Below are 57671 nucleotides of genomic sequence, written 5' to 3'. Positions count from 1 at the left end.
CCTGCCTTCGCACCACACTCACTGTAATGATTATACATTTTTATTTTTAACCTGTCAAAATAAGGTGCCTCGTGAAAAATTTCTTTATTTTTAAACATCGGCTTCATTAAGCCGTTTTTATTTGTGAATTTACTAACTTTTTACGATTTACCTCCGAGTAATTTTACATATTCATCCATTTCCCGTTTATTTATTCATTTCATGCAATATTTGTCAATTTATATTTCATATTGGGAATACATTTCACTTTGGTAACCTCATAACGTTTTAATAAAGCCGTCTCCGGTGATGAAACGGCTCAACTCATGCATTCTGCTGAAAATCAAAAAAAGGCCCTTTGATAAGTTCTATCGCTTATCAAAGGGCCTCTTCGATCATTGATTCTGCTGCAGGCTGTTGCGGAGCTCGGCGATTTCGTCGGCTAACTTCTGTTCTTCCGCTTCGTTCCGCTCGATGGTGATGGTGAAGGCCATGCCTTCATCGGCCCCTTCGGGCAGGAGTTCGACGGGAAATGGGAGTTCATGTTCATCATCATTCAAGACGATATAGGCTGTCTGTTCCGTAATGCGGTCGATGCTGCCGATGAGTTCTTTTTTCATCTTATTCATGCTCCTTTTCAATGCTGTACGACGAACCGTCGGTCTTAATGGTAATGACGCCGTTGCGGTCCGTCCGATAGACGTCGACATGGTATTTCTGAAGGGTCTTCAAGGTCGGTTCATGAGGGAATTTATAGGAATTATTGACGCCGCAGGAAATGGTCGCCGCCTGGGGGGCTACGGCCTTGATGAAGGCATCGGATGACGAGGTCTTACTGCCGTGGTGACCGACTTTCAGGATGTCGGCCTTGATGTCCTCTTTGAGGAGCTGGTCTTCGACTTCCTTCTGGGCGTCGCCGGTAAACAGCATGGAGAACTTGCCGTAAGTCATCTTGCAGACGATGGAGTTGTCGTTGGTCAGGCCGCTTTCCGATACACCCGTCGTATTATCCTTGGTGAAAATCGTGCCCGGCGAGAGGACCGTAAAGACGACGTCGTCACCGAGGGTCAGGCTGTCACCCTTTTTCAAGACCTTATAAGGGATCTGCTTGGCCTTGATGTTCTTTAAATAGTTGCGGTACATGACCGTATTGGCAACCTGGCCGTTATCGTAAATCTGTTTGATAGGAAAGGCTTTAAACAAGGCCGCCATGCCGCCCATGTGGTCGCCGTGGGGATGGGTGATGAGGACGGCATCGAGTTCTTTTACGTTGCGTGCCTTCAGCTGCTGTACTAAAGAATCGCGGCTGTCGACGTCGCCCGTATCGATGAGCATGTTCTTACCCTTATACTGGATGAGGGTGGCATCGGCCTGACCGACATTCAAGACCGATATTTTCAGGTCTTTATCGGAGTCGGTCAGGGACTGAACGGCACTGGCTCCGGACGAGGCCATAGACGTGACGCTGTTGGCACAACCGGCCAAAATGAGCATCAAGGTCAGTAACAGGGTTAAGGGAAATAACAAAAATCTTCGTTTCTTCAACTTACTTGCCTCCAATTAAGGGCTGCTGCAAAATGGGCAGGGCCAGATTTTTTTCGAGGTCGGCTAAGACGCTCGGTACGGCATCAGCCGTTTCCATAGGCGTAAATCCATAGGGGCCGCGGTCTTTGCGGCAGGCATCGCCAGCAGCGCCGTGGAGATAGACGCCGGCACAGGCAGCACTGCAGAGGTCGCTCATGCCCTGATGGGCCGTCATGGCGGCGATCATCCCGGTCAGGATATCACCCATGCCGCCGCAGGCCATGCCGGCATTGCCCGTCGGGTTGACGTAGACGTTGCCCGTCTTAGCCGATACGATGAGGGTCGGAGCCCCTTTGAGGACCAGGTTGACCTTCCAGTCGGCGGCAAAGGCCCGGGCTCTTCCGATGAGGTCGTCTTTAATCTCATCCAGAGAAAAACCGCTGAGGCGGGAAAATTCCGCCAGGTGGGGCGTCACGATGAGGCGGTGGCCTATGGCCGAGAGGAATTCTTTTTCACCGGCCAGGAGGTTCAAGGCGTCGGCATCGAGGACGACCGGGCAGGTTACCTGTTCCAGGACGCGCTTTAAAAAGTCCCGCGTCCCGTCGTCGCGGCCCATGCCCGGGCCCATGGCCAGGACCGACCAGTGGTTGCTTTCTGCGATGATGGACTCGGCATCGTCTGCCGTAAAGCAGTCGCCGGTCCCGACGCTCTTGACCATGACTTCCGGCTGGACACCGATGCAGTAGGGCCCGACCTTACCGGGTACGCGGAGAAAGACTTTTCCGGCACCACTGCGGACGGCGCCGTGAGCTGCCATGAGAGCTGCTCCTGCCATTTGGCTGCTGCCGGTGACGATGGCAATCGTCCCGTGACTCCCCTTATGGCTGTCGGGGCTGCGGGGCACGACGATTTCAGCGATGTCCGACTGCTGCAGTAAATAGACGGCATCGTCGTTGGCGCCGTAGAGGAGCGGCCCCGGCATGCCGATGGAGTCGACTTCGATATGGCCGGCGCAGGCCCGTCCGGGATAGAGGGACAGTCCCCGTTTCAAGACGCCGAAGGTGACCGTCATGTCGGCAAAGAGAGGGCCGTCTTCTTCATCGTCGCCATGGCTGACAACACCCGTATCGGCATTGACGCCCGTCGGCATGTCGACGGCAATGACCGTCACGGCTCCGACGGCAGAGGCCACATTGACTTCAGCGACGATGGCTGCTACGGGCTGGCGCAGGCTTCCGTGAAAGCCTGTGCCGACCATGGCATCGATGACGATGGACGAGGCGTGAAGCCGTTTCCGCAAAAGCTGCCAGTCTTCCGGGCTTTCCGGTGCCGACAGGAGCAGGCACGTTTCGTCGTCAGCCAATTCCTGTAAGGTATGCAGGTGCTGCCGCGCTTCATCACTGTAATCGGCTTCTTGGCCTAAGATGTAGACATAGGCTCTGGCGCCGGCGGCTAAGATATAACGGGCGATGACGAAGCCGTCGCCGCCGTTATTGCCCTTGCCGCAAAAGAGGACGACGTCCTTGCCGTCCCAGCCTTCGATCCATTTCTCGGCTCGTTCGGCGACGGCGCGGCCGGCGTTTTCCATCAGCACGGCCGGCGCTATAGCGTAACTTCCGTGCATGGCTTCATAATCCATTTGCCGCATCTGGGCGGCAGTATTTATCTTCTTCATGGCAGTCTCCCTTCTCACTCCTAAAAGTTATCGACTTCTTCGCCCTTTACAGGACGACAAAAGCGACGGCATAGTCGCCGTCATGGGCGATGGACAGGGACGGCGGCTGGCAGCTCTTTTCCCGTACGGCCTCGGCGTAGACGCCGTAAAGGCGGTACTGCGGCGCCCCCAGTTCATCGTGGACGACTTCGACGTCGGTCCATTTTCCCTGGCGAAAGCCCGTTCCCAAGGCCTTGAACAGGGCCTCTTTGGCCGCAAAGATGCCGGCCAGGGACTCCGTCCGCCACGACGTTCCTTTTTGGCAATAGGCCAGTTCCTGTTCCGTAAAAAAACGGCCCAGCGACGTGCCGTGACGCCGCACCAAGTCGTCCATACGGCTGATTTGTACAATATCCGTCCCGCAGTGCATACATTCCTCCAAAAAAAGAGCCGCAATCCCCTCAGGAACTGCGGCAAAGTTAACTACCACTTCTGCATTCGGATACAGACGCCCAGCCCTTCCAGCAAGACCCGGAAGGTCGTAAAGGACACGGTCATATCATCGTGAAGGCCGTGGGCTACTTTATAGGAAATCGTAACAGTTTGATGCTGGTAATCGTACCGAAAGCCGTGTAAATTCGTTTCAAAGGTATATTTCGGTGCCGGAATGGAAAACTTCGGCGGCTTCTCGACTTCCAGCCCGTGAATGAGCCGCTCCAAGGTCACGCGCTTGGGCAGTTCAGACTGCAGCATTTCTTCTGTAAAGCTATCCAATACAGACATGAATCCCCCTAGTCTTCTTCGTCGAAGAAGTGCTGATGAATGGCTTTGACGGCCTTATCGACAACTTCTTCCGCAATGAGGCAGGTAATACTGATTTCCGACGTAGAAATAATTTCGATGTTGATATCATTGTCGCTGAGGACACCGAACATGCCGGCAGCAATGCCCGGGTGACCGGCCATACCGGCGCCGACGACAGAAACCTTGGCCATCTTGTCGTCGATGATGATGTCTTCGACGGGCATTTCGCTGCGCAGGGATTCGAAAACCGATTCGGCTTCTTCCAAGTCCGTGCGGGCAATGGTAAAGGTAATATCCGTAACGCCTTCGTTAGCGTAGCGGACGCTCTGAACGATCATGTCGACGTCGACGTTCTTTTCTGCCAATTCAGAAAAGACGCGGTAGGCAAACCCCGGTTTATTAGGAATTCCGAGAACGGTGATTTTAGCCACATTTTTATCCGAAGCGACGCCGCGGATGAGATATTGTTTGACTTCCATAGAGCAATCCTCCTGTATCATAGTTCCTTCATCTTCCGAAAAAGTCGAGCGCACGTAAATGGGAACGCCGAAGCGGCTGCCCATTTCGACGGCCCGGGGCTGCATGACACCGGCGCCGAGTTTCGCCATTTCAAGCATCTCGCCGTATGTGATCTGATCGATTTTTCTAGCATTGGGAACGACACGGGGATCGGACGTGTACACGCCGTCAACGTCGGTATAGATTTCACAAACATCAGCGTGGATAGCGCCGGCGATAGCGACGGCTGTCGTATCGGAACCGCCGCGGCCGAGGGTCGTGATGTCACCATGACCGGTAATGCCCTGGAAACCGGCAACGACGACAATATTATCTTGTTCCAGTGCCTTCATGATACGGGCCGGCTTCAAGGCCAAAATACGGCCTTTGTTGAAGGCATCACTGGTCTTGATGCCTGCCTGAGCACCCGTAAAGGAGACGGCCTTCTGACCGGCTTCCTGGAATGCCATGGCCATGAGAGCGATCGAAACCTGTTCGCCCGTCGTCAGGAGCATATCCATTTCACGGCCGTAAGCCTTAGAGGTAATCTGCTTTGCTAAGGCTACTAAATCATCGGTCGTATCCCCCATTGCAGAAACGACGATGACGATTTTGTCTTCAGGCTTTTTCCCTTTTAAGACCCGTTGCACAATAGCACGCATTTTGTCCGGCGTAGCTACGGAGCTGCCGCCAAACTTCTTAACGATTAATGCCAACTTAAATCCCTCGCTTTTGTTTGTTTAAGTATTCCTTGCCGTGGTAATTCATTCTTATGGTTCAGGCCAACAGAATCCACTTATTGCAATAATATCATGGACGGCCATAAATGTAAAGGGACTGCCGCATGCTGTCATATCACGCAACAGTCCCTGTATTTCCAGAGTGATGAGTAATCAGTAAGCCGAGTTTTGTACTGCTTGCGCAGCAGCAATCATCTATCTAGACATACTGTTGCCAGCATGTTCAAGCGACACAACCCGGAAGATCAGCGGGCCGCTTCATCCCTTCCCTATTCGGTCTTGCTCCAGATGGGGTTTACCTAGCCGGCACATTACTGTACCGCTGGTGCGCTCTTACCGCACCGTTCCACCCTTACCACTTTCGTGGCGGTACACATTTCTGTGGCACTGTCCCTAAAGTCACCTTCGCCGGCCGTTAGCCGGCATCCTGCCCTGCGGAGCTCGGACTTTCCTCTAATGCCGAAGCACTAGCGATTGCCTTTCATACTCAACGTCTTATAGAATATCATATTTTCGGATCGCCGTCAATGAGCATCGACGGCCTTGTCATGCCGTTACTGCAAGATACGGCGGATGTCGGCCACGGCCTGGTTCATGTCTTTCTTTCCGACGATGGCCGAAATCATGGCAAAGGAACGGAATCCTTCGTCGTACAGGCTGCGGATGTTGTCCAGGCTGATGCCGCCGATGGTGACGACGGGCAGGCTGAAGTTCAGGGCAAAGGCCTTGGCTTCCTTACTTACGACGTCATCGGCATCGTCCTTCGACTGGGTCGGGAACATGGGGCCGAAACCAACGTAATCGGCACCGTCGGCTTTGGCCTGTTTCATTTCGTCGATGGTATTGGTCGAAACGCCGATGAAGACGTCCGGACCGGCGAGCTGGCGGACGACCTGGGCCGGGGCATCATCTTGGCCGACGTGGATGCCGTCGGCCCCGCAGGCGATGGCAAGATCCGTCGAATCATTCATAATGAAGGTCACATCATGGTCATGGCAGAGTCTGGCAATGGCGCTGGCTTCTTCGTACTTAGCCCGCCATTTCTTATGCTTTTCCCGGTACTGGATAATGGTGACGCCGGCGGCGATCAAGCCCTTGGCTACGTCGACGTTGTTTCGGCCCAGGCAGAGTTCTTCATTGCCCATGATGGCGTAAACCGGATCTTCTAATAAATGTTTTACATGGTCTTCTTTGGTCATAATATAACTACCTTCCTTATCATGGCGTCTGCACGGCGCTTTAAATTAAAGACTGTATCATGTCCCGTGACGTCGGGTCGCGCTGGCAGTCGATGTCCCAATGGTGTTCAGCCGACGCTTCTATCAGTCTCCGGCAGAGGTCATCGACGACAGGGGATTCCGTGCCGAAGTGGCCGCCGTCGACGACGACGATGCCCTGCTTAAAGGCTTCCTGAGCGTCGTGGTATTTCATATCGCCGGTCAGATAGAGGTCAGCCCCGGCCTGTTTCGCCAGATTAATGAAACCGGCCCCACCGCCGCCGAGGAGGGCAACGCGGCGAACGGTCACATCCGTATCGCCGGCATAGGACAAGGCGTCGCGATGGAGGATGTCCTTAATCTTTCGAAGAACGGCTGCAGCCGGTTCCGGTGTCGGCCAATTTCCGACGCGGCCCATGGTGAAGGAATGGACGGCATTTTTCAAGGGATAGATGTCATAAGCCGGTTCTTCATAGGGATGAGCCTTGACCATAGCCGGCAGGACCTGATTGAGCAGGCTTTCCGGAACGATGGTCTCGATCCGTTCTTCAGCTACTGTTTCGACCTTGCCGACGCTGCCGATAAAGGGATTCGTCCCTTCATGGGGCTTGAACCGCCCTTCTCCCTTGACGGTAAAGGAACAGTCACTGTAATTTCCGATATAGCCGGCACCGCTGTCAGCCAGGGCCTTACGCAGGGCGTCACTGTGGCTTTCCGGGACGTAGACGGCGATTTTATAGAGCTTGTCCTCAGAAACGGGAACCAGGCCTTCGACATCGGTCAGGCCCAATAACCCGGCCAGGACGTCATTGACGCCGCCGTCGGCGCTGTCGAGATTGGTGTGGGCACTGTAGACGGCGATGTGATGGGTCAGCAGTTTTTGGTACATGGCCCCGTTATACGTATCGGTCCGCAGCGATTTAAGCCCGTCGAAGATGACCGGATGGTGGCTTACGATCATCGTGACGCCCTGTTCGATGGCGTAGTCGACGGTGTCCATCATGACGTCTAAGGTCACCAGCAGCTTGTCGACAGTTTCATCGGGATTCCCGATGAGAAGACCCGGATTGTCCCACGACTCTTTTAGCGACAAGGGCGCCCAGGTATTCAATACGTTTACGATTTCACCTACTGTAACTGACATTTCAAGTCCCTCCAAAAGGATAATTCCTTTTCCATTGCTTCAATTTGAACGTGCAGGTCGCGGCGGCTCTTCTTGAGGCCAGCCAAAATCCGCCCCTTGGTTTCCATGAGGATTTCGATCTTGCGGCTGAGGAGCGGATTGCGGCGCTGCCAATTGACCGGGCCCAGTTCATACTGCCACTCCGGCAGGGCTTCGGCTTTTCCCGGAACAGCCCGCAGCAGTTCATAGAGACGGCCGTCGTCGATGACCAGTCGCTCATCTTCGATGTGCCAGTCCTTTTCATAGAGATAACGCCGAAGGTCGCCGCTGTCACTCTGAGGCTGAAGGACGACGAAGTCAAAGGACTGCCAGACGTCGTATGACTGCTGGAGGATTTTTATCATCAAAGAACCGCCCATGCCGCAGATGACGGCGCCGTCGGCTTCCCCGCTTTCGACACAGGTCAGTCCGTCGCCGAGACGGCAGTCGATGCGGTCTTGAAGGCCGGCGCCTTCGACGTGAGCCCTGGCCGCCGCTAAGGGGCCCGGCACGATATCGGCGGCAATGGCCGACGGGCACCACCCCGTTTCACAGGTGTAGACCGGGATATAGGCGTGATCCGTCCCGATATCGGCGATGACAGATCCCTTGGGAATCAAAGACACGGCAGCCTCGAGGCGCGGCGTCAATTGCATAACAAACACATCCTTTATCGTTATATACTATTTTATTATACCCATAGGGCCACTCCTTGACAAGGACGACCCCAAAAGCTCGGGGCACAAAAAAGACTGCCCGAGGCGGACAGTCTTTTCATTAATCTTATTTCGACAAGGCGACGATCGTTGCGATGGCAGCGACGCCGATGGCGATATTGGCTTTGCGGTTTGCCTGGTCGACATCTTTTTTAGGATTTTCCTTTTCTTTCCAGTCGTTCTTGTACTTCTTATCGTTTTTATACTTCTTGTAATTCTTGTCGTTCTTATCTTTCTTATCGTTGTGGTTGTCGCGATGGCGGTTGTTATCCTGCTGTTCCCACTGCTGCTGATCGTACGGTCTCGGTTCGGCAGCCTGAGCCGTCAAGGCAGCACCGCTGAAGGTTGCCACCGTAATCACCAAGACTAAAGCCATGCGCATTATATTCTGAAACTTCTTCATAAAAATCAACCCCTTTATTTAAGATTGATTATAGTATACGCATCAGCCGTTACAATTCAGTCACAAGGCCATTCCAGCGCGACTACAAATCGCTTTCTTTTTCGTAAACGACCCAGACGCCCTTCTGACCGACCCATTTCCACTTGCCGGGCACATCCTGCAGGAAGTGGGCTTCATCCTGATCGTTGACCAGGGCCAGGACCTTGTCGTGGTTGGGCAGGTCTTCGATGGCCATGAAAGGCATGACGTTCTTGGCATTCCAGCTGATATCGCCGGGAAGGAGGTCACGGATGCGGTCGGCCTTAGCCAGGCGATAGGCCTGATGGCCGGAGTAATAGGTCTGGGACACGGAGTAGCGGCCGCCGAACATGACGACTGTCGTCTGATCGTCGGCCATGGTGCGGACAATCTGGGAGACGCCGTACGCCGAGGCCTGCTGGCACTGGGGAATGATGACCATATAGGTCACGGCGACGTAAATGGCAAGAACGATGCCAGCCATGTTGACCACCAGGCGGTCGTATTTTTTCAAATAAGACGCAAAGCCGATGGCAATGGGGATCATGTAGGGGAAGGTATAGGTCATGTACTTCGTCGCCATGAACTGGTAGGTAACGAAGATGGTGACCGCCCAGACGATGAGGAATTGGGTCTTCATGGAAAGGGCCGGCAGGCTTACCTTCTTTTGCCGCCAAAGGGCTGCGATCTTCCGGGTAAGGCCGTAGTCGCGCCAAGCCAGGGGCAGGGTAAAGACCCAGGGAATGAAGCCGACTAAGAAGATGGCACTGTAGTAATACCAGACGTCGTATTTCGGATGTTCCGAAACCGTCGCCCGCAGGACGTTGTGAACGCCGATGAACTGGCTGATGAAGGCGTCGCCGTGCATCAGATACATAGGGACGTACCAGACAGCCGTAATGGCCAGAAACAGCAACAATCCGGAAATCATTTTAATATGCAGCAAGGCTTTTAAATCGCGGCGCCACAAGAGGAACAAGAGGATAATGAGTCCCGGCTGCAGGAGGCCGATTGGCCCTTTAGTCAGCACCGACAGGCCGGCAAAGGCGTAGGCTGCATAATAGAAGGCCGGCTTCTTTTCACTGTAGGCGATGTAAAAGGCCATGAGGCAGGCCGAATAAAATACGAACAAGGTCATATCGGTGATAACGGCCTTGGATAAGTAGAAATATTCGACGGTCGTCATCAAGATGAGGCCCGTGAAAAATCCCGTTTTCTTGTCGTACAGGCGGGCCGTAAAAGCGTAGGCTAAGAGGACGCCGGCGATGCCGAAGAGGGCCGGGAAGAAGCGGGCGGCAAAATCGCTGATGCCGAATAATTTAAAAGCAGCGATGAGTTCCCAATAAAAGAAAATCGGTTTATCATACCAATAATTGCCAAAAATACGGGGCGAAAAATAGTCGCCCGAAGCCAACATTTCCTTGGCCGTCAAGGCATAATTCGATTCGACAGGGTCGGTGATGACCAACAAGTGATTGCCAACGAAACAAAGAATGGCCGTCATGACGGCTAGGACGACAGCCGGTCGTGACAATACAACCTGCCAGAGCCGCTGGGCAAAATGAACCAGTCCCGGCCCTTCTTTCTTCATCTGATAAGTTTCCATGTTATCCTTCCCTTTCTATACATCTCTAATGATGGCTACAGTATAGGGTGGGAAGTTAAACAAAGTTTGAACAGACTGACAATAAACCGGGAATGATCCTTAAAAAGAGCGCTTATCCGTGGAAGCGGTAGCCGGCTCCCCAGACCGTTTCAATATAGCGAGGTTTGGCCGTATCTTCTTCGATTTTTTCGCGAATGCGGTTGACGTGGACTGAAACCGTCGCCGTTTCCCCCAGGGCTTCGCTGCCCCAGACGCGGTCAAAGAGGGTTTCTTTACTGAAGACGATGCCCGGGTTCTTGGCGAAGAACAAGAGGAGTTCAAATTCCTTATTGGGCAGGCTCACTTCCTCCCCTTTGACGAAGACGCGGTGGCCGCTTTCGTCGATTTCAAGGCCGTCAAAACAGAGGGCATGGCGATGGACTTCGCGGGCCGTCAGCTGTTCATAGCGAGCCAGATGGGCTTTGACGCGGGCCACGAGTTCATTGGGGCTGAAGGGCTTTACGATATAGTCGTCGGCACCGAGGCCCAGGCCGCGGATCTTGTCGATGTCTTCCTGGCGGGCCGATACGAGGATGATGGGAATATCCTTCGCTTCGCGGATGGTGCGGCAGATTTGAAAACCGTCCCGACCGGGCAGCATGATGTCGAGGATGATGAAGTCGTAAGCTTCCTGAAGGGCCTTCTTTTCCCCGGTGTCGCCGTCAAAAGCCATGTCGACGGCAAACCCGTTAGCTTCGAGGTAATCCCGCTCCAATTCAGCAATGCCCTTGTCGTCTTCAATGATTAAAATCCGTTTCATCTTATGCCTCCCCTTTCGGTAATCGAATGCAAATGGTCAGTCCCTTAGGCTCTGTCTGGCGGGCCCAAATGGTGCCGCCCATGGCCAAAATAATCTGCTGGACCACGGACAGTCCCAGGCCGCTGCCTTTGGCAGAATTGCTGCGAGCCTTATCGGTCCGATAAAAACTTTCAAATATTTTCGCCAAATCGGCGTCGTCGACGCCGCGGCCGTCGTCGGCAAAGGTCAGGAGATACCCGTCCCCGTCCCCGTCGAGACGGACCGTCATTTGGCCCTTCTCCTGATCCTTATATTTCAGGCTGTTGCCGAGGATATTTTCAAGGACCCGTTGGAATTGGATCCGGTCCAGGCGCACGACAGCCTGATCGACAGCCGACACAAAACGGACTGCCAGTCCCTGAGATTCGTAGAGCGGCGCCTGTTCCCCGACGTAATCGGCAACGTAGGCCTTGATATCGACGGCTTCCCAGTGGAAGGGAATCTGCCCCAGATCGAGCTTTGAAAAGAGGAACAAGGTCTGGACCAATTCGGCCATGTGGCGCGACGTATCCCGGATCATGGCCACATAATGGCGCTGCTTTTCTGGCGTATTGGCAATGCCGTCGACAAGACCGCTGGCGTAGCCTTCGATTTTCGTAAGCGGCGTCGATAAGTCGTGAGAGATGCCCGCCAGCAGTTCCTTGCGGTTCTGATCGAATTTTTCCCGCGTATCCCGGGCGGCCCGCAGTTGGAGCCGCATCTGTTCAAAGGACTGGCAGGTATCGCCGATTTCATCGCGGGACAAGATGGGCACCGGGTGGTCCAAATCACCCTGGCTGATGGCATCGGCCATGTCCCGCATCCGTTCGACGGGTTCGACGATCTGGCGGGCCATCCAGCGCGACAAGGCAAAGCCGACGGCAACGGTCAGCAACACGGCCAAGACGGCCAGGACGTAGAAGGCCAGCTTCAACACGTCTTTCGAGGACAAGTCGATGTATTCCGACTCGGGGTACAAGGGTACGGCGCCGGCCACGGCCAGGTGAACGTCAGTATGGGGCGAGACGTAATAAAAGCGCAGGCCCTTCCCGGTCCAAGAGAAGTCGGCGTGCCCCTGAGGTTCCCCGTCGGTCACCAGCTGATGCAGGTAGTTGCTGTCGATGCCGGCCGTATCGTAGAGCTGCTTGCCGTCCCGCCAGATGGACACATTGAGGCCCTGATCCTCTAAATGATCGGCAGCCTGCAGCAAGGGCGCCAAATCTCCGTCATAGCGGTCGGCCCGGACGCGGAGGCGGCTCAGTTCAAACTGGATCGACATGTTCTGCCCGCTCTCAGGCCAAATGAAGGAAATGACGCCGGCCCGGTTGATATTGCCGAATTGGAGTCCCAAAAAGATAGCGATGCTGACGATTCCCGTAAATAAGACGGGAATAAAGATCATGATAAAGTTAGAAAACAGCAGCCGTTTGCGCAGCGGCCAGTCGCGTAATTGCATACCCATCACCTATTTTTATATAAGATTGAATTTTTCTAGTTTATACCTATAGGTTAAACAAATTTGAAAGAAAATGCAATTTTTCCGGCAATTCTCTTTTTGCCCCGACTCGTAAAGTCTGTTATAATAAGACAAAAATCTATTAAAACGCTATTGTTTTATAAGGGGTGGTAATACATGACTCAGATTACAGCAGAAACTAAGGAAGAATTACGCAGCCGCTTCCCCCAATTCGTCGAAGCGACCAAAGCTTTTTACGCGAAAGAACTGCCGCCCGGCAAATATAAAGGTACCTCCGGTAAATTCGGCAGTTACGGCGAACGGGGCGCCAACAGCAGCATGCTGCGCCTCCGCTTCTCTGGCGGCGCCATCGGTCAGGCCCACATCGCCTTCTTAAAAGAAGCCCTCGAAAAATATAACGTCGACCTCGTCCATTTCACGACCGGCGAAGCCCTGCAGATCCATCATCTTGACGAACAATCGGTCCTCGACCTCTATCAGGACTGTTTCGACCACGGCATCTACTGCGCCGGCGGCGGCGGTGACAATCCGCGCAACATCACGGCCAGCCCCCTCCACGGCATCGCCCCCGGCGAATACTTCAATATGACGCCTTACATTAAGGCTGCGGCCAGCTTCGTCATCAACCTCATTCCCAAATTCAACCTGCCGCGCAAGTACAAAATCAGCTTTTCCAGCGGCCGCGACAACGAAGGCCACGCGACCTTCAAGGATTTAGGCTTCGTCGCCCGTCCCGATCACACCTTTGACGTCTATGCCGGCGGCGGCTTCGGCGTCAACGGCTCGCGCTTCGGCATCCTCATCGACGAAGGCATCGATCCCATGGACATCCCCTATTACATCTTAGGCTACGGCCGCGACGTCTACATGAAGTACGGCGACTACGAACACCGGGCCAAGAACCGGTCGCGGTTCATCCTCGACCAGCTCGGCGAAGACGCCTTCCGCAAAGCCGTCCGCGACGCCGTCGAAAAAGCCCGTCAAGAAGGGATTCCCGAGTTCTCCCTCGAAGAAGAACCGGCCCTTACCAAGAGCGGCGCCGACGATACGGTCCTTTCCGATTTCCGCATCCGCAAGCAGAAACAAGAAGGCCTCTACCACGTCGAATACAAGCCCTTAGGCGGGACGCCGAAGGTATCGGTCTTTAAAGACCTCTTAGGCCTGCTGTCGACGATGGAAGGCGCCGAAATCCGCCTCAACGCCGATGAAACGGCATACATCATCAACCTTACGGCCGACGAAGCCCGCAAGGTTGCCGCCCTGACCGCCGACGATACGGCAACGACGGCCTTTGAACACTCGGTCAGCTGCATCGGTGCCACCGTCTGCCAGCAAGGCCTCCGCGACTCTCACGGCATGCTGGCCGAAGTCGCAAAGACCTTGAAAGACCGCGGCGTCGACAGCCATTTCCTGCCCAAGTGCCACTTCTCGGGCTGCCCGTCAAACTGTGCCGTCCAGCAGACGGCTGCCCTCGGTTTTCGCGGTGCGGCTAAGAAAGTAAACGGCGCCATGGAACCGGCCTTCAACGTCTATGCCGGCGGCAGCTACGCCTTAGGCAAGGGCGTCGTCGCCGAACAGATCGGAACGATTACCTCGAAAAACATTCCGGCCTTCTTCCTGGCCTTAAATGAAGTCCTCCTCAAAGCGGGCCAGCCTTATGATGAATGGTATCCCAGCCATCAGCAGGATCTTATGGCCTTGATCGAATCTTTCGAATAATACGCAAAAAAAGGAACTCTGAAAAGAGTTCCTTTTTTATATACCTTAATGAAAAGTAAGCACGCCTTGCCCAACTGCAAAAAACGGTACCTGACAGAGGGACTGTCAAGGTACCGTTTTTATTAGTGGTTCAAGTAATGGTAGGCTTCCATGGCGGCAATGGCGCCGTCGGCGGCAGCCGTCACGACCTGCCGCAGCGATTTATGACGGATGTCACCGGCTGCAAAGACGCCGGAAAGGTTGGTATGCATCTGTTCGTCGGTTACGATGTAACCGTCTTTCAGGGTCAGGACGTCGGCAAACATATCTGTCGACGGCACGATGCCCAAGAAGACAAAGAGGCCCATGAAGCCGTCTTCGGCCGGCGCTTCGATCTTCGTCGTTTCGCCGGTCTTGACGTTGCGGACCGAAAGCCACTGGAGCTTGCCGTCGCCGCCGGCATCGTCGATGACGGAATCCCACATAAAGTCCAGCTTTTCATTAGCAAAGGCCTGTTCCTGCAAGGCTGGAACGGCACGCAGGGCATCGCGGCGATGGACGACAGTGACCTTACGGGCAAAGCGGGTCAGGAAGATGGCTTCCTGAATGGCACTGTCGCCGCCGCCGGCGACGTAGACATTGAGGCCGCGGAAAAAGCCGGCATCACAAGTAGCGCAGTAGGAAATGCCATGACCGATCAGCTTGGGTTCACTGGGAATTCCCAAGGGGCGATGGTTGGCACCGGAGGCGATGATGACCGTACGGCCGCGGTAGGTATCGGATCTGCCTACCAGTTCCTTGACGTCACCGGAAAGCCGGGCTTCGACGATCGAATCGAGGGCCCTCTTTACGCCGAAGTTCTTCGCCTGCTGAGCCATGCGCATGGAAAGGGACATGCCGCTTTCCCCTTCCAGCATCTGCCCGGGATAGTTTTCAAGATCTGCCGTGAGCGAAATCTGACCGCCGTCCTGGCCCTTTTCGATGAGCAGGACCGACTGATTGTTGCGGCCGGCATAGATGGCCGCCGCAAGGCCCGCCGGGCCGGCACCGAGAATCAATACATCATAAATCATGGCGTTCCCTTCTTTCATAACAACTTAGAGGAGTGCGTCGAGCTTTTCTTTCAAGGCATCGGCCGATACGGCACCGATGGCCTGGTCGACGACTTTACCGTCTTTGATGAAGACGAAGTTCGGAATGCTCATGACCTGGTAATCCTTGGCCAACTGCGGTTCAGCATCGGTGTTGACCTTGCCGATTTTGATTTTGCCGGCATATTCTTCAGCAAAGTTAGCGACGACAGGACCCATCATCTGGCACGGGCCGCACCAGTCGGCATAAAAGTCGATCATGACCGGTTCTTTGCTTTCTAAGACTTCTTGTTGAAAATTATCAGATGTGAATTTGTATTCCATGAGGAAGACCACCTTTCTGTAAATGACTTGATTTTTTCTTTTGATACGTATATTATACATGGTATGTAAAACTTATCAAGTACGAAGTTTTTTTGGAGGTAGTACGAAAAAACGGACTACGGAAGGATGACTAACCATGAACCATGAATCGATCTGTGAAAATATAGCCGGCCAAGGCTGCGGCCTGAAAAAGGTCTTAAATATCATCGGCGGCAAGTGGAAAATCCTCTTGCTCTGCGTCATCGACGACAAGGGCGTCATGCGCTACGGCGAACTGCGCCGGGCCGTCTACGGCATCACCAATACGATGCTGGCCCAATCCTTAAAAGAAATGGAAGAAGACGGTCTCATCGAGCGCCGACAGTACCGGGAAATGCCGGTCCGCGTCGAGTATTCCCTGACCGAAAAGGCCCACTCCATGATCCCCATCCTACTGGAATTGAAGCACTGGGGTGAAAAACATCTCTAAACGCCAAGCATCCCGCCTCCCAGAAAAAAGGAGACGGGATTTTTTTATCTGAAAAAGGCCGTTCTAAAAGGCGGCTAGCGCCCCTTGGCCTTCATGGTGTGCATGACCCAATGATAGGATCCGCCGGTAAACAAGGCCGCCATGACCCAGCAAATGGGGCTGGCGCAGCAGATGCCGAAGTAGCCCCACATGGCCGCCAGGACCAGGGCCGATACACTGCGGCCGCCCAGTTCCAAGAGGCTGCTGATGAGGGGCACGCTGGCGATGCCGATCCCCTGAAGGGCGTTGCGGTAGACAAAAATTTGACCCAAAAAGATATAGAAAGGAACGGACATCTTCAAATACAAGAGGGCCTGTTCCATGAGCAGGTCATCGTGAACGGTCGTGAACAAGGAGATGACGTTGCAGCCGAAAAAGTACATGGCCACGGCAGCGGCGGCACAAAAGGCCAGAGAGACCATCGAACATTGGCGGACGCCCTGGCGGATGCGGTCATACTTTCCGGCACCGTAGTTCTGGGCCGAATAGACGGCCATGGCGATGCCGAAGGAAATCATGGGCTGCAGGGCCAGCTGTTCGATTTTCGTCGCCGATACGAAGCCGGCAATCGTTTCCGGCCCAAAGGTATTGCAGACCGATTGGAGGATCAAAATGCCCATGGAAATGATGAGGAATTGAACGGCCATGGGAAGGCCCAGGCGCAGGTGCTGCCAGGCAAAGGCCCGGTCAAACTGCCAATCGCTGCGGGTCAGGCGCAGCATGGGAAAACGCTTGCGCATAAAGGCAAAGCACATGACCGCCGATACGCCCTGGGCGATGACCAAGGCAATGGCCGACCCCGGCACGCCCCAGCCAAAGACGACGATGAACAACAGGGCCAGAGCGATGTTCAGGAGGGACGATACGATGAGGAAATAAAGCGGCGTCCGGCTGTCGCCCAAGGCCCGGCAGATGCTGGACAAGAGATTGTAGGCCATCATGGCGACCAGCCCTAACACGATGATGATCATGTAGTGGTAGGCATCGTCGTAGAGGATACCGGATATATTCATGACCCTCAGGATGAGGGGCATAGAAAGGCTGACGACGGCCGTAACCAAAAGGGTAATGGCAAAGGCCAATATCGTCGACGTCGCCACGGAACGGCGCAGGCCTTCCATGTCTTTGGCGCCAAAACGCTGGCCGACGATGACCGAAAAGCCCGCCGACAGACCGATGGTCACGCCAAAAACGGACATATAGACAGGGGCGACGGCGCCGACAGCGGCTAAGGCATTGACGCCGATCGTCCGGCCGACGATGATGATGTCGGCAATATTATAAAATTGCTGGAAGACGTTGCCGATCAGCAAGGGCACCGTAAAGGCCAGGATCAGGCTGATCGGATTGCCCGAAGTCATACTGCGAACCATCGAATCATCCTCTCTTTGCAGTACACAGAACCTATAGTGAAATAGTTTTATTATACCACCTTGTGTCGGAAAAACAAGGTCTAATTCAGTTTTAACAAAAGGACAAATCCGTTAATTGTATTCTTAGAGTGGACGTGTACAATAGATACATGACAGTCCGTCATCCAAATCATCTTATGGAGGTGTCGTCATGACCCTAAAAGCATTTTCTCCGATTCCCTCCTGGCTGCCCCCTTTTTCGACAGTCCCCCGCGGCCAGCTGATCACCATCTATGCCTGCAAGGGAAAAGCTCCCTTCGGAACCATCGAAACCGACGAGGATCACCTCGTCTGGCAGCCGTCGCGGTCGGGAAAGGCCGTCACCAAGGCCTTGGCCCTCATGAAAGAGTATAATAAAATCGCCGTCGTCGAAGACTTTCGCATCCTGCCCGACTGCATCCAAGTCTTTATTCTCTATCGAAAATATCACCAGCGCCTGCCCGAGTGGTTCATCCGACGCCTAAAAAACTTCCTGACCCGCCACATCACCGGCGGCGAGATTCCGACGGCACCGATGTGGAAACAAGGGGCTCACACCCAATTGGTCTATACCGATGCGGCCCAGCAGGCCATCATCGAAAGCCTCCATGATGACCTCCACCACTGGCGGTATAAGGGCCGTCTCGGATGAGTTCTGTACGTCAGCCTTATCCTTGCCCCCCCTCTCCGGAAGCGGGCAAAAAAAGAGTCCGAAATACGTGTTTCGGACTCTTTACGGCTGCGGCGGCAGGCCGGTTTGCAGCAGATTCGGCGTCTTCATCTGCCGCTCGCTGCACTGGTTGACGTAGTTATAGAGCAGGGCTTCTAAAAAGCGAAGATCGTCCCTCCTCAGGTTTATTTTTTCATCCGTCCCCCAAGGGTAGCGGATGAGGGTCTGCCAGGTCTGGCGCACGGCCGGCGTGAGCTGCCGTTCGGCCATGTCGTCCCTATGCTGGTAGTCGATGTAGTAGACCGGCTGGCCGCAGTACCCCTGACCGCGGTAAAAGACGCGGGCTTCTTCCGTTTCGGGCAGAAAGCCGGTCAGCGCCAGGAGCTGCCAGCCGGCGATGAGGGTGACGATGCGGACGTCCTTGATTTCGATGGCCCGTCCGTAAAGCCGTACCAAGCGGTACAGTTCCTCATCTCTTTCGCCGCTCGCCGTCAGGAATAGGACCATTTCGACGAAGATCTGTGAATAGACGTAGCCGTCCCAGGTCAGGTCGCGAAGGCGCCGATTGGCCCGGCAATCGTATTCAGTCAAGGTGTGGACGCCGTCCTTTTCAAAGACGTCGAAGGAAATCTCCGCCAGGGGCGACAAGGCGCCGTAGCCCATCTTGCCCTGGGTGCTGCGGCGGGCCAGGACGTGGAGAATCCCTTCCTGGTGCGTCAAAATGGTGAGGACCAGCTGCTTGGCGCTGGTCTTTTTTACGGCCAGGATAAGGCCGTCATACGGTCGTGACGGCCGCTGGCCGAAGGAACGACTAGTCGCCATGGCTGTCACCGTCCCCTTCACCCGTCCCTTCTTCTTCGGGCGGCGGCGGGATGGGAACAGCTCTCAGGCGAACGATGCGGAAGCGCTGCATTTCAAGGACTTGGAACCGGTAGTTGCCGATGGTGACTTCGTCGTGGACGATCGGCGTATGGCCTAAGGCGTTAAAGACGTAGCCGCCGATGGTATCGGTATCGACGTCGTCTTCGACGGGGATGTGCAGCAGTTCTTCGACGTCGTCGAGGAGGACCGTCCCGGCAAATTCGTAAGCGCCGTCGGGAAGGGGCTGAATCTCTTCTTTTTCCGTCGTGTGTTCGTTCTGAATGGCGCCGACCAATTCTTCCAGGATATCTTCGAGGCCGATGAGGCCGACGGTGCTGCCGTATTCATCGACGACCATGGCCAGGTAGGTACGGCGCATGCGCATGAGCTGGAGCAGTTTCGACGCCGGCATGATTTCCGGAATGGTCAGGATCGGCCGTTTGATGAGGTTGAGGTTGCTGCGCTTATGGATGTAGAGATCCATGATGTCCTTGATGTGGACCAGGCCCAGGATATGGTCCTTGTCGTCTTCACACAAGGGGTAGCGCGTATGCCGCGACTGGCGGATAGTCTGCAGATGCTGGTGCATCGTTTCTTCCGTGTAGAGGCAGACGATATCCTGTCGGGGCACCATGATTTCTTTAGCTAACAGGTCGGCAAAGTCGAAGACGTTGCCAATGAGCTCGCTTTCGACTTGGTCGATCTTCCCTTCTTTGTGGCTGGCCGTGATGAGCATCCGGATTTCATCTTCCGAATGGGCCAGGTCGATTTCGTTGGTGACGTCCAGGCCGCGGTCGGCTAAGATGAGCCGTCCCAGGCCGTTGCCGAGGACGATGAAGGGCAGCAGCGGATGGCTCCAGGGATGGATGAGGCGGTGGACCATGCGCAGGCTCCGTTCCGGCCGCTGAAGGCCGACGGATTTCGGGATCAATTCGCCAAAGACCCAGAGGATGAAGCAGAGGATGATGGCCACGACGAGGTCGATGAGCCATAAGATCCAGACGTGGCCGACGTAGGGTTCGAGGAGGCCGTAGAGGCTGTAGAGGATGCAGAACCCGGCGGCACCGGCGACGAGGCCTGACAGGGCCATACCTAGCTGGGCCGTCGCTAGGAAGATAATGGGCTTATCGTACAGGGAGAGCAGCGGCTTTAAAGATACGTCGCCATCGCGGATGAGTTCTTCCAAATATTCCTTGCGCAGCTGGGCAAAGGCGAATTTCCCGGTCACGCAGACGGCGCTGATAATCAGGCAGATCAGAAAAATTAGAAAACATTGGACGATGAGTTGTGCTTCCATCTTGTCGGCCCCCTACTCGTTTTTATAGCCGAATTCGCTGAGGGCTGCCGCCTTGTTGCGCCAGTCCCGCTTGACCTTGACCCAGATGTCGAGGTAGACCGAAGAACCGAGGAGGTTTTCGATTTCCTGACGGGCCAGGTTGCCGATTTCTTTCAGGACAGCCCCGTTCTTGCCGATGACGATGCGCTTTTGCGAATCCCGTTCGACGTAGACTGTGACCCGGATGTAGACCTTGTGGTTGCCCCGGTCCTTCATTTCTTCCGTATAGACGGCGATGGCGTGCGGCACTTCGTCGCGGGTGCAGCGGAACAGCTTTTCCCGGACGATTTCAGCCACCAGCAGTCGTTCGGGCTGGTCGGTGATCATGTCGTCGGGGAAGTATTTCGGTCCTTCCGGCAGAATCTTTCGCAGTTCTTCGACGACGGCGTCGACGTTGTCCCCCTTGAGGGCCGAAATGGGAATGACCTGGGCAAAGGGATAGAGTTCGGCATATTCGGTGATCTTAGCCAAAATCTCTTCTTTGCTCATGAGGTCGACTTTATTGATGATGAGGAAGACGGGAACGCCCGTATCCTTGATCTTTTCGAGGACGAATAAGTCGCCCGGGCCCTTCTTTTCATTGCCCGAAATGAGGAACAATACGGCGTCGATATCGCGTAGGGACTGGTAGGCCGCTTCATCCATGAATTCCCCCAGCTTATGCTTGGGCTTGTGGATCCCCGGCGTATCGAGGAAGACGATCTGACAGGCCTCGTCTGTATGAATGCAGAGGATGCGGTTGCGCGTCGTCTGGGCCTTGTCGGAGACGATCGAGACTTTATGCTTGATAATGCGGTTGATAAGGGTCGATTTGCCGACGTTGGGGCGGCCGACGACGGCGACGAAGCCCGATTTAAACGATTCCATAACGATAGTAGTTCCTCCCTATAATTCCTCGCCTTGGCGGACGTAGTCCAGGCGCTGTAAGATAAATTCTTCTTCTTTGCGCATTTCGGCCTTGTCTTCCGGTTCCATGTGGTCGTAGCCTAAGATGTGCAGCATGCCGTGAATGGTAAGGTAAGCCAGTTCCCGTTCGAAGGAATGGCCGTATTCGTCAGCCTGTTCCTGTACCTTTTCGAGGGAAATGATGATGTCCCCCAAAAGGGCCGTGTCCGGGCCTTCGTAACCGTCTTCTTCGCCTTCGTTGAGGGCAAAGGACAAGACGTCCGTCGGCCGGTCGATGTCGCGGTACTGCTTATTCAAGGCGTGAATGTAATCGTTGTGGCACAAGAGAATGCTGATTTCTGCATTCGGGCCGAGACCGTAGACTAAGGCCGCTTCCTGGCAGACCCGTTCGATGACTTTTTCATAGTCTTCTTGTTCGAATGAAGGATCTTCATAGTTGATGTTGATATGCACGAGTGGTACCCCCTTTGATACAGTGTCCCCCTGTCCTTTCGGGCAGATCATTTATCTTTATAGTAGTTTTCATAAGCTCTGATAATGCGGCCGACCATGTCGTGGCGGACGACGTCTTCGTCACTGAAATGGACCATGCCGACACCTTTGACGCCGGCCAGGATCTTTTCTGCCTCGGTCAGACCTGACATGCGGCGGTCGACGAGGTCGATCTGGGTAGCATCGCCGTTGACGACGACCCGGGAATGATTGCCCATGCGGGTCAGGAACATCTTCATCTGTTCCCGCGTCGTATTCTGGGCTTCGTCGAGGATGATGAACGATTCTTCTAAGGTCCGGCCGCGCATATAGGCCAGCGGCGCTACTTCGATGATGTTGCGCTCGATGAGCTTTTGGAACTGGTCATAGCCGAACATATCGGCCAGGGCATCGTATAAGGGGCGCAGGTAAGGATCGATCTTTTCCTGCAGGTCCCCGGGCAGAAAGCCCAGTTTTTCGCCGGCTTCGACGGCCGGGCGGGTCAGGATGATGCGTTCGACTTCACGGTTCTTGAGGTAAAAAGCAGCCAGGGCTACGGCAAGATACGTCTTCCCCGTCCCGGCCGGGCCGATACCGAAGGTAACGAGGTTCTTGCGGATGGAGTCGACGTACTGTTTTTGTCCCAGCGTCTTGGGCTTGATGAGGCGATGGCGGGCAGAAATGCCGACCGTATCTTCATAGAGGCTGCGCAGTTCTTCGCCCCGCCCGGCTTTGATGAGGCCTGCCGAGTAGCGGACGTGCTGGGTCGTGAGGTAGGTATTTTCCCGGAACAGGTAGCGCAGGGCGCCAAAGACGTCCAGGACTTGTTCGACGTCGGTGTCACTGCCGACAATCATGGCCGTATCGCCGCGGACGGCAATGCGGCAGTCGGGAAATTCACGCTGCAGCGTCTTCAGGAATTCATCTTTCATGCCCAGGACGGCCCGGGCTTCACGCAAATCGGAAAATTGCAGTTTCTTTTCTACCAAAATAATCTCCTTTATGTCATGAATTTACGGACAGCTTTGCCGTGCAGGTAGTCGCATAAGGCGCCCTGGCGGGTATCGCGCCGTTCTAATTCTTCGTCGATCATATCGCGGATGCGCCACCAGCCCATGCCCCAGTTGGCAAAGTCTGTCGCCTCTTTCGGCGCTCTTCCGATGAGGCGCTGGAAGACGATGTCCGGCCGGCTGTATTCGAGGAAGGCTACGACGCGGCGGACGTATTCTTCGCAGGTGAAGAGGCTGATTTCGCCCTTGGCATACCATTCGGCCATGGCCGTATTTTTTATGATGTACAGGGCGTGGAGCTTGACTTCATCGGTCCCGGCAGCGGATACGAGTTTGGCTGTTTCGATCGTGTCTTCCATCGTATCCCAGGGCAGGTCGAGGATGACGTGGGTACAAACCCGGAAGGGATAGTCACGGAGCATCATCATGGCATCGACGTATTCTGCCGTCGTATGGCCGCGGTTGATCTTGGCCAAGGTCTTGTAGTTGGCCGTCTGCAGGCCGAGTTCGACGAGGATGTCGACACCGTACGCTTTTTTGATGTCGGCCATGATGTCGAGGTAGGTTTCATTGAGGCAGTCCGGCCGGGTGGCAATGGCCAGGGCGACGATATCGGGCCGGCAGGCTGCCGTCAAAAAGTCCCGGAAGCGGTCGGGCGGCAAGTAGGTATTGGTAAAATTCTGAAAATAGGCGATGAATTTATTGGCCTTATATTTCGGTTTGATATGGGCCATATTCTGCTCGATCTGCTCCTTAATGGTCACCGAGGCCGGCAGGTTTTCATAGCCGGCGCCGATGGAGCCGCAGAAGGCACAGCCCCGGATTCCTAAGGTACCGTCGCGGTTGGGACAGGTATCGGGGATGCTGATGGGCAGTTTATATACTTTTTCCCCATACGTTTCTTTTAAATAGGTCGAATAGACACGGTAGCGTTCGTTCACAGAGTCTCTCCTTTTGCCGGAATGACGAACCAGTGGGCCCGTTCTTTCTGTTTCTCGGCAATGATATAGGCCGGGCCGTCGGGAACGGTCCCGTAGCGGCTCAGTTCAGCCTTCATGGCCTCGCTGACAGGCCAGATATAGTAGCGCATCTTGAGGTCGCGCCAGTTGGTAAAGCGGTAGTGAGGAATATATTGGCGGAGCCAATCTTCCTTACGGAAGAAGTCGTCGGTCCGGCTGCGTTCCGCCGGCTGCCAGCCGAGGAAGTCGGGATGGAGGCGGAAGCGGAAAAAGGTCAGCATGTCGAGGGCTAAGAGTTCTTTTGCCAGCGCCCGCTGATCCGCCGTCAGCTCCAGGATATCGTCGAGGCAGTGGCCGAGGAAACGGCACAGCGTATCGTCAGACAGGGCCTTTTGGTCATTATGAAGGACAAGCCACTCATCTGTCAAGACTTCATAGAGTTTCATGTAGTCCGGCCCGTACTGCCGGCCCAGCCAGGACAATAGGTAGGTGAATTTCCCTGAGTTATAGGTCCGTTCGAAGACGTCTTCAAAAACCTTTAAATAGGCCACTTTTTCGTAAGGCAGCCAGGTCGTGGCCAGGACTTCATAAGGGCCCTTGGGGTCATAGCGATAATCGTCCGGATAGTCGCGGCGAATGCCCGATCCTTTAAGGAGCTTTAAAAAGCCGATCTGCAGCTTATGGGGCCGCAGGGAATAGATGTCGTTGAAGGATTGGCGCAGGTGGCCATAGTCTTCATAGGGCAGGCCGACGATGAGGTCGAGGTGAAGGTGCATCGTATCGAGGGCTACGAGGCGTTCCATGATGTGCGTGATCCGCGGCCAGTCGTTGTGACGGCGGATGGCCTTCAGGGTCGGTTCATACGTCGTCTGAATGCCCATTTCCAATTGGATGCGTCCCTTGGGGGCCTTGGCCAGTAAGTCGATGTCGTCGTCGGTCAAGACGGCCGGTTCGATTTCCAAATGAAAATTGACCTTTTTTTCGACACCGATCATGTATTCCACTAAAGGCCGGTGATGGTGCGGGCTGCAGTTAAAGGTCCGGTCGACGAATTTCACCTGGGACACGCCGGCGTCGACGAAGGCCTGTAGTTCCTGTAAGACTAAAGGCACGGAGCGGAAGCGGACGCGGTCGTTCATGCCCGACAGGCAGTACTGGCAGTGGAAGGGACAGCCGCGGGAGCTTTCGTAGTACATGATGCGGTGGTCGAGGTCGCGAAAGTCCTGATTTTCATACGGAAAAGGCAGGCTGTCGAGATCGTCGATTTCTTGAAAGGTTTCGTCGCCTTTGATCGTCCCGTCGATGCGGCCGAGGACGCCGGGAATCTCCGTGCCGTCGCCGCCTTTTTCGAGGGCCGTCAGAAAGTCCGGCACCATGACTTCCCCTTCCCCTTGAAGGACGTAGTCGATCTGCGGGCAGTCCTCCAGGACCTTGCGGGCCGTATAAGAGACTTCCGGGCCGCCGACGAAGACCTTGGTCTTGGGAAAGACGTCCTTCACTAAGGAGATGATGTGGCAGGTCATTTCAATGTTCCATATATAACAGGAAAAGCCGATGACGTCGGCTTTAAAGGCTGCTATGTGACGCAGGATGTCATAGGGATTTTGATTGATCGTATATTCAGCCGCCTCGACAACCACGCCGCGGTGGGCACAGGCCGTCGTCAGACAGCGCAGGGCCAGGGACGACTGAATAAATTTCGCATTCAAAATGGTGAGCAGCGTTTTCATGTAAGACCTTCCTCTAACTTGATAATACATTAAGTATACCGCAAGGACGCCGTTCTGTCATGTTTTTTTCGCCAACCACCGGCGGCCAGCCTTTTCGCGATTACCGATTTATGATAAGATGAGGTAGTATATAGATTCTCACCTATGAAAAGGAGGCTTTTCCTTGTTTAAAATAGCACTCGCCCAGACCCGGGTCCACCCCGGCAATCCGCGGCAGAACGCGGCGATCATGAAAGACTTCATCGCCAAGGCCAAGGCCGCCCACTGCGATATCGTCGTCTTCCCGGAACTTTCGATCCCGGGCTACTTCATCGGCGATATCTGGGACCAGCCCGATTACATCGATGAATGCGTCCGTTTCGGCGACGAAATCCGTGACCTGTCCCAGGGCATCGCCATCATCTTCGGCAACGTAGCCAAAGAGACGGATCGGGTCAACCTCGACGGCCGGACGCGAAAATACAACGCCATGTTCATCGCCTACAACGGCAAGTGGCTGTCACCGGCCCGTTCGCCCTACCCTTTCTACATCAAGACCCTGCTTCCCAATTATCGGGAATTCAGCGACATCCGCTACTTCACGTCCCTCATCGAAGTCGCCCAGGAACGCCACGCCTTCCCGGAAGACTTCTTGTCGCCGGTCCAGATTCCCTTCGACGACGGCCGCAAGTTCCGCATCGGGCCCCTCATCTGCGAAGACAGCTGGGATGAAAACTATCCCTTCAAACCGATGCACTACTTAGGCAAGATGTACGATATCGACCTCTTCGTCAATGTTTCAAACTCGCCCTTCACCCTGGGCAAGACCCAGCGCCGCCACCGCCTCTTCGGCCAGGCCATCGACAAGATTCACTGCCCGGCCATTTACGTCAACTGTACGGGCATCCAGAACAACGGCAAAAACATCTATACCTTCGACGGCGCCAGCAGCACCTACCAAAAAGACGGCAGCCACCACAGCGCCTGCACGCCCTTTACAGAAGAACTGCTCATCGTCGACTTCGACGAAACGACCCAGGCCTTTACGTCCCCGTCGAAGGTCCAGCCGGAAAAGTCGCAGATCGAAGATATTTACGACAGCCTCCACTACGGCCTCAAGCACTTTATGGATACCATCGGCGTCCATAAAGTCGTCATCGGCGTATCAGGCGGCATCGACTCAGCGGTCAACGCCGCCCTCTATGCCACGGTCCTGCCGCCGGAAAACATCCTTCTGGTCAACATGCCCAGCTGCTACAATTCGGACATGACCAAGAGCCTGGCCAAGGAACTGGCCGACAACATCGGCTGCCTGTACACGGTCATCCCCGTCCAGGACAGCCTGGAACTGACGCGGAAACAGTTCAGTGAAACCATCCTCCATCAGGGCCAAGCCGATAAAGGTCACCTGGCCCTAACCAGCTTCATCGAAGAAAACATCCAGGCCCGGGACCGGTCGAGCCGCATCCTGTCGGCAGCGGCCGCAGCCTTTGGCGGCGTCTTCACCTGCAATGCCAATAAGGCCGAAACGTCCGTCGGCTATGCCACCCTCTACGGCGACAGCGCCGGCTACCTGGCCGCCACGGCCGACCTTTGGAAGCACCAGGTCTACGAACTGGCCCACTACTTAAACGACAAGGTCTTCGGCCGCGAAGTCGTCCCCCAGGGCAGCATCGATATCGTCCCCAGTGCCGAATTGTCGAATAAGCAGGATGTCACTAAGGGTCAAGGCGACCCCTTGATCTACCCCTACCACGACTACCTCTTCGCCGCCTTCGTCGAACGCTGGCAGCGGGCTACGCCGGAATCGATCCTCAACTGGTACATCGACGGCACCCTGGAAAAGAACATCGGCTGCGCCGTCGACGTCCATAAGCTGTTCCCGACGGCCAAGGAATTCATCGACGACCTCGAACGCTGGTGGCGCCTCCTGGCCGGCTTTGCCGTCGCCAAGCGGATCCAGAGCCCGCCCATCCTGTCCATCAGCCGCCGCCCCTTCGGCAACGACCTGCGCGAAGCCCAGCTGACACCGTACTTTACGACGCGGTACCTGGAATTAAAAGAACGCCTCCTTTCAGAATCTTTCTAACGTATACCACAAAGGACTGCTGATTCACAAGCGTGAATCAACAGTCCTTTTTTCATGTCATCCTGTACAGTTATTGATCTTGTCCAAGGATCATTCCTTGAAAGAATGACGATTTTCCGGTGTCATGCTCTTGATGAGGTCTTCTTTCGAGCGGTTCTTGAAGTCTTCGACTTCACCCTTTACGGCCTTATGAAGCTGTACCGTTACCTGTTCATTCTGATGGGAGTAGTCTTTAAAGGACAGTTCCAAGACTCCGTCTTTCTCCTGATAGGTAAAGGTCAGGGGGTTTTCCGTCGTCGTCGTCAACGTATTGTCTTTTTCCGTTGCCTTGAGATTCATTTCCTTCATCGTCGTCCATTCATACTGCTGGTTGTCCTGGTTGACGATGCTGTCGATCAAGCCCGGATCGGGGATATCTTTTAATTCCCAGTTGCTGCGCTCTAAGCTGACCGTATAGCCATCGCCGGTCTTTTCAATATTGACGTCATAGACGCAGTCCATTTCTTTCGGGAAACCCGTTTTCCCGTAGCCGACCCATTGGCCGGAATAGTCGACACTCTTGGTATTGATGCAGCCGCTGATAAAGGCGACAACAAAGATGCTGACCGCTGCAAACACAACTAGTTTCATGAATTTTGACAGTGAACTCATTAGATTACCTCCTTATGTCGTAATATCAGTTCTTTTAATCTGTGAAGGAGAAGTTTCTCCCCATTTTATTCAACTTATCCAGCAATTCTTCTTTCTGGCGATTTTTAAAGGAATCCAAGTCGCCGGCAGCGTCTTTGCTCTTTTGCAGGGTGACGATGGTATCACCAGTCTTATACTGGAGCTCTTCCTTGTCGGCATTATAGGTCAGGGATGATTGGCTATTGCCTGCAATTTCTAAGACATCGTTCTGAAGACTGCCGGTCAATTTTTCCGTTTCGTTCTTCCAACTGTAAGACGCACTGCTGCCGCTTATGCTTTCCTTGGCATTCCAATAGGAGCGGGTCTGTTCAATCGTATAGCCGTTGCTATTGCCGTCTTTTTCAATCTTCAAATCATAAAAACAGTCAAAATCGGTCTGGTTATAGCGCCCGGTACCGGTCCATTCACCGGCAAATTTGTCCGAACTGCCGCAGCCGCTGATGAAGACGGCGGCCAAGATGGTGACGGCCATGACGACGGCCAGTTTCATAAAACGTGAGAATCTCATAGGGTTGCCTCCTTTTACGATCATACATCTCGATAAGCCCCCTCCCTTTTGGGAAGGGTCCTGCACTCGTTATCATCTATTCAAAAGGTAATTCGTGCCTGTAAAGAAAACAGCTGTCCCGACCGGCATCTGCGGCAATCGATGACGTCTGATACCGTCAGGATTGAGGTCATGATAAAAGACGAATTTCGCATTTATCTCATTACTATATAACATAGAATGATTAGTTCTGTCAATACAGAACCATTAAAATTCACAGGTGGACAGCCCGTTTCCGCGCTTTTTGAAGTCGCCGTGTATCGTGAAAATTCGTAGGAGAAAACAAAAAAACACGCCCTGCCGAATTGGCAGAGCGTGTCAGGAATGGTAGCTTAAACGCGGGTAAGTCAGGAGCCGACTACATGTCTTTCAGTCGACCGATTTCGCTTTTCGGGCGAACCCGTTTGTGCCCAAAGTTTTCGACGATGATGAACATCATCGGAATGAGGAAGACGCCGACGATGGTCGCAACGGACGTACCGAAGACGACGGTAATCCCCATGTTGACACGGGATGCGGCGCCGGCACCGGAGGCAATGGCCAGCGGAATGGAGCCGACGACGAAGGCCAGAGACGTCATGATGATCGGGCGCAGACGGATCTTAGCGGCTTCAATGGCAGCCGACACGGGATCCATGCCGCGCTTATCGACACGGACTTTGGCGTATTCGATGATCAGGATGGCGTTCTTGGCAGCCAGGCCGATGACGGCCAGGATCCCAATCTGGAAGTAGATGTTGTTCTGCTGACTGAAGAGGTAAGCAAAGATGGCGGCGCCAAAGACACCGGCCGGCATACTGAACAGTACGGCAAAAGGAACCTTCCAGCTTTCATAGAGAGCTGCCAGTACCAGGAATACGAAGAGGATAGCCAAGCCAAAGACGTAGACCGTCTTGTTGCCGGCTTCAACTTCTTCACGGCTCATGCCGCTCCATTCGTAGGCATAGCCTTCACCGAGGGTGTCCGCGGCGATTTCTTCCAAGGCTTTGATGGCATCGCCGGAGCTGTAGCCATTGGCCGGAGCCCCTTGGATGTTGATGGACGGATAGTCGTTGAAGCGAGTGATGATCGCTGCCGAACCCATCGGTTTCGGACGAACGAAGTTCGATACCGGTACCAACTGATTACTGGAGTTGCGGACATAGATATGGTTGTTGGCATCGACGGTTTCACGGAATTCCGGAGAAGCCTGGACGATGACCTTGAAGTTACGGCCAAAGATGGTGAAGTCATTGACCTGATAGGAACCGTAGAAAGCCTGGAGCGTCGAATAGAGATCGCTCAGGGAGACGCCTTCACGGGCGACTTTGTCGCGGTCGATTTCCAGCTGATAGCCCGGGGTGTCAGCGGCAAAAGCCGTGTAAACCGAACCGATTTCCGGACGTTGGCGGGCAGCGGCGATGACTTTCTGTGCCGTTTCCGACAGTTCAGCCGTCGTATGGCCGCCGCGGTCTTCAAGCTGCATGGAGAAGCCCGACGACGTACCCATACCGTCAATTGGCGGCGGGTTGAGGGCGATGATCGAAGCCTGAGGAATCTGAGCACCGCGGGCTATGATCTTGCCGATCAAGGCGTTGACCGACAGATCCTTGGTCGTACGTTGATCCCAGTCGGTCAGACCGATGAAGGCAGCGGCGGCATTCGATTTCTGGCCGTCGGCCAGGATGCCGTAACTGACGATGTTCATGGCTTGTTCAACACCGGGCTGTTCTTTCAGCCAATTGCCCATTTCTTCACTGATTTTCTTCGTTTCCGTCTGAGAAATGCCTTCCGGCAAGGTGATATCCATCATGACGAAGGCACTGTCTTCGGCCGGTACGAAGCCTGTCGGCATGACTTTGAAAACACCGAGGGTGGCCGCACTGATGATGATCAGGAAGACGACGCACCAGCGCAGGTGGAGCTGTAAGTGAGCCAGAACCTTGCCGTACCAGGCGATGAGGCGGTCGAACCACTCATTGAATTTGTTGAAGAATTTGTAAATCCCCTTGGGATTTTCTTCCGGTTTATGAATGTTCAAGATGGTCGAGCACATAGCCGGTGTCAGGGTCAGGGCGACGAAGGCCGAAATGAGGACCGACACGGCAACGGTCAGGGCGAACTGGCGATAGAGGATACCGCTCATGCCGCTGATAAAGGCGACCGGAATAAAGACCGACGCCAAGACGCAGGCAACGCCGATAACCGGGTTCTGTACGTTTTCCATGGCGATGATCGTCGCCTCTCGCGGACTTCGGGCGTTATACTTGATTTCATATTCGACGGCTTCGATAACGACGATGGCATCGTCGACGAGGAGACCGATGGCCAGAACCATGGCGAACAAGGTCAAGGTGTTAATCGAGAAGTCGAGGACTTTAAAGAGAGCAAAGGTCCCGAGAAGGGATACCGGGACGGCGATCAACGGAATGAGGGTCGACCGGCCGCTCTGTAAGAAGAGGTAAACGATGAGCGCTACCAGGAGCAGGGCTTCAATGAAGGTCTGGATAACTTCTTCGATGGAGGCCCGGATGAACTTGGTGCTGTCGTATACGACGGCATAGTCCATGTCGGACGGGAAGGATTCTTTCGCCTTTTCCAGGACCGCTTTAGCCCCGCTGACGGACTGCATGGCGTTGGCATCAGCCGTCAGGCTGATCATGAAGCCGGCCGCATTACTGCCGCCGAGTTTGGACGTGACGCTGTAATCTTTAGAACCTAAGTTGACTTCAGCGACGTCGCCGACGCGGACCATGGTGCCGTCCGTATTGGTGCGGATGATGACGTTCTTAAACTGTTCGGCTGTCTGCAGACGGCCATCGGTACGCATGGTGTACTGATAGGTCTGGTTGTTAGCCGACGGCTGGGCGCCGATGGTACCGACGGCAGCCTGGGTATTCTGTGCCGAGATGGCTGAAATGACGTCCGTCGGCGTGACGTTCAGGATGCTCATCTTCATCGGATTGAGCCAGATACGCATGGCATAGTCGGAACCGAATTCCTGGACGCTGCCGATGCCGGGAACGGATTTCAAGGCATCCATGAAGTACTGGGTAGCATAGTTCTTCATGAAGGTTTCATCATAAGAACCGTTCGGCGAGGTCAGGGCGAATACCATAGCCATGGAACTCGTCGACTTCTGAACGGTAACCCCTGTCGCCGTGACTTCTGACGGCAAGGTCGAAGAAACCTGGCTGACACGGTTCTGGGTATTGACCGTATCCATGTCGCCGTCACTGCCCGTTTCAAACTGGGCCGTCAGCGAATAGGTGCCGTTGTCATTACTGGAGCTTTCCAAACTGACTAAGTTGTCGACGCCGACCATCTGGCGTTCGATAACGCTGGCGACGGTCGTGCCGATGACTTCGGCGTTCGCCCCGGGATAGGAGGCCGACACGCGGACCTGAGGCGGCGTAACCTGAGGATACTTGGCTACCGGCAGTGTCACGATTGAAATGATGCCGAGGATGGAGATGATCAGCGAAATGACGACGGCGAAAATGGGCCTGTCAATAAAAAACTTTGATATCACAGTCTCGCCTCCCTACTTGTTCGACGACGAGTCAGAGGCCGTATTGGAGTTATCGTTGTCGATATCCGCCTTGGTCAGCAGGTGCTGGTCCAGCGTAGCTCCTTTGGCTTTCTGATAGCCGTCGACGATGACGACATCGCCGCTTTGAAGTCCGCTGGTGATGATCCAGAACTTACCGACTTTCTGGCCCGGCGTAACTTCACGAGTCTGAGCCTGTCCATTGCCGTCGATGACGGATACGTAGTATTTACCGAGGGTCTGCTGGACAGCCCGCTGCGGTACGGACAAGGCACTGCGCTGAATTCTGGTATCGGAAATGACCGTTGCATACAGGCCTGGGATGAGCAGGTTTTCCGGGTTGTCAAAGACGGCTTTGACGATGATCGAGCCGGAGCTGCCGTCCATGCCGTGGTTGACCTGGGCAATGCGGCCTTCATAAGGATATACGGAGCCGTCGCTCAGGCGGAGCAGGAGGTGATCGCCCCAGTTATTGCCCGAACCGTCCGTCCCCTGCTTGGTCATCTGCAGGTATTCGGCTTCACTGATGGAAAATTCGACATAAACAGGATTGCTCGACGAAATGGTAACCAAGGCCGTAGAGCCTGCCGTAGCATAGGTACCGATGGGAACGTCGTCGACGTTGAGCTTGCCGCTGAACGGCGCATAGACGATGGTGTCGTCGACGTTATCCTGGGCGGCATCGACCTGGGCTGCATTGGCCGCAACGACAGCCGCCTGCTGCCTTGTTGCCGCTTCCTGGTCGGTTACGGTCTGCTGCGGAATGGCATCTTGACTTGCCAGGGCCTGGTAACGGCGCAGATTTAACTGTTCATTGGCCAAACTGGCTTCAGACTGGGCCTGTGTTGCCCGGGCCTGCGCTAAGGCGGCATCGTAGGTGCGGCTGTCGATGCGGAACAGGGCCTGGCCTGCTGTAACATCCTGACCGCCCTGGACGTATTTTTCTACGACCCGGCCGGAAATCCGCGGCTGAATGGGCACTTTATCCATGGCCGATACGGTACCGCTGTATTCGGCCCGAATGGGAGTGTCTGCCGCGACGACCTTATACGTATTGACAGCAACGGCCGCTTTAGCTGCGTCTTTATCAGCGCCACAACCGGCTAGGAGCGCCGCAGCCGTCAGGACGGCAACACTCATCGTCGCAAGTTTGCGTTTTTGCATCATCTTTAGTTTCCTCCTATTTCTTTCGATTCCTGATTTTTAATGCCGTATAATAAGACCTCGACACACCGCTTCATATAGGCACTAAAACTGGAATCTTGATTGACATCGTTGAAGTACTCGAGGATGTCATCGGATGCGCTGTGCAGCATGCGCAATAACAGGACTTTGTCAAAAGGCTTGAATTCCCCTGTTTGCTGGGCTTCATCGAGGATTTGTTCTAAGAGACTCCAATCCTTTTGGTAACGGGATTCCAGGCGTTCGTAGACATCGGGCATCTTCTCCAAAAGTTCGCATATATTCCGCACGGACAAGACTTTCCAATTTTTATTAGGTATTTCAAAAAAGGCAATGATTTTTTCTTCACAAGTCATCGTCTTATCATCAAGAAGCTTCTGATGATATTCGTAAATCGGATCGAAAAATGAAATGATTGCTTGTTCTACGATTTCCTGTTTTGACGAAAAATATTCGTATAAGGTTCGCTTACTGATACGCAGCTGGCGGGCCAAATCATCCATGTGGAATTCTGCCCCGTGCTGATCGATTTCACGCAAGGCTTCCGCCAAAATCTTAGCGCGGATATTTTCTGTCATTCAAACACATCCTACTCCCAAAAAATAAAACATACTGTCTCCAAAACTCAAACATAAAACCCAGTACCACTTTATAGTTTAATATACCGAACTTTATAAGTCAAGATAAGGTTTGTAAACAAGTTGCAATTATTATTTTTCCAATTGGCCGGCCAATTTACGGACGGGCAAAAAGCGGTATAACAGGGCTCCGCAAGCCGCGCCGAGGCAGGTATTGGGTAAAAAGGCGACGATGAAAAACCACAGGGCCACGGCTTTGGAATCTAAGACGTAGGCCGCTACCGGATAGGCGATGAGGCCGCCTAAAAGGCCGGTCCCGACGATTTCACCGACGACGGCACCCCAAATGGACCCGGTCCGTTTATACAGGATTCCGGCCAGGGCTGCACCGATCATGCTGCCGGGATAAGCCAGGACCGTCCCGACGCCCATGGCCATGCGGATCGACGAGATGCAGAAGGCACCGGCCGTCGAATAACGCCAGCCGACGAGGACGGCTAAGAGGACGTTGATGAGGTGCTGCAGGGGAAAGACCCGGGCCCCGCCGAAGGGAAACGAAACGAAGGGAGCCAGGATGACCCCGATGGCGATGAAAATAGCTGTCGCCGTCATTTTTTTAAGTTCAACATTGTTCATCGGTAATCAGAACCTTTCCATACTGTTGTAACATACGATCGTTGAGGCTGTAAAAGGCATCGAATAAAAGGGCGTGGAAGGAACCGGGCCCGGCACTGCCGCCTCTTTCCATGGCCAGTTCTCCGCCGATACCCATGGCCGTGACGCCGGATACGGCTGCCGTAAAGGCGTCGCTGACGGCGGCAAAGGAGCCGATGAGGGACGACGTCATGCAGCCCGTACCGGATACGTAGGTCAGCATGGGGCAGCCGTTATGGACGGTCGCTGTCCGGGTGCCGTCGGAAATGATATCGACGGCGCCGGTAATGGCGATGGTCGTCGCCAACTTTTGGGCAAGGTCCGCCGCCAAGGCGCTGTCTACGGGACGGACGAGGCTGTCGACACCGAGGTTCTGGCCGCTCTGATGGTTGGCCAGGCAGGTGATTTCCGCGGCGTTGCCGCGGATTACCGAAAGGGGCAGTTCCTGTACCAGGCGCAGGGCAGCCTGGGTGCGAAAGGTCGTCCCGCCGGCGCCGACGGGGTCGAAGATGATCGGCACACCGTTTGCTGCTGCCGCCTTTCCGGCCAGGACCATGGCCTCCAAGGTCCACTGCTGAAGGGTGCCCAGGTTGAGGACCAGGGCCTTGGCAGCTCCGGCCATTTCGGCGACTTCTTCGACGGAATTGGTCATCGTCGGCGAGGCGCCGATAGCCAGGGTCGCATTGGCGCAGTCGTCCATGGTGACAAAATTCGTGATGTGATGGATCAGCGGACGTTCCCGGCGCAGGGCCGTAAGCTTCGATCCGACTTCTTCGAGGATGATCATGGCCTCCCCCTCAGTCTTCTTCGCCGTCTTCGCGGGCTGCGACGTTCTTATCAAAGAGGGCGTCGGCAAACTGAGCGGCATCGAAGGGACGAAGGTCGTCGACGCCTTCGCCGACACCGACCCAGCGGACGGGGACGCCAAGTTCCCGTTTAATCGACAGGATGACGCCGCCTTTCGCCGTGCCGTCGAGCTTGGTCAGGACGACACCGGTCAAGGGCACGACGTCGCCGAAGAGCTTAGCCTGGCTGACGGCGTTCTGGCCCGTCGTAGCATCGAGGACCAACAGCGTTTCCTGCGGAGCCCCGTCGATGTTGCGACCGGCGATGCGAGCCATTTTCCGCAGTTCTTCCATGAGGTTCGACTTGGTCTGCAGGCGGCCTGCCGTATCGACTAAGAGGATATCGATGTTTCGGGCTTTGGCCGAAGCCGTGGCATCGAAGACGACGGCTGCCGCATCGGCGCCTTCCTGATGTTTGACGATGGGAGCACCGACCCGTTCGGCCCAGATGGTCAGCTGTTCCGAGGCTGCGGCCCGGAAGGTATCGCCGGCAGCCAGCATGACCGATTTCCCCTGTTCTTCATAGAATTTGGCAAGCTTGCCGATGGTCGTCGTCTTGCCGACGCCGTTGACGCCGACGACGAAGATGACCCGCGTCCCGTCCGTTTCCGGCACGGGTTCGTCGTTTTCATTCAACAGCTTGACGATGCACCGTTCGAGATAGGGAACGACGTCATTACCGTCTTTGATCTCCCGGTCTTTGACGCCGGTCCGGATCTGGTCGAGAAGGTATTCCGTCGTTTCGACGCCGATGTCACCGGTCAGCATGACGGCTTCCAAGTCGTCATACATGTCGTCGTCGATTTTCGCGTAGCCGCGGACGACGGTTTCTATATTTTGAATGAGTGAATTTTTTGTCTTTTCTAAGCCTTTTCGAAGTTTTGAAAAAAATCCCATAATCATGTTCCTTCCTTTAATAATTCATCTACTTTGACCGATAGCAGCCGCGATACGCCTTTTTCTTCCATGGTGACGCCCAGGAGAGTATTGGCCGCTTCCATCGTCTTTCGCCGGTGGGTGATGACGATGAACTGCGTCGAGCCGCTGTAATTTTGAAGATATTTGGCCATGCGTTCTACATTGGCTTCGTCCAGGGCCGCATCAACTTCGTCGACCAGGCAGAACGGCGCCGGATGAAAGGCCAAAAAGGCCAGCAGCAGGGCGATGACCGTCAGGGCTCGTTCGCCCCCAGAAAGAAGGGTCAGGGACTGCTGTTTCTTTCCCGGCGGCCGGATGTAGATTTCTACGCCGGACTCTAAAATATGTTCTTTATCGGTCAGGGCCAAATGGGCTGACCCGCCTTCAAAGAGGCAGCTGAAGATCTGCTGGAAATGGACGCCGATGTCCTGAAAGGCCTTGCCGAACTGGTCGGCCATGGCCTTGTCGATGTCGGCGACGACGGCCCGCAGCTTCTCTCTCGATTCTTCCAAATCGCGGCACTGTTTCTCGTAAAACTGCTGCTTATCAAGGGCGGCCTTATAGTCGTCTTCGGCGGCCGGATTGATGGTGCCCAAGGCGGCAATCTGCCCTTTTAACTGACTGACCTTATCGTGGAGTTCCTTTAAAGATCCTTCACGGCGCCGATCCATGGCTTCCTGACGGCTCAGGCCCTGCATGGCCAGCCGTTCTTCATGATGACTGATATCGCTTTTATATTTTTCCATTTGGATATCGGCGGCGTTGAGGCGCTGCTGCCAGGTCTGACTGCGCTGGCGCAGATCGTCGACGAGGACGTCGAGATCGTGGCTCTGCTGTAGTCGTTCGCTGCGGCTCTTAAAGAATGCTTCCTTAGCCTCATCGGAGCGGGCCGTTTCGGCCTGCTTGACGTCGATATTCTTGGCCAGGTCCTGTAAGAGCTGCTCCGTAGTCTGACGGCAGTTCAGCAGTTCTTCCTGCCGCTTCTTCAAAGCTTCTTGCTGGGACGTCAATTCGTCCTGCCGGGAAGCGTGCTGGGTCAACTGTTCTTCCCCGTGGCGGACCTGTTCCTGTAAGGTCGCCGCCGAGATCTGGCATTCGGTCAAGGTCGTTCGGCACTGGTCGGCTTCTGCCTTGGCCGCATCGGCTGCCGCCTGCCACTGCCGGACGTCCGTTTCCGGCGCGTCTTCCAGGGCCGAAAGAGCCCCTTCTTTGGAAACGAGATCGGCCTGGATGTCGGCCCGGGCCGTATCGAGGTCTTCGACGTGCTGATCCATATCGGCTACGCTCTTTTCGAGATCCTGTTGTTCCTTATCGAGCCGGTTTACCTGCCACTCGGCTTGAGCCGCTTCCTGCTGCGCTTTTTGCAGGTCGCTCTCAGTCCGGGTTAGGACTGCCTGCCCGTCGGTTACGGTTTGGCGCAGGGATTTTCCCTGGGTCGTCAAGGCTTCGAGTTCTTTTTGACCGTCGTCGATCTGCTGCTGTAAGTCTTCCATCAAGGCCCGGCGGCTGATGAGGGAGCCTTCCTGGGCCCGCGTACTGCCGCCGGTAAGAGAACCGCCGGCGTTGAACTGGGTCCCGTCGAGGCAGACGATGCGCAGGCGATGACCGTACTTTTTAGCTACGGCTGAGCCTGTATCCATCGTATCGGCCAAGAGGGTCTTTCCCAATAAGGACGTAAAGACGGTCTTATATTTTTCTTCATAGGTAATGACGTCAGAGGCAAAACCGAGGATACCCGGTTCGGAGGCCGCCCGTTCTTCGTCGGCGGTCCGCGTCCGATGTCTCAAGGTATCGAGGGGCAGAAAGGTCGTCCGGCCGGCTTTCTTTTCTTTCAAATAAGAAATGGCCTGTTTCGCCGCCCTTTCATCTTCGGCCACGATGTGACGGGACGCAGCCCCCAAGGCAACATCGACGGCGACGGCAAATTTTCCAGGGATCCGGCACAATTCACCGACGGCGCCGCAAAGATGACTGCGCCAGGGCTGCTGTGCCGTAAGGACGACCTTAACGGCCCTGCCCAGGCCTTCGTGTTCCTGTTCCATGCTCCGTAAGACGCCGATGCGCTGTAAGGCACCGTCGACGTCGCGACGAAGGCGGCGATATTTCGTTTCAACGCCTTCAAGGAGGTTCTTGGCTTTGGCGGCAGCTTCCTGGTGAGACGCAGCATCCGCTTCCAGATCCCGGACCTTCTGCTGCCACTCGTCTCTTCGGTCTTCGACGTCTCGGCGCTGGGCCTTGACGTCTTCTAAGGCCTGCTTCTTATCCTTAAAAGCTCGATCGGCCTCTTCACAGGCATCGGCATTTTCTTCCAACCGGCGGCGCAGGTCGTCGCAGTCGCGGCTCAGCATGAAGACATCGCGGCTGCGGCTGGAATTGGCATCGAGGCGTTCCTTCAGGTCGGCCGCTGCCTTTTGGGCCTTATCGTCAGCCTGTTTCACTAAGGTTTTCGTCAGGGCCAGGGCCTTTTGAGCCGCTGCCAGTTCTACCTCTTTCTGTCCTTGCTGGCTCTGGAAGGTTTTCAGCTGCTCTTCCCAGGAAAGGCGGCGCTGCTCCAGCTGGGCTTCTTCGAGCTTGGCATCGGCTTCTTGCTCAGCCAGATCGGATTGTCGCTGGACGCAGGCTTCCTGGCGATGGATCAAGCTGTCCAAGTCATGGTGAACGGCCATGGCTGCCTCGTCGAGACGGCGCAGTTTTTCGTCATCTGCTGCCAGGTCTGCCAGGAGGGCCTTTCGCCGCTGTTCCGCTCCTTCCAGTTCCTTCGACGCCGCTTGTTCTTCGGCCGACGCCGACTGGCGGCTGTTTTCGACTTTCGCCAAGAGTCGTTCACTGTTGCGCAGTTCCTGCAGGGTCAGGGTCCCTTCATAGGCCAGTCGTTCGCCGTCGAGCTCACGAAACTGCTGCAGCGTTTCGGCCTGCTTTTGCAGGGGTTCCAACTGCTCTTCAAGAACGCTGGTCAGGTCGCCGATGCGTTCCAAATTGCGTTCCGTTTCGGCAATTTTTCGCAGGCCTTCGGCTTTTCGGCCCTTAAAGCGGCTGATGCCGGCCACTTCTTCAAAGATGACTCGCCGTTCTTCGGGCTTACTGTTCAAGATGCGGTCGACACGGTTCTGGCCGATGACGGCCATCGAATCCTGACCGATACCGGTGTCGGCCAAGAGGTTATGGATATCCTTCAAGCGGCACGACCGGCGGTTGATATAGTATTCGCTGTCGCCGGAGCGGAACAGGCGCCGGGTGACGACGACTTCCGTAAATTCCGTGTCCAAGGCATGGTCGCTGTTATCAAAATAGAGCGATACTTCGGCCGCCCCCTGAGGCCGGCGGGTTTGCGTACCGGCAAAGATGATATCTTCAGCACGCTGGCCCCGCAGTTGGCGGATATTCTGTTCCCCCATGACCCAGCGGACGGCGTCGGAAATGTTGCTCTTGCCGCTGCCGTTAGGCCCGACGATGGCCGTCATGCCCTTATCAAAGTTCAAAGTTGTCTTATCGGCAAAGGATTTGAAGCCTCTCAGCTCCATTTTCAATAACTGCATAATGTTTTACTCTCTTCATCAGCCATGAGTACGAAGTCTTTGGTCATACGCAGGCCTCCCCTTCTTTTTTCGTATAGTTATCATACCATAATTATCCGCCCGTCGCCAGCCGCACATCCGTCCCGTCGGGGCAGTCAAAGATTGTGTAAAAAATCATTAAAAAGGTTGACGAATCGAAAATTAATGATTATATTAGAATTTGGGGTTGGAGGCCCTGATACTGCAGAAAGGGAGAGTACCGTACATGATTCAAGTTTACAAGCACAGCAACGGCCACTTGGATGGAAATATATCCTTGGCAGCCGCTGAAAAAGGCTCATGGATCAACGTCGTAAATCCGGATTCCGACGATTTACAGCTCGTATCCATGGTCACGGAAATCCCCACAGATGTTTTGAAAACCGCCTTGGACACGGAAGAACGTTCCCACGTCGAAATCGAAGACAACTACGTTTTCGTCGTCATCAACATTCCCATCATCCTGGAAACGGACAGTTATGACACCCTGCCCCTCGGTATTTTCATCACGTCAGACTTTATCGTCACCCTCTGTATCCAGGAGACGGAAGTCATGCGCGCCTTTACGAAGAACACCTATCCCCTGTTCCATACCTTTAAAAAGACGCGCTTCTTATTCCAGATTCTCTATCGTTCGGCTACCTTATTCCTTCGCTACTTAATGCAGATCAATCACCGTACCGATGATCTCGAAGAAACGCTGCGCCATTCCATGCGCAACAAGGAATTTTTCATGCTCTTGGAATTACAGAAATCCTTGACCTACTTCACATCAGCCCTCAGGGGCAACGGCATCGTCATGGAGCGCCTCATGCGACTGCGCCGCAACACGGCCCTCCACCATCTCATCAAGATGTATGAAGAAGACGAAGACCTCCTTGAAGACGTCATCATCGAAAACAAGCAGGCTATCGAAATGGTTGAAATGTATTCTAACATCCTCATGAGCATGTCCGATACCTTCGCCTCGATCATTTCCAACAACCTGAACATCGTCATGAAATTCTTAGCCTCGATCACGATCATGCTGGCTGTTCCGACGATCATCTTCAGCTTATGGGGCATCAACGTCCAGGTCCCCTTCCAGGACTCGGCCAACGGTTTCTTCTTCGTTTCAGGCATCGCCCTGATTTGTACGATTACGGCGGCTATCTTATTATGGCGAAAGGATTTATTCTAAAAATTACCTTGTCCTAACACCATGCTCTTGATCGGTTCAAAGGACCGCCGGTGTATCGGACAGGGTCCATATTCCCGAAGTGCTTCCATATGCATCTTGGTCAAATATCCCTTGTGGACGGCAAAGCCGTACTGGGGATATTTTTTGTCGTATTCGACCATCAGCCGGTCTCGCGTGACCTTGGCGATGATCGAGGCTGCAGCGATGGAGGCACTGATGGCGTCACCATGGACTAAGGACCGGTGCGGCACCGTAAGGTCCCGAAGGGGCATGGCATCGACCAGGACGGCTTCGGCCGGAACGGACAGGGTTTCTACCGTTTCATACATAGCCGCCATCGTCGCATGGTAGATGTCGAGGCGGTCGATGTCCTGCTCCGATTTAGCAATACAGGACACGGCCACGGCTTCGGCCATGATTTTATCGTACAGCTCGTCTCTTTTGGCGGGCTGTACTTTTTTGCTGTCATTGAGGCCCGGACAGTCCCAATAAGGGGGCAGGATGACGGCAGCTACCATGACCGGCCCCGCTGCCGGCCCGCGTCCGGCTTCGTCGATGCCGGCTACATGATACAGGCCCTGGCGGTAATACTGACTTTCCGGATCATAGAGGTGCAGGACCCGTTCCCGTTCCTGCTCTTCCTTTACCTTCCGCTTCATATAAGTGTCGGCCAGTTTTCGGACCGACACCCGATCGTCGCCCTTCATGGCCGAAAGCAGTGCTTCGATGTCCCTGCCTTCAGCTAACAGCGCTTTCAGGTCGGCTACCTTTAATTTGGCAATGTCCATCTCATTCATCCCCTTCAAATTCGCCAAGGCGGTCGAGGGAAATGGCGCCGATGACGCCTTCGCGGAACTCCTTCAAAATGAGTTTATACGTCTTTTCCAAATCGACGACGCCGCCGGAGACGATGCAGCCCCGCTTGCGGCCGATGGCTTCGATGGTTTCCAAGGGCTTTTCACTGAGTTCTTCCAATTTATAGCGGCCCTTCAGTTCGTCCGGGTACTGGGCCGACAGCTGTTCGATGAGCTGGCCGATGACCGTTTCCATATCGAAGACGGTGTCGGAAATGGCCCCCGTCGCAGCCAGGCGGTAGGCGCTGGTCTGGTTTTCGAGCTTCGGCCACAAGACGCCCGGCGTATCGAGGAGGTCGAGCTGGTCGCCGATGTGGACCCACTGTTTGCCCTTCGTTTCCCCGGGCTTATCGGCCGTCTTGGCGGCACTGCGATGGGCCAGTTTATTGATCAGCGTCGATTTTCCGACGTTAGGAATGCCGAGGATCATGGTCCGCACGGCGCGGTTCTTAAGGCCCCGGGCCTTCCAGCGTTCGAGCTTCGGCGCTGCCAGGGAGCGGATGAGGGACACCAGTTGTTTGACCCCTTTGCCGCCTTTACTATTGAGGGCCATGACCTTTCTCCCCTGCTGTTTATAGTAGGTAATCCATTCGTCGAGGACGGCCGGATCGGCCAGGTCGGCCTTGTTGAGGACGACGACCGACGGCTTATCGCCGATGAGGGATTTGATCATGGGGTTGGTGCTGCTCAGGGGAATGCGGGCGTCGACGAGTTCGATGACGACGTCGATGATCTTGAGATTTTCCTGAATCAGGCGCTTGGCCTTGGCCATATGGCCGGGATACCAGTTGATTATCATAGGAACTCCTTTATAGAAAAAGAAAGGGGGCTGTCCTAAAAACAGCCCCTTTTCGCCGTCTTTCGACAGCTTATATACTGTATATTCGTCCTTCGAGGGCTTACCACAGGGCACGCTTTCGACAAACGAGATTAGCCTTCTCTTGTTGCGCTCACATGAAGGATGTGTTCGATGACGTCATCGATCGGCTTGTCGCCTAAATCGCCTTTCGAGCGGTCGCGCAGGCCGAAGGCGCCGTTTTCCATTTCCTTATCGCCGACGACGGCCATGTAAGGAACTTTTTCCATCTGAGCTTTGCGGATCTTGTAACCCAGTTTTTCATTGCTTTCATCGACTTCGACGCGGATGCCTTTGGCTTCCATCTTCTTGGCGACGTCCTGGCAGTATGCCAAGTGTTTTTCAGAAATCGGCAGGATCTTGATCTGAACCGGAGCCAACCAGGTCGGGAAAGCGCCGGCATAGTTTTCGGTCAAGATGCCGATGAAGCGTTCGATCGAACCGTAAACGACGCGGTGGATCATGACCGGACGGTGTTTCTGTCCATCTTCACCGGTATAGGTGAGGTTGAATTTTTCCGGCAGGAGCATGTCCAGCTGGATGGTACCGCACTGCCAAGTACGGCCGATGGAGTCCTTCAGGTGGAAGTCGATCTTCGGACCGTAGAAAGCGCCGTCGCCTTCGTTGATGCTGTAGTCGAGGCCGAAGTCTTCCATGGCTTTGCGCAGGGCATTGGTGGTCATGTCCCAAGTTGCGTCGTCGCCCATGGAGTTTTCCGGACGAGTCGACAGTTCAGCGTGGTAGGTCAGGCCGAAGGTTGCATAGACTTCGTCGAAGAGGCGGATTGTTTCCTGGATGACGTCTTCGATCTGGCTGGGCATCATGAAGATGTGGGCGTCGTCCTGAGTGAAGCAGCGGACACGGAACAGGCCGTGGAGGGCACCGGACAATTCATGACGGTGAACGAGGCCCAATTCGCCGATGCGCAGCGGCAGTTCTTTATAGGAATGGGGTTCGTTGGCATAGACCAACATGCCGCCCGGGCAGTTCATCGGTTTGATAGCATAGTCTTCATCGTCGATCTTGGTGAAGTACATGTTTTCTTTGTAATGATCCCAGTGACCGGAAGTTTCCCAGAGTTCGCGGTTCATGATCATCGGGGTCATGACCTGCTGATAGCCGTAGCGGCGATGAACTTCGCGCCAGTAGTCGATGAGCAGGTTGCGGACGATCATGCCCTTGGGGAGGAAGAACGGGAAGCCCGGACCGTATTCGCTGAGCATGAACAGGCCGAGCTGTTTGCCCAATTTACGATGGTCGCGCTTTTCGGCTTCTTCCATCATCTTCAAATAGTCATCGAGTTCGGATTTCTTTTCAAAAGCCGTCCCGTAGATACGCTGGAGCATCTTGTTCTTTTCATCGCCCCGCCAGTAAGCACCGGCGACGGTCTGGATCTTAAAGGCTTTGACGCGGCCTGTCGATTCGCAGTGCGGACCGGCACAGAGGTCGTAGAAGTCGCCCTGGCGATAGAGGGAGATGACGGCATCTTCCGGAAGGTCCTGGATGAGTTCTACTTTATAGTCCTGGCCGGCATCTTTGAACAGTTTCAAAGCATCGGCACGGGACAGGATTTCTTTAGTAATAGGAAGGTTTTCTTTTACGATTTTAGCCATTTCAGCTTCAATAGCCGGGAAGTCGTCCTGCGTGAAACGGTGTTCGGTATCGAGGTCATAATAGAAGCCGTTTTCAATGGACGGGCCAATGGCAAACTTTACGCCCGGATAGAGGTGCTGGATCGCCTGGGCCATGATGTGAGAGGCAGTATGGCGAAGGGTATCCTTCCCTTCCTGATCGGCAAAGGTAAAGAATTCGACCGTCGAGCCATCGACGATGGTTTCACGAAGGTCCGTGACTTCGCCGTTTACTCTTGCGACCAATACCTTCTTTGCAAGACTGTTGCTCAGTTCTTTAACGGCCTGGGCAAGAGAAATGCCATCGGAAAATTGTTTTTTGCTTCCATCTTTCAACAGTAATTCTGCCATACGAAACATCCTCCTTAATAAAAAAAGCCCTCGTCCTCAAGGGACGAGAGCATTACTCACGTGGTTCCACCCTAGTTCACCGGGAAAAATCCCAGCGTACTCAAGCGCCGTAACGGGGCGTCCGGAGCTCCCTACTCAGTTCGGAAACTCAGCTCGAAGGCGGTAACTCTTCAGACTTTATAAGGTACTCGCAGCCATGGTACCTCTCTCTGAAATAAAGGTGCTGTAAAGTCTTGTCCTTTTCAAAGCTTTTCTCTTATATCTAAGGTATGCGTAAATTATACGGCACGTTTCTCCCCTTGTCAAGTCAGAGAAATCATCTTTCCACGGAGAAGATGTCTTTCAAAAAAAAAGCACTGTCTCGAAGGAGACAGTGCTTTTATCATGCACAATCAGGTAACTTATGCGATGCCTTTCTTTTTCTTGATAGCTGCTGTGAGCATCGGAAGAACTTTGTAGACGTCACCTACGATACCGTAGTCGCAAACTTTGAAGATCGGAGCATCTTCGTCTTTGTTGATGGCGATGATGCAGTCAGAGCCGGACATACCAGCCAAGTGCTGAATAGCACCGGAGATAGCGCAGGCAATGTAGATCTTCGGAGCAACGGTTTTACCCGTCTGGCCTACCTGATGGAGAGCGCTGATCCAGCCAGCGTCAACTGCGGCACGGGAAGCACCGACAGCGCCACCGAGAGCGTCTGCGCATTCTTTCAGGATGCCCGTAGCGAACGGTTCTTCACCATTCATGCCGCGGCCGCCGGAAACGATGATGTCAGCGTCTTCGATCTTAACGCCTTCGCCGCCCATTTTAATGAGTTCGACGAAACGAGTTAAGAAGTCAGCATCGCTCAATTTAACTTCTTTTTCGATAACTTCGCCCGTTGCATTGGGGTCAGCTTCCGGTTTTTTGAAGACGTGCGGACGAACCGTACCCATCTGCGGGCGGTTGTCTTTACAAATGATTTCAGCCATGATGTTGCCGCCGAGAGCCGGACGAGTCCATACGATGGTCTTGCCGTCGTCGTCAACGCTGAGCTGCGTGCAGTCAGCCGTAAGGCCGGTTTTCAAGGTGTTGGCAACACGCGGGCCGAGGTCACGGCCGATGTTGGTAGCACCGACGAGGAATACGTTCGGTTTTTCTTCTTCGAAGAAGTCGCAGATGACCTTCGAATAAGCCGTCGTCGTGTAATGTTCGAGTTTTGCGTCGTCATAGACGTATACTTTATGAGCACCGTGAGCAATGAGTTCCTGTGCCAACGGTTTTACATCTTTACCAATGAGAATAGCGCCAACTTCGTCGCCAATGGTGTCGGCCAAGATACGGGCCTGACCCAACAATTCAAAAGATACATCACGTAATTTGCCTTCAAACTGTTCAGCAATTACATAAATGCCTTTGCATTCTGCTAAATCCATTTTCACTGTTCCTCCTTAGAATTAAATGATTTTCTGGGCAGTCAGTTTTTCCATGAGCTGGTCGACAACTGCCTGTTCGTTGTCGTCTTCAACTTTGAGGACGAGACCGCCGGATCTCTGAGGCGGCGTGAAAGTCTTACGAACTTTTGTCGGAGAACCATTCAAACCGATGAGCGTTTCATCGACACCAATAGCAGCGGCGTCTAAGGTCGGGATTTCACGGCGTTTTGCTTTCATCGTGCCGCGGATGGTCGGGAAGCGCGGTTCGTTCAAGTCTTTAACAGCTGTGATGAGGACAGGGAAATCGGCTTCGGTTACGATGTAGCCTTCTTCGTTTTCCTGCTGGACAGTGACTTTGGTGCCTTCAACTTTGATATCGCGAGCATAGGTGATCTGCGGAATGCCGAGTTCGCAGGCGATCTGCGGGCCAACCTGAGCGGTATCACCGTCGATAGCCTGTTTGCCGCAAAGAATCATATCGAATTTTTCGATGCCTTTAAGTTCAGCAACTTTTTTAACAGCCTGTGCCAAAGCATAGCCCGTAGCTAACGTATCGGAACCACCGAGTTTACGGTCGGATACGAGATAAGCGTCGTCAGCCCCCATAGCAAGGCCTTCGCGGAGAACGTCTTTAGCCTGTTCAGGACCCATGGAGAGTAACGTAACCTTTACGTTATCCTTGTCAGCATCCTTCAACTGTAAAGCGCCTTCCAGTGCGTTCTGGTCAAAAGGGTTGAAAATGTTAGGAACACCAGCACGAATGATGGTCTTTTTAACGGGATCAATCTTAACTTCTGCTGTGTCCGGAACTTGTTTGACACATACCAATATTTCCATTTACGTTTGCCTCCTAAAGTCTTTTTTTATGCAACAGGCTTGGCTGATGCCAAGCCTGCATCATAAACTTCAATTATCTTAACAGAGCACCAGCTGTAACCATGAGCTGAACTTCGTTCGTGCCTTCGTAGATCTGGGTGATCTTAGCATCGCGCATATGACGAGCAGCCGGATATTCTTCGCTGTAGCCATAGCCGCCGAAGATCTGGACAGCTTCAGTGGAAACACGCATAGCAACGTCGGAAGCAACGCGTTTTGCAATAGCAGCATCAACCGTGAACGGTTTGCCTTCCTGTTTCAAGCAAGCAGCTTTGTAAACGAGGTTACGAGCAGCTTCGATCTGCATCTTCATGTCAGCCAATTTGAAGGAAACGGACTGGAATTTGCAGAGCGGTTTGCCGAACTGTACACGCTGTTTGGAGTATTCAACAGCATCTGCCAAAGCAGCTTCTGCGATACCGAGAGCCTGAGCGGCAACGCCGATACGGCCGCCGTCGAGGGTCATCATAGCGATCTTGAAGCCTTTGCCTTCTTCGCCGAGCATGTTTTCAGCCGGAACTTTGACGTCCTGGAATACGAGTTCCATCGTAACGGAAGTATGGATGCCCATCTTGTCTTCTTTTTTACCATAAGTGAAGCCAGGCATGCCGTCTTCGAGGATGAAGGCCGTGATGCCGTGGTTGCCTTTGCTCTTATCGGTCATAGCGAAGACGATGTAGATATCAGCATGGCCGCCGTTGGTGATGAAAATCTTGGAGCCGTTCAGGGTGTACGTGCCGTCGTCGTTTTTAACAGCAACAGTCTGCTGGCCGGAAGCGTCCGTGCCGGCATTCGGTTCGGTTAAGCCGAAAGCGCCGAGTTTCGTGCCTTCAACCAAGGGAACCAAGAATTTTTCTTTCTGTTCTTCCGTACCGAACTGCCAAATCGGGTTTGCACAGAGGGAAACCGTTGCCGACAAGGTGATGGAAACGCCAGCATCATATTTAGCCAATTCTTCAACAGCCAGGATGTAGCTCAAAACGTCGCCGCCGTCATCGCCAGCACCGCCGTACTTTTCTTCAAAGTAAGCGCCCGTGATGCCCAAGCTGAGCAATTCAGCGATAAGTGCATCATCATAAATGCCCTGATGATCGCGTTCCATGATGGTCGGAGCCAATCTCTTTTCACCGAAATCTCTAGCGAGGTTCATGAAATCCTGTTGTACTTCTGTTAAGTTAAAATCCATGATGTGTCCACTCTCCTTAGTGTATAGTTAATTTACAGTAAAGCCTTGAGATAAAAACCTGAAATCTGAGACAATACATTGTCCGGTTAATACAAAAAAACAGCTTGGATATATATTCACACGGTCTCAGTGCTTACAAGTGCATTGTACAACTTTTCACAAGTTAAATCAATAGCAAAAGTGCTATAAATCACAATATAACCATTCCATTTTCTCATCTTATCGTATTAACAAGACTTTTTTGTACTAATAAGGCAAAAAGGAGAAAATAGCCTTGACACGGTACGTCTTATTTTTACGGTAGGCTTTAATTCCTATACCTAACTATACTGGTTACAAATACTTAGGAAAGCTTACGGTTGTATTATAGCACGGATACCCCGGAAGTTGTCAAGGATATGTGCCGTAATTCCCCAAATTTTATAATTGCCGTATGTATAAATCTTTATATTATAGGTACGGCGCGGCCGCCACTCCCCTCGCATGGGCATATCCAGGTCTTTAGGGAAATCCGGTGCCGGCCTGGTAGCCAGCTCGATGCGGCCGATTTCCGGCTCATGGTCGTCGAACCATTTCAAGGGCACCGTAAAGGTGTGATCGACTTCACCAGCGCTCAAGGTAAAGTCCGTCGTGTCCATATAGGCGGCAAAGGGCCAGACAGTCACGCCGACAGGCGATTCCAGGTAGTCCAAAGGCCCCCAGAGGTGGATGTGGTCGGCACTGACACCCAGTTCTTCCCTCGTTTCCCGCAGGGCTGCCGCCAAGGGGCTGGCGTCGGTCTTGTCGATGCGGCCGCCGGGAAAGCAGATTTCGCCGGGCTGCCAGTCGAGTTTACTGCTGCGGACTTCAAAGACCAGATGTTCTTCCCCATCTTTGTGAATGACCGGCACCAAGACGGCGCAGGGAACGGTATTGAGGCAGGTGTTTTGACGGACAATGCGTTCGGGCCAAGGCGTAAAAGGCTTCATGTCAATCTCCTTTCAGCATACATTACGTTACAATAAGAACAATCTAAAGAAAAGGAGACTGCCGAATAGACAGTCCCCTCCTTTGTCGAATATATTCACATCGCCTTATTTGACGACGATATTGATGATTTTCTTGGGTACGACGATAAATTTGACGACCTTCTTATCGCCGATGAATTCTTTGATATGCGGCAGAGCCAGGACCTGTGCTTCGAGAGCGTCTTTGTCGGCGTCGACGGCGACGGTCAGGCGGTCGCGGACCTTGCCGTTGACCTGGATCGGCAGTTCGATTTCATCGACGACGAGGGCCGTCTTGTCGACTTCCGGCCAGGCTTCCTGGTGGACGCTGCCTTCAAAGCCGCAGATCTGCCACAGCTCTTCCGTAATATGCGGCGTAAAGGGAGCCAGGATCTTGAGCAGGTTCTTATTGACTTCCAAGGCCACGTCTTCATGGATCGTCGTGTTAGCGCCGGCATAGGCGTGCATGGCGTTGACGTATTCCATGATCGAGCTGACGGCCGTATTGAGGCCGTAGTCACCGTCTTTGCCGAGGACGTCTTCCGTAACCTTAGCAATGGCCTTGAATTCTTCAAAGCGCAGTTCTTTTTCCCCTTCGGTATACTTCTTGTCGGAGGCGCCGATCTTTTCCATTTCCTGGAACTGGTGGACGATGCGCCATACGCGGTTCAAGAAGCGATACGAGCCTTCGACGCCCTGGTCGGACCAGCCCAGATCGCGTTCGGGCGGTGCGGCAAAGAGGATGAATAAGCGGGCCGTATCGGCACCGTATTTGGCGATGATGTCTTCCGGAGATACGATGTTGCCCTTGGATTTACTCATCTTGCTGCCGTCGAGGAGTACCATTCCCTGAGTCAGGAGGCGTTCAAAGGGTTCTTTCTTTTCAACGAGGCCGGCGTCATGGAAGACCTTCATGAAGAAGCGGGAGTACATGAGGTGAAGGATGGCGTGTTCGATACCGCCGATGTACTGGTCGACGTTCATCCAGTGATTGGCCTTCTTGGGATCCCAGGCCTGTTCATCGTTGCGGGCGTCGGTATAGCGCAGGAAGTACCACGACGAGCAGATAAAGGTATCCATCGTGTCCGTTTCCCGTTTGGCCGGGCCGCCGCATTTCGGGCAGGTGCAGTTGACGAAGCTTTCGCTCGTCGCCAAAGGCGATACGGCACCGGCCGTGAATTTGACGTCTTCCGGTAATTTTACCGGCAGCTGGTCTTCAGGGACGAGCTGTTCGCCACAGGTCGGGCAGTAGATAATCGGAATGGGAGCGCCCCAATAGCGCTGACGGGAGATGAGCCAGTCGCGGAGCTTATAGTTGACGGTCTTCTTGCCAAGGCCCTTGTCGGCCAGCCATTTGGTGATGGCTTTCCGGCCTTCTTCGTCAGTCAGGCCGTTGAATTCGCCGGAGTTGACCAGGGTCCCCGGTTCGTGGTAGGCCTCTTCCATGGTCGCAAGATCGAGGTTCTGTTCTTTATTCTGGACGACGAGACGCAGGGGCAGGTCAAATTCTTTGGCAAATTCCCAGTCGCGCTGGTCGTGAGCCGGTACGCCCATGACAGCACCGGTCCCATAGTCGGCCAGGACGTAGTTGGCAATCCAAATGGGGACCTTTTCGTTATTGACCGGGTTTATGGCATAGGCACCGGTGAACATGCCTTCTTTCTTGGCATCCGTTGCCGTGCGGTCGATGTCGCTCATGTTCTTCATGCGGGTAATGAAGGCCTGGAGTTCGGCTTCGTTGGCCTTGCCCTTGATGAGGCTGGCGACGTATTCGTGTTCCGGTGCCAAGACGATGTAGGTGACGCCGAAAATCGTGTCGACACGAGTCGAGAACATGGGCACCTTTTTGCCGATTTCCGGGATGTCGAAGGAGAATTCAGCCCCTTCGCTGCGGCCGATCCAGTTCTTCTGCATGGTCTTGACCCGTTCCGGCCAGCCCGGCAGTTCTTCGAGGTCTTCCAAGAGGCGGTCGGCATAGTCGGTGATCTTGAAGAACCACTGTTTGAGGTCCTTTTTGACGACCGGATTGTCGCAGCGCCAGCAATTGCCGTCAATGACCTGTTCGTTGGCCAAAACGGTGTTGCACGTGTCGCACCAGTTGACCTTGGCTTCTTTGCGGTAAGCCAGGCCGCGTTTATAGAACAGCTCAAAGATCCACTGGGTCCACTTATAGTACTTTTCGTGGCACGTCGCCACTTCGCGGTCCCAGTCATAGGACAGGCCCAGGGATTTCTGCTGGCGGGTCATGTTTTCAATATTGCTGTACGTCCATTCTGCCGGCGGAATGTTGTGCTTAATGGCTGCGTTTTCAGCAGGCATGCCGAAGGCATCGTAACCCATAGGATGGAGAACGTTGTAGCCGTTCATGCGGCGGTAGCGGGCGATGACGTCGCCGATGGTGTAGTTGCGGACGTGGCCCATATGAAGATTTCCCGAGGGATACGGGAACATTTCTAATACGTAATACGGCGGTTTGCCGCTGTCTTCACTGCAGCAGTCACAGTGGTGTTCTTCCCAAACGTGCTGCCATTTCTTTTCGATTTCCTGTGGAATGTACTTTTCCAATATAAGAGCCTCCTATCCTGCCCCAGTCAAAATAAAGACAGCCTGTCTTACAGCGTCTTGAATATTATTATAGTGGCCTCATGGCGTCAAGTCAATTCATGTTTTGCAAATCCCTGCCAAAAATGGGCCGGTTCAAATCCTTTTCGCCAGAAGGCCGCACCCTTCAATCCATAAGTTTGGATGAGTTCAGCCTTAGCTTTTAAGGATTTTTCATCTTCTATCCAAATTTTAACGGTACCCGTCTTCATGGGCAGTTCCAAGTAGTAGAGCCCCAGGTCCTTGTTCCAGACGACGTAGTTCTTATAAGCCTTGAGAACGGCTTCACTGTCGGCCATGGTGAGGGTCCGAACGAAGAGCTTGGCCTTGCCGCCAGTGACGGCAGGCTGATCCGGTTCCGGTTTGACCATTTTCTTCACCGGCGTTACGGCAGCCCGTTTATACGAATCGCCGTCAAAGTCGATGGGAACGATGACGCCGTCCTTGTTTTCTGCTGCCTGACGGGCCGCTTCTTCGGCAGCCGTTTCAACTTCAACCAGCATCGGCTCGCTCGTCTTCGCCTTGTCCTGGACGGTGTCGGATTCGGCCTTGGCCCCTTTTACCGGCGTCGCTCCGACGACGGCCGGCCAGTCGGCGATGTTCTGCGGCAGGTCGCGGCCGTCTTTCGATTCATACCACAGCCGCATGTAGAGGGGCATGCCGAGGACGATCTTTTCGGCAGGGACCAGTTTCAAGGTGTTCTGAACAGCTCGTTCTACCCAGGGGTAGGATGCGACGGGACCGGCGACGGGACTGGTCCGTCCGAACTGGTCGTAAGCCATGATCATCAAGTAGTCGAGGTGCGGTGCCAGGGCGGCCCGGTCGTAGACCATGGACCAATTGGGGCTGTCCGACGGCGGCGTGACGTCCATGGACACCTTCAGGCCATAGGCATGGGCGGCGTCGGAAATCTTACGGACGAAGGCCGTCAGTTTGTCTTTATCGCTATAATTGACGTTTTCAAAGTCGATGTTGTAGCCTTTAAAATCATAGAGGATGGCGTAGCCCATGAGCTGGCGGACCATCGTATCCTGCAGGCGGCTGTCGGACAGGATTTCGTGGGTCAGCTTGGGATCGAAGTTGTTGTCGATGAGGGGCCACATGGCGTAGCCTTTGGCGGCATACGTTTCGGCCAGCATATCAAAATCGGGGTTGCGCAGTTCGATGCCGTTCTTGGTCAGTCGAAAGGCCGTCGGCGACATGATCGGCTGGTGAGTCTGAAGGGACGGCAGATCGGCGTCTTCCTTCATGAGGGGATCCCAGAAGAGGACCAGGCCCATCTTCCCTTCCTTGGCGGCTGCCGGCTTCCGGTTTGGTTCCCGGTGCAGTTCCGGTGCCGTGCTTACGGACTGTTCCGGCGGCAAGAGGGTATTTTTCTCGGTCGGGTTTTCGGCCAGGACGTAGCTGATGCCAAGGGGCCGGCGGACGTTTTTGATATTGATCGTCCGGCCGCCGCTGACGGCCCGTCCGGGAAGGGTCAGCTGAACGGGGTCGCCCTGCCAGGCCGTCGAACCGTTGTCCGCCTTTGGCAGGCGGAACCAATAGGTCCCCTTGCTCTTATCGGCTTCTTTGATGCCGTAGCGGCTGAGGGCCTTGTCCGATACCAGCCAGCGGCCCTGGTCTTCGACGATTTCAAGGTCTTTTACGACTTCATTGGGAATGGGATTGGCCACGGTCGGCACGCTGAAGGCCGGATCCGACGCCTTGGAACTGTCGTCGGCCGGGGCAGCAGCAAAGGAAAAAGCCGTCAGGGACAAGGTGATCAGTCCCGTCAGGCAGGAAACTTTCACAGCATGGTTATATTTCATGATTCTTTCCTCCTCGTGAGGATTGGAAAAAAAAGTTCAATCCTGTATAATTCTATGGTGAACGCGAACAACTTTCAACTCCCGTCCATATTTTCTCATTATACCACACCTAAAGGAGGTTTTATATTGCATCAGTATCTATTTTTTATCGGCTCCTTCCCCGTCCGGGCTTACGGACTGTTATTTATGCTGGGCATCATCTCGTCAGGACTGACGGCCTATTACATCATGAAGCGTGACGGCCGCGGCTGGCACGTCCACATCTTCGACTTCACCATGTACTGCGGCCTGGCCGGCATCGTCGGCGGACGCCTGTGGGACGTCTTCTTCTTCGACTGGGCCTACTACCAGCATCACCTGACGGAAATCCCCTACGTCTGGCAAGGCGGCATGGCCATCCAGGGCGGCCTCTTATTCGGCGCCATTGCCGGCATCCTTTATACGAAGCACTACCACATCGACACCTGGGCCTTTGGCGACCTGTTAGCGCCGGCCATCATCTTGGGCCAGTCCATCGGCCGCATGGCCAATCTCATGAACGGCGACGCCTTCGGCCATCCTACAGGCGGCAATTTCGGTATCGTCTATCCCGAAACGACCCTGGCTTACCAGACCTACAGCAGTCAGCCCCTGTGGCCAGCCGAAGTCTGGGAAGGACAGATCGACGTCCTGGTCTTCGTCGTCCTCCTCTTTTACAGTTCCTTCCCCCACAAGAAGGGCCAGGTCTTCAGCCTCTACGTCATGCTCTACGCCATTGAACGGTTCTTCCTGGAATTTCTCCGCGGCGACTACGTCAACCTGACCATGGGTCTGAAATCAGCGCAGATGACCAGCGTCATCGCCTTCGTCATCGCCTTTGTCGTCTTCCTTTACCTGCAGTTCAAAGGGACGACCGACACGGAAGATAAGGCCCAGGCATAACCGGACAGATCCCCTTAGGGATACAAAAAGGACAGCTCCTTTCGGGGCTGTCCTTTTTTCATGCCGTGCCGAAGCGCGGTCTTCATATAAAGTTTTAGTTCTGACCCTTTTCCAAGGCAGCCTTCAAGGTATGCCATGCCAGGACGGCGCATTTGACGCGGGCCGGCATATTGGAAATGTTCTTCAGGGCAATGGCGTCTTCCAATTCTTCCAGCTCATCATCGTCGGTGATTTCCCGCTTGATCATGTCCAGGAAGAGGTCGACCAGGCGCAGGGCTTCTTCAACGCTCTTGCCTTTGATGAGGTCGATCATGATATCGGCCGAAGCCTGGCTGATGGCACAGCCGTGGCCCGTATAGGCGGCATCTTTGACGACGCCGTCCTGAATGTCAGCCTGGAGGGTGATGTCGTCGCCGCAGCTCGGGTTGTGGCCGTGTTCACTGATGTTGGCAACATCCAAAAGGCGTTTATTGGCTTGCGATTGATTGTGTTCCAGAATGATGTCGGAATACAATTCGTTCATATTTTCCATAGCTCGTTGAACACTCCTTAGTCTTTAAAACCCATCTGTTTGCGGACCAGGGGCAGTTTTTCCAGGAAGTAGTCGACTTCTTCTTCCGTATTGTAGATATAGAAGCTGGCCCGATTCGATGCTTCTACGCCTAAATGAGCGCCAAGAGGCTGTGCGCAGTGATGACCCGAACGGATGGCGATGCCAAAGCTGTCGAGGATCGTCGCTGCGTCATGAGGATGGACGCCGTCGATGGTGAAGGTAATGACGCCGGTCTTTTCCGACGGATCCTTGCTGCCGATGATGTGGATGTGAGGAATCTTTTCCATCCCTTCCAGGCAGCGTTTGGTCAAGACTTCTTCGTGGGCTTCGACCTTGTCCATGCCGATTTTTTCCAAGTAGTCGATAGCGGCGTGGAGAGCTACGGCGCCTTCGACGTTCTGGGAACCGGCTTCAAATTTGAAGGGCAGTTCGTTGAAGGTCGTCGACTGTTCCTGAACGTATTCGATCATGTCGCCGCCGAGGAGGAAAGGTTCCATCCCTTCGAGGATGGCCTTTTTCCCGTAGAGGACGCCCGTGCTGGCCGAGCCGCACATCTTGTGCCCCGAGAAGACGAAGAAGTCGCAGTCGAGGTCCTGGACGTCGGTCTTCATGTGAGGAACGGACTGAGCGCCGTCGACGATGGCAATGGCACCGACGGAATGAGCTTTGGCGACGATGTCCTTGACCGGACGCTTCATGCCGAAGACGTTGCTGACGGCAGCGAAGGAAACGATCTTGGTCTTGTCGTCGATCTTAGCCAAATCTTCGTCCGTGAAGTGGCCTTCTTTATCGAGGTACATGAATTCCAGGACGGCACCAGTCTTTTCGCAGACCCGCTGCCAGGTGACCAGGTTGGAATGGTGTTCAGAAATGGGGATGACGATCTTGTCGCCCTTTTTCAGTTTCGGTTCGGCATAGCTGCGGGCAATGAGGTTCAGGGCTTCCGTCGTATTGCGGACGAAGACGATTTCTTCCGTCGACGGAGCGTTGATGAAGCGGCGGACGGACTCACGAGCTTCGTCGTACAGTTCGCCGGCTTCGATGCTGAGGATGTGAGCGCCGCGGTGAGGATTGCCATTGTGATGTTCGAGGAGATCTACGATGGCGTCGATGACCTGACGCGGTTTCTGCGTCGTAGCGGCGTTATCAAAGTAAACGATGGGATGTCCGTTATGGACTTTAGTCAAGATTGGGAAATCTTTGCGTACATTTAGCATGGCAATCACCTTTCTTGCGGCAGAACTGCATTTTTTCACGTACAGCTTGGAGCGCTTTATTTTCTAAATCCTTGTCACCGAGAGCGTCGATGACCGGGCGGATATTCGATTCGACGATGATCAGCTGGGCGCCGATTTCGTTGAAGCCGCGGCTCATGAGGTAGAACAACTTGTCCTGGTCAATCTGACCGGCACTGGCGGCATGGTTGCCGACGACGTCGTCTTCCTTGCAGAGCAGGAGCGGTACGGAGATGGAGTGGACTTCCGGGCTTAAGAGGATGCAGATATCCGATTCAGAGCCGACGGCCTTCTTACTGCCCCGCAGGAAATCGATGGTCCCGCGGAAGTATTTCTTCGACGTGTCGAGGAGAGCCCCCGTCGTCAAGATGTCCGTATTGGTCTTGACGCCTTTGGTCGGGACCCAATAGGAGAAGTCGACGATCTGGTCGTCGTCGCCGAGGTACATGGCCTGGCTGTTGAAATTGCTTTCTTCGGTCATGAGGTCGGTCTTATAGTAGACGATGGCCGTCTTGCCGCCTAATTCAGCGCTGACGTAGTCGATGGTGCTTTCCTTACCGGCATCGCCGTAGCGGTGTTCGACGTGGCGTACACTGCGGCCGTTGAGCTGGACCTTGCTGATTTTGACGCGGGCTTTTTCCCCGGTCTTGACGTAGGTCAGGAAGTTGACCATGCCGTCGTCGGCGTCGCCGTCAAATTCGAGGTAGACCGTCACATCGCTGTGCGCTGCTGCTTCGATCTTGAGCTGTGCCGAAAGCTGAGGCTGATCGGCGCTGACGCTGTATTTCAAGTGAACCGAGCCCTTCTGGTGTTCGCCGATGGTGACGGCGCAGCCGGAATTGGCTTTGTTCAGTGCATTTTCAAGTGCTTCCGCATTGGAACCTTGGAAATCGCCGAGGTCGGGAATGCCGTTGCCGTCATAGAAGTTGACGGAAACGTCGCCGTCGTGGCGTTCTTCCGGGCGATAAGCGGAGCCGGCCTTGTCAGCCAGGCGGTCCAATTCAAGGTAGTTGACTTTCATCCAGCGAAAAGTCGGGCGCGGGAGTTGGTTATACTGGATTTTATCTGTATTAGCTGCCA

General features: G+C 54.3%; 50 protein-coding genes, 1 other RNA gene and 1 other annotated feature (1 of these 52 only partly in view). Of the genes, 6 read left to right on the top strand and 45 right to left on the bottom strand.

Annotated features, from left to right (window positions below; genetic code table 11):
• Nucleotides 1-374 precede the first annotated feature (374 nt).
• The 14 genes from HMPREF3201_RS02410 to HMPREF3201_RS02345 form a co-directional block, all read right to left on the bottom strand.
• Entirely contained in the window at nucleotides 375-608 is a 234-nt protein-coding gene (locus HMPREF3201_RS02410) for a DUF3006 domain-containing protein (RefSeq protein WP_227163239.1), read from the bottom strand.
• A complete protein-coding gene (locus HMPREF3201_RS02405; protein WP_062411567.1) occupies nucleotides 601-1524 on the bottom strand; it encodes a ComEC/Rec2 family competence protein in 924 nt (307 codons plus the stop codon). The genes HMPREF3201_RS02410 and HMPREF3201_RS02405 overlap by 8 nt, the downstream gene beginning before the upstream one ends.
• A gap of 1 nt (nucleotide 1525) precedes the next feature.
• Nucleotides 1526-3178 carry a bifunctional ADP-dependent NAD(P)H-hydrate dehydratase/NAD(P)H-hydrate epimerase gene (locus HMPREF3201_RS02400; protein ID WP_062411566.1) on the bottom strand — a complete coding sequence of 551 codons (1653 nt, stop codon included), beginning with the start codon at nucleotides 3176-3178 and terminating at the stop codon, nucleotides 1526-1528.
• 46 nt (nucleotides 3179-3224) lie between these two features.
• Nucleotides 3225-3587, bottom strand: coding sequence for a holo-ACP synthase (acpS, locus tag HMPREF3201_RS02395; RefSeq protein ID WP_062411565.1), 363 nt, complete (start codon nucleotides 3585-3587; stop codon nucleotides 3225-3227).
• A gap of 53 nt (nucleotides 3588-3640) precedes the next feature.
• On the bottom strand, nucleotides 3641-3940 hold the full coding sequence (locus HMPREF3201_RS02390) for a hypothetical protein (protein ID WP_044503494.1): 300 nt from the start codon (nucleotides 3938-3940) through the stop codon (nucleotides 3641-3643).
• An 8-nt stretch (nucleotides 3941-3948) separates the two neighbouring features.
• A complete protein-coding gene (locus tag HMPREF3201_RS02385; RefSeq protein ID WP_062411564.1) occupies nucleotides 3949-5175 on the bottom strand; it encodes an aspartate kinase in 1227 nt (408 codons plus the stop codon).
• A 166-nt stretch (nucleotides 5176-5341) separates the two neighbouring features.
• An RNA gene (rnpB, locus tag HMPREF3201_RS02380) (RNase P RNA component class A) lies at nucleotides 5342-5689 on the bottom strand.
• Nucleotides 5690-5753: 64 nt separating this feature from the next.
• Entirely contained in the window at nucleotides 5754-6398 is a 645-nt protein-coding gene (gene thiE, locus HMPREF3201_RS02375; protein ID WP_062411563.1) for a thiamine phosphate synthase, read from the bottom strand.
• A gap of 40 nt (nucleotides 6399-6438) precedes the next feature.
• On the bottom strand, nucleotides 6439-7560 hold the full coding sequence (locus HMPREF3201_RS02370) for a Nif3-like dinuclear metal center hexameric protein (RefSeq protein ID WP_062411562.1): 1122 nt from the start codon (nucleotides 7558-7560) through the stop codon (nucleotides 6439-6441).
• The gene (locus tag HMPREF3201_RS02365) at nucleotides 7545-8234 is read right to left on the bottom strand and encodes a tRNA (adenine(22)-N(1))-methyltransferase (protein ID WP_062411561.1); all 690 of its coding nucleotides are present in this window, start codon (nucleotides 8232-8234) and stop codon (nucleotides 7545-7547) included. Before HMPREF3201_RS02365 ends, HMPREF3201_RS02370 begins: the two co-directional genes overlap by 16 nt.
• 127 nt (nucleotides 8235-8361) lie before the next feature.
• Entirely contained in the window at nucleotides 8362-8697 is a 336-nt protein-coding gene (locus tag HMPREF3201_RS02360; RefSeq protein WP_062411560.1) for a hypothetical protein, read from the bottom strand.
• An 82-nt stretch (nucleotides 8698-8779) separates the two neighbouring features.
• Nucleotides 8780-10321, bottom strand: a complete 1542-nt coding sequence (locus HMPREF3201_RS02355; protein ID WP_082709375.1) for an ArnT family glycosyltransferase — start codon at nucleotides 10319-10321, stop codon at nucleotides 8780-8782.
• Between the two features lie 112 nt (nucleotides 10322-10433).
• Complete coding sequence (locus HMPREF3201_RS02350) at nucleotides 10434-11120, bottom strand: response regulator transcription factor (RefSeq protein ID WP_062411559.1); 687 nt, start codon at nucleotides 11118-11120, stop codon at nucleotides 10434-10436.
• A 1-nt stretch (nucleotide 11121) separates the two neighbouring features.
• Nucleotides 11122-12594 (bottom strand): HAMP domain-containing sensor histidine kinase, encoded by a 1473-nt coding sequence (locus HMPREF3201_RS02345; RefSeq protein WP_062411558.1) that lies wholly within the window; start codon nucleotides 12592-12594, stop codon nucleotides 11122-11124.
• Nucleotides 12595-12771: 177 nt separating this feature from the next.
• Between HMPREF3201_RS02345 and HMPREF3201_RS02340 the strand changes: the two genes are divergently transcribed.
• Nucleotides 12772-14334 (top strand): nitrite/sulfite reductase, encoded by a 1563-nt coding sequence (locus HMPREF3201_RS02340; protein WP_062411557.1) that lies wholly within the window; start codon nucleotides 12772-12774, stop codon nucleotides 14332-14334.
• Nucleotides 14335-14456: 122 nt separating this feature from the next.
• On the opposite strand, the gene HMPREF3201_RS02335 is transcribed toward HMPREF3201_RS02340, so the two are convergent.
• Both HMPREF3201_RS02335 and trxA read right to left on the bottom strand, forming a co-directional pair.
• Entirely contained in the window at nucleotides 14457-15404 is a 948-nt protein-coding gene (locus HMPREF3201_RS02335; protein WP_062411556.1) for an NAD(P)/FAD-dependent oxidoreductase, read from the bottom strand.
• A gap of 6 nt (nucleotides 15405-15410) precedes the next feature.
• The gene (trxA, locus tag HMPREF3201_RS02330; protein ID WP_062411555.1) at nucleotides 15411-15728 is read right to left on the bottom strand and encodes a thioredoxin; all 318 of its coding nucleotides are present in this window, start codon (nucleotides 15726-15728) and stop codon (nucleotides 15411-15413) included.
• A 136-nt stretch (nucleotides 15729-15864) separates the two neighbouring features.
• Between trxA and HMPREF3201_RS02325 the strand changes: the two genes are divergently transcribed.
• Nucleotides 15865-16197, top strand: a complete 333-nt coding sequence (locus HMPREF3201_RS02325; RefSeq protein ID WP_062411554.1) for a winged helix-turn-helix transcriptional regulator — start codon at nucleotides 15865-15867, stop codon at nucleotides 16195-16197.
• 74 nt (nucleotides 16198-16271) lie between these two features.
• On the opposite strand, the gene HMPREF3201_RS02320 is transcribed toward HMPREF3201_RS02325, so the two are convergent.
• Nucleotides 16272-17609: an MATE family efflux transporter gene (locus HMPREF3201_RS02320; RefSeq protein ID WP_062411553.1), complete on the bottom strand. Its 1338-nt coding sequence runs from the start codon at nucleotides 17607-17609 to the stop codon at nucleotides 16272-16274.
• Nucleotides 17610-17799: 190 nt separating this feature from the next.
• Here HMPREF3201_RS02320 and HMPREF3201_RS02315 point away from each other — a divergent pair, with 190 nt between their 5' ends.
• The gene (locus tag HMPREF3201_RS02315) at nucleotides 17800-18279 is read left to right on the top strand and encodes a hypothetical protein (protein WP_062411552.1); all 480 of its coding nucleotides are present in this window, start codon (nucleotides 17800-17802) and stop codon (nucleotides 18277-18279) included.
• Nucleotides 18280-18360: 81 nt separating this feature from the next.
• On the opposite strand, the gene HMPREF3201_RS02310 is transcribed toward HMPREF3201_RS02315, so the two are convergent.
• From HMPREF3201_RS02310 to HMPREF3201_RS02280, 7 genes are read right to left on the bottom strand one after another with little or no spacing between them, the layout of a single operon-like run.
• Complete coding sequence (locus tag HMPREF3201_RS02310) at nucleotides 18361-19119, bottom strand: DNA repair protein RecO (RefSeq protein ID WP_062411551.1); 759 nt, start codon at nucleotides 19117-19119, stop codon at nucleotides 18361-18363.
• Nucleotides 19109-20455, bottom strand: coding sequence for a hemolysin family protein (locus HMPREF3201_RS02305; protein WP_062411550.1), 1347 nt, complete (start codon nucleotides 20453-20455; stop codon nucleotides 19109-19111). Before HMPREF3201_RS02305 ends, HMPREF3201_RS02310 begins: the two co-directional genes overlap by 11 nt.
• A 12-nt stretch (nucleotides 20456-20467) precedes the next feature.
• Nucleotides 20468-21361 (bottom strand): GTPase Era, encoded by an 894-nt coding sequence (era, locus tag HMPREF3201_RS02300; RefSeq protein WP_062411549.1) that lies wholly within the window; start codon nucleotides 21359-21361, stop codon nucleotides 20468-20470.
• An 18-nt stretch (nucleotides 21362-21379) separates the two neighbouring features.
• Nucleotides 21380-21853, bottom strand: coding sequence for an rRNA maturation RNase YbeY (gene ybeY / locus HMPREF3201_RS02295; RefSeq protein ID WP_062411548.1), 474 nt, complete (start codon nucleotides 21851-21853; stop codon nucleotides 21380-21382).
• A gap of 47 nt (nucleotides 21854-21900) precedes the next feature.
• Nucleotides 21901-22860, bottom strand: a complete 960-nt coding sequence (locus tag HMPREF3201_RS02290) for a PhoH family protein (protein WP_172980539.1) — start codon at nucleotides 22858-22860, stop codon at nucleotides 21901-21903.
• Between the two features lie 11 nt (nucleotides 22861-22871).
• Nucleotides 22872-23822, bottom strand: coding sequence for a tRNA modification radical SAM protein MnmL/YtqA (locus HMPREF3201_RS02285; RefSeq protein ID WP_062411547.1), 951 nt, complete (start codon nucleotides 23820-23822; stop codon nucleotides 22872-22874).
• Nucleotides 23819-25570 (bottom strand): B12-binding domain-containing radical SAM protein, encoded by a 1752-nt coding sequence (locus HMPREF3201_RS02280; RefSeq protein ID WP_062411546.1) that lies wholly within the window; start codon nucleotides 25568-25570, stop codon nucleotides 23819-23821. Before HMPREF3201_RS02280 ends, HMPREF3201_RS02285 begins: the two co-directional genes overlap by 4 nt.
• A gap of 163 nt (nucleotides 25571-25733) precedes the next feature.
• On the opposite strand from HMPREF3201_RS02280, the gene nadE reads away from it, so the two are divergent.
• A complete protein-coding gene (gene nadE / locus HMPREF3201_RS02275; RefSeq protein ID WP_062411545.1) occupies nucleotides 25734-27638 on the top strand; it encodes an NAD(+) synthase in 1905 nt (634 codons plus the stop codon).
• Nucleotides 27639-27728: 90 nt separating this feature from the next.
• Here nadE and HMPREF3201_RS02270 read toward each other — a convergent pair whose 3' ends face one another.
• The 9 genes from HMPREF3201_RS02270 to smc all read right to left on the bottom strand — a co-directional run bounded on the left by HMPREF3201_RS02270 (nucleotide 27729) and on the right by smc (nucleotide 40117).
• Nucleotides 27729-28289: a hypothetical protein gene (locus tag HMPREF3201_RS02270; RefSeq protein WP_062411544.1), complete on the bottom strand. Its 561-nt coding sequence runs from the start codon at nucleotides 28287-28289 to the stop codon at nucleotides 27729-27731.
• A 34-nt stretch (nucleotides 28290-28323) separates the two neighbouring features.
• Nucleotides 28324-28836: a hypothetical protein gene (locus HMPREF3201_RS02265; protein ID WP_154254125.1), complete on the bottom strand. Its 513-nt coding sequence runs from the start codon at nucleotides 28834-28836 to the stop codon at nucleotides 28324-28326.
• A 397-nt stretch (nucleotides 28837-29233) separates the two neighbouring features.
• A complete protein-coding gene (locus tag HMPREF3201_RS02260; RefSeq protein ID WP_062411542.1) occupies nucleotides 29234-32386 on the bottom strand; it encodes an efflux RND transporter permease subunit in 3153 nt (1050 codons plus the stop codon).
• A gap of 12 nt (nucleotides 32387-32398) precedes the next feature.
• On the bottom strand, nucleotides 32399-33571 hold the full coding sequence (locus HMPREF3201_RS02255; RefSeq protein ID WP_154254128.1) for an efflux RND transporter periplasmic adaptor subunit: 1173 nt from the start codon (nucleotides 33569-33571) through the stop codon (nucleotides 32399-32401).
• 2 nt (nucleotides 33572-33573) lie between these two features.
• Nucleotides 33574-34164, bottom strand: a complete 591-nt coding sequence (locus HMPREF3201_RS02250) for a TetR/AcrR family transcriptional regulator (RefSeq protein WP_062411541.1) — start codon at nucleotides 34162-34164, stop codon at nucleotides 33574-33576.
• Between the two features lie 132 nt (nucleotides 34165-34296).
• Nucleotides 34297-34800, bottom strand: a complete 504-nt coding sequence (gene thiW / locus HMPREF3201_RS02245; RefSeq protein WP_062411540.1) for an energy coupling factor transporter S component ThiW — start codon at nucleotides 34798-34800, stop codon at nucleotides 34297-34299.
• Entirely contained in the window at nucleotides 34787-35605 is an 819-nt protein-coding gene (gene thiM, locus HMPREF3201_RS02240) for a hydroxyethylthiazole kinase (protein WP_062411539.1), read from the bottom strand. The genes thiW and thiM overlap by 14 nt, the downstream gene beginning before the upstream one ends.
• 10 nt (nucleotides 35606-35615) lie before the next feature.
• Nucleotides 35616-36560: a signal recognition particle-docking protein FtsY gene (ftsY, locus tag HMPREF3201_RS02235; protein WP_062411538.1), complete on the bottom strand. Its 945-nt coding sequence runs from the start codon at nucleotides 36558-36560 to the stop codon at nucleotides 35616-35618.
• Between the two features lie 2 nt (nucleotides 36561-36562).
• Nucleotides 36563-40117 carry a chromosome segregation protein SMC gene (smc, locus tag HMPREF3201_RS02230; protein WP_062411537.1) on the bottom strand — a complete coding sequence of 1185 codons (3555 nt, stop codon included), beginning with the start codon at nucleotides 40115-40117 and terminating at the stop codon, nucleotides 36563-36565.
• Between the two features lie 244 nt (nucleotides 40118-40361).
• Here smc and HMPREF3201_RS02225 point away from each other — a divergent pair, with 244 nt between their 5' ends.
• A complete protein-coding gene (locus HMPREF3201_RS02225) occupies nucleotides 40362-41315 on the top strand; it encodes a magnesium transporter CorA family protein (protein ID WP_062411536.1) in 954 nt (317 codons plus the stop codon).
• Here the strand turns inward: HMPREF3201_RS02225 and HMPREF3201_RS02220 are convergent.
• The 9 genes from HMPREF3201_RS02220 to HMPREF3201_RS02180 all read right to left on the bottom strand — a co-directional run bounded on the left by HMPREF3201_RS02220 (nucleotide 41312) and on the right by HMPREF3201_RS02180 (nucleotide 53882).
• The gene (locus tag HMPREF3201_RS02220) at nucleotides 41312-42112 is read right to left on the bottom strand and encodes a ribonuclease HII (RefSeq protein ID WP_172980541.1); all 801 of its coding nucleotides are present in this window, start codon (nucleotides 42110-42112) and stop codon (nucleotides 41312-41314) included. The two genes, HMPREF3201_RS02225 and HMPREF3201_RS02220, sit on opposite strands and share 4 nt — an antisense overlap.
• Complete coding sequence (ylqF, locus tag HMPREF3201_RS02215) at nucleotides 42105-42968, bottom strand: ribosome biogenesis GTPase YlqF (RefSeq protein ID WP_062411534.1); 864 nt, start codon at nucleotides 42966-42968, stop codon at nucleotides 42105-42107. Before ylqF ends, HMPREF3201_RS02220 begins: the two co-directional genes overlap by 8 nt.
• 131 nt (nucleotides 42969-43099) lie before the next feature.
• Nucleotides 43100-45007, bottom strand: coding sequence for a threonine--tRNA ligase (gene thrS / locus HMPREF3201_RS02210; protein ID WP_062411533.1), 1908 nt, complete (start codon nucleotides 45005-45007; stop codon nucleotides 43100-43102).
• A 36-nt stretch (nucleotides 45008-45043) separates the two neighbouring features.
• Nucleotides 45044-45262, bottom strand: a binding site (T-box leader).
• Between the two features lie 146 nt (nucleotides 45263-45408).
• The gene (locus HMPREF3201_RS02205; RefSeq protein ID WP_062411532.1) at nucleotides 45409-46425 is read right to left on the bottom strand and encodes an electron transfer flavoprotein subunit alpha/FixB family protein; all 1017 of its coding nucleotides are present in this window, start codon (nucleotides 46423-46425) and stop codon (nucleotides 45409-45411) included.
• Between the two features lie 21 nt (nucleotides 46426-46446).
• Nucleotides 46447-47262: an electron transfer flavoprotein subunit beta/FixA family protein gene (locus tag HMPREF3201_RS02200; RefSeq protein WP_062411531.1), complete on the bottom strand. Its 816-nt coding sequence runs from the start codon at nucleotides 47260-47262 to the stop codon at nucleotides 46447-46449.
• Nucleotides 47263-47335: 73 nt separating this feature from the next.
• Complete coding sequence (locus HMPREF3201_RS02195) at nucleotides 47336-48487, bottom strand: acyl-CoA dehydrogenase (RefSeq protein WP_062411530.1); 1152 nt, start codon at nucleotides 48485-48487, stop codon at nucleotides 47336-47338.
• Nucleotides 48488-48840: 353 nt separating this feature from the next.
• The gene (locus HMPREF3201_RS02190) at nucleotides 48841-49455 is read right to left on the bottom strand and encodes an NUDIX hydrolase (RefSeq protein WP_062411529.1); all 615 of its coding nucleotides are present in this window, start codon (nucleotides 49453-49455) and stop codon (nucleotides 48841-48843) included.
• Nucleotides 49456-49560: 105 nt separating this feature from the next.
• Nucleotides 49561-52041 (bottom strand): leucine--tRNA ligase, encoded by a 2481-nt coding sequence (leuS, locus tag HMPREF3201_RS02185; protein ID WP_197408249.1) that lies wholly within the window; start codon nucleotides 52039-52041, stop codon nucleotides 49561-49563.
• A gap of 83 nt (nucleotides 52042-52124) precedes the next feature.
• On the bottom strand, nucleotides 52125-53882 hold the full coding sequence (locus HMPREF3201_RS02180) for a glycosyl hydrolase family 18 protein (RefSeq protein WP_062411527.1): 1758 nt from the start codon (nucleotides 53880-53882) through the stop codon (nucleotides 52125-52127).
• A 126-nt stretch (nucleotides 53883-54008) separates the two neighbouring features.
• Here HMPREF3201_RS02180 and lgt point away from each other — a divergent pair, with 126 nt between their 5' ends.
• Complete coding sequence (gene lgt, locus HMPREF3201_RS02175; protein WP_062411526.1) at nucleotides 54009-54803, top strand: prolipoprotein diacylglyceryl transferase; 795 nt, start codon at nucleotides 54009-54011, stop codon at nucleotides 54801-54803.
• Nucleotides 54804-54897: 94 nt separating this feature from the next.
• Here lgt and sufU read toward each other — a convergent pair whose 3' ends face one another.
• The 3 genes in view from sufU to HMPREF3201_RS02160 are tightly spaced (at most 17 nt apart) and all read right to left on the bottom strand, a layout consistent with a single transcriptional unit that may run on beyond the window.
• Nucleotides 54898-55335: a Fe-S cluster assembly sulfur transfer protein SufU gene (gene sufU / locus HMPREF3201_RS02170; protein WP_044503005.1), complete on the bottom strand. Its 438-nt coding sequence runs from the start codon at nucleotides 55333-55335 to the stop codon at nucleotides 54898-54900.
• 17 nt (nucleotides 55336-55352) lie between these two features.
• Nucleotides 55353-56573: an aminotransferase class V-fold PLP-dependent enzyme gene (locus HMPREF3201_RS02165; protein ID WP_062411525.1), complete on the bottom strand. Its 1221-nt coding sequence runs from the start codon at nucleotides 56571-56573 to the stop codon at nucleotides 55353-55355.
• Nucleotides 56536-57671 carry the 3' portion of a SufB/SufD family protein gene (locus HMPREF3201_RS02160; protein WP_062411524.1) on the bottom strand. Its footprint extends 1 nt past the window's final position, so only the last 1136 of its 1137 coding nucleotides appear in the window; its start codon straddles the right edge of the window (only 2 of its three bases are visible, at nucleotides 57670-57671); it ends in the stop codon at nucleotides 56536-56538. The genes HMPREF3201_RS02165 and HMPREF3201_RS02160 overlap by 38 nt, the downstream gene beginning before the upstream one ends.

The sequence above is a fragment of the Megasphaera sp. MJR8396C genome (assembly GCF_001546855.1).
In the GTDB taxonomy this organism is placed as follows: Bacteria; Bacillota; Negativicutes; order Veillonellales; family Megasphaeraceae; genus Megasphaera.
This window is presented reverse-complemented; position numbering and strand designations above follow the sequence as displayed.

Bases quoted from the DNA above. Each gene is read 5' to 3' on its own strand.
- HMPREF3201_RS02255 (WP_154254128.1), bottom strand. From the start codon at position 33,571: ATGATGCAAAAACGCAAACTTGCGACGATGAGTGTTGCCGTCCTGACG.
- HMPREF3201_RS02195 (WP_062411530.1), bottom strand. From the start codon at position 48,487: ATGGATTTTAACTTAACAGAAGTACAACAGGATTTCATGAACCTCGCT.
- HMPREF3201_RS02190 (WP_062411529.1), bottom strand. From the start codon at position 49,455: ATGAAGCCTTTTACGCCTTGGCCCGAACGCATTGTCCGTCAAAACACC.
- HMPREF3201_RS02400 (WP_062411566.1), bottom strand. From the start codon at position 3,178: ATGAAGAAGATAAATACTGCCGCCCAGATGCGGCAAATGGATTATGAA.
- HMPREF3201_RS02180 (WP_062411527.1), bottom strand. From the start codon at position 53,882: ATGAAATATAACCATGCTGTGAAAGTTTCCTGCCTGACGGGACTGATC.
- thiW (WP_062411540.1), bottom strand. From the start codon at position 34,800: ATGAACAATGTTGAACTTAAAAAAATGACGGCGACAGCTATTTTCATC.
- thiE (WP_062411563.1), bottom strand. From the start codon at position 6,398: ATGACCAAAGAAGACCATGTAAAACATTTATTAGAAGATCCGGTTTAC.
- era (WP_062411549.1), bottom strand. From the start codon at position 21,361: ATGGAATCGTTTAAATCGGGCTTCGTCGCCGTCGTCGGCCGCCCCAAC.
- HMPREF3201_RS02310 (WP_062411551.1), bottom strand. From the start codon at position 19,119: ATGGCGACTAGTCGTTCCTTCGGCCAGCGGCCGTCACGACCGTATGAC.
- ylqF (WP_062411534.1), bottom strand. From the start codon at position 42,968: ATGATAATCAACTGGTATCCCGGCCATATGGCCAAGGCCAAGCGCCTG.
- HMPREF3201_RS02280 (WP_062411546.1), bottom strand. From the start codon at position 25,570: ATGAAAACGCTGCTCACCATTTTGAATGCGAAATTTATTCAGTCGTCC.
- HMPREF3201_RS02340 (WP_062411557.1), top strand. From the start codon at position 12,772: ATGACTCAGATTACAGCAGAAACTAAGGAAGAATTACGCAGCCGCTTC.
- HMPREF3201_RS02225 (WP_062411536.1), top strand. From the start codon at position 40,362: ATGATTCAAGTTTACAAGCACAGCAACGGCCACTTGGATGGAAATATA.
- smc (WP_062411537.1), bottom strand. From the start codon at position 40,117: ATGCAGTTATTGAAAATGGAGCTGAGAGGCTTCAAATCCTTTGCCGAT.
- HMPREF3201_RS02370 (WP_062411562.1), bottom strand. From the start codon at position 7,560: ATGTCAGTTACAGTAGGTGAAATCGTAAACGTATTGAATACCTGGGCG.
- thrS (WP_062411533.1), bottom strand. From the start codon at position 45,007: ATGGCAGAATTACTGTTGAAAGATGGAAGCAAAAAACAATTTTCCGAT.
- HMPREF3201_RS02220 (WP_172980541.1), bottom strand. From the start codon at position 42,112: ATGAATGAGATGGACATTGCCAAATTAAAGGTAGCCGACCTGAAAGCG.
- HMPREF3201_RS02200 (WP_062411531.1), bottom strand. From the start codon at position 47,262: ATGGAAATATTGGTATGTGTCAAACAAGTTCCGGACACAGCAGAAGTT.
- thiM (WP_062411539.1), bottom strand. From the start codon at position 35,605: ATGATCATCCTCGAAGAAGTCGGATCGAAGCTTACGGCCCTGCGCCGG.
- HMPREF3201_RS02350 (WP_062411559.1), bottom strand. From the start codon at position 11,120: ATGAAACGGATTTTAATCATTGAAGACGACAAGGGCATTGCTGAATTG.
- HMPREF3201_RS02320 (WP_062411553.1), bottom strand. From the start codon at position 17,609: ATGGTTCGCAGTATGACTTCGGGCAATCCGATCAGCCTGATCCTGGCC.
- HMPREF3201_RS02360 (WP_062411560.1), bottom strand. From the start codon at position 8,697: ATGAAGAAGTTTCAGAATATAATGCGCATGGCTTTAGTCTTGGTGATT.
- HMPREF3201_RS02355 (WP_082709375.1), bottom strand. From the start codon at position 10,321: ATGGAAACTTATCAGATGAAGAAAGAAGGGCCGGGACTGGTTCATTTT.
- HMPREF3201_RS02265 (WP_154254125.1), bottom strand. From the start codon at position 28,836: ATGAGATTCTCACGTTTTATGAAACTGGCCGTCGTCATGGCCGTCACC.
- HMPREF3201_RS02270 (WP_062411544.1), bottom strand. From the start codon at position 28,289: ATGAGTTCACTGTCAAAATTCATGAAACTAGTTGTGTTTGCAGCGGTC.
- sufU (WP_044503005.1), bottom strand. From the start codon at position 55,335: ATGGAAAATATGAACGAATTGTATTCCGACATCATTCTGGAACACAAT.
- HMPREF3201_RS02335 (WP_062411556.1), bottom strand. From the start codon at position 15,404: ATGAAAGAAGGGAACGCCATGATTTATGATGTATTGATTCTCGGTGCC.
- acpS (WP_062411565.1), bottom strand. From the start codon at position 3,587: ATGCACTGCGGGACGGATATTGTACAAATCAGCCGTATGGACGACTTG.
- HMPREF3201_RS02165 (WP_062411525.1), bottom strand. From the start codon at position 56,573: ATGCTAAATGTACGCAAAGATTTCCCAATCTTGACTAAAGTCCATAAC.
- trxA (WP_062411555.1), bottom strand. From the start codon at position 15,728: ATGGAATACAAATTCACATCTGATAATTTTCAACAAGAAGTCTTAGAA.
- ftsY (WP_062411538.1), bottom strand. From the start codon at position 36,560: ATGGGATTTTTTTCAAAACTTCGAAAAGGCTTAGAAAAGACAAAAAAT.
- HMPREF3201_RS02410 (WP_227163239.1), bottom strand. From the start codon at position 608: ATGAATAAGATGAAAAAAGAACTCATCGGCAGCATCGACCGCATTACG.
- HMPREF3201_RS02315 (WP_062411552.1), top strand. From the start codon at position 17,800: ATGACCCTAAAAGCATTTTCTCCGATTCCCTCCTGGCTGCCCCCTTTT.
- HMPREF3201_RS02390 (WP_044503494.1), bottom strand. From the start codon at position 3,940: ATGTCTGTATTGGATAGCTTTACAGAAGAAATGCTGCAGTCTGAACTG.
- HMPREF3201_RS02250 (WP_062411541.1), bottom strand. From the start codon at position 34,164: ATGACAGAAAATATCCGCGCTAAGATTTTGGCGGAAGCCTTGCGTGAA.
- HMPREF3201_RS02365 (WP_062411561.1), bottom strand. From the start codon at position 8,234: ATGCAATTGACGCCGCGCCTCGAGGCTGCCGTGTCTTTGATTCCCAAG.
- HMPREF3201_RS02305 (WP_062411550.1), bottom strand. From the start codon at position 20,455: ATGGAAGCACAACTCATCGTCCAATGTTTTCTAATTTTTCTGATCTGC.
- HMPREF3201_RS02345 (WP_062411558.1), bottom strand. From the start codon at position 12,594: ATGCAATTACGCGACTGGCCGCTGCGCAAACGGCTGCTGTTTTCTAAC.
- HMPREF3201_RS02205 (WP_062411532.1), bottom strand. From the start codon at position 46,425: ATGGATTTAGCAGAATGCAAAGGCATTTATGTAATTGCTGAACAGTTT.
- HMPREF3201_RS02325 (WP_062411554.1), top strand. From the start codon at position 15,865: ATGAACCATGAATCGATCTGTGAAAATATAGCCGGCCAAGGCTGCGGC.